This is a genomic window from Undibacterium sp. GW821-FHT11B02 (genome assembly GCF_058808955.1).
On sequence record NZ_JBXASD010000008.1, the window covers coordinates 237,066 to 294,736 of the forward strand.

Consider the following 57,671-nt stretch of genomic DNA (forward strand, 5'->3'; position numbering starts at 1 on the left):
AGCTAACCATCGTCTTGCCAGATTATGGTATCACAGCACTCGGAAGCGGAGTGTTTTTCAAGCAGACGCAATCTGCGTGGCACCGGGGCAGGAAGTCGTCGCCCGGTTGGCAGGACGTGTGACGAAATGGCTGCTAGAATTTTTGTGTCCATCATTGAATTTGTGGGCACAACTCATTTCAACCTCAATTTAACCATGCTAACTCAGACCAGATCATGCAGACGCAGCTGGAAAAACACTTACTCAGATGATCAGGCAACAAAAAAGCGATTGATCATTCCATATGCATGGAAAAATCAACCGCTCACATATTACCACCTGCTTTTTTTGGACTTATCTCAATTTCAGAGCATATTGACCCAAGTCAATATGCTCCAGTAAAACCTAGTTGAAGGTCTTGCCTTCTGCTGCCAGTTTGGCCAGCAGTGGAGCCGGTTTCCAGGCGTCGCCATGGCGACCTTTGGCATATTTCTCCATGGACATGACCACGTTCGTCAAACCTACTGTGTCAGCGTAGAACATGGGGCCACCAGTATGCAGAGGGAAACCATAACCGGTCAGGTAGACCATGTCGATATCCGATGCTCTGGTTGCAATACCTTCTTCCAGAATATAAGCCGCTTCATTCACCAAAGAGAATATCAGACGTTCGACGATTTCCTGGTCAGAAATCTTGCGACGTTCCACACCCAGATCAGCAGAATGTTTGATGATCATGTCATTCACAATGGCAGAAGGATAGGCTTTACGGTCACCCGGCTTGTAGTCATACCAACCAGCGCCGGTTTTTTGACCGTAGCGTCCCATTTCGCACAGCAGGTCCGCTGTTTTGGAATAAGTGATCTGTGGCTTTTCTACATAACGACGCTTGCGGATATACCAGCCGATATCATTACCAGCCAGGTCGCCCATACGGAACGGCCCCATGGCAAAGCCCAGTTTTTCTACAGCCTTGTCAACCTGCTCTGGCGTGCAACCCTCTTCCAGCAAAAACCCGGCCTGACGGCTGTATTGTTCAATCATGCGGTTGCCGATGAAGCCATCGCAAACGCCAGATACCACGCCAGTTTTCTTGATTTTCTTGGACAGACCCAATACGGTTGCCAACACATCTTTGGCAGTTTTCTTGCCACGTACGATTTCCAGCAATTTCATGACATTGGCCGGACTGAAGAAGTGGGTACCGATAACATCTTCAGGACGATTGGTAAAGTCGGCAATCTTGTCGACATCCAGTGTAGAAGTATTCGACGCCAGAATGGCACCCGGTTTCATGACCTCATCCAGCTTCTTGAAAACCTGTTCTTTCACGCCCATGTCTTCGAATACGGCTTCAATCACGATATCTGCCTGCGCGATGTCTTCATAGACCAGCGTGCCAGTGATCAGGCCTACGCGCTGTTCAAACTTCTCTTGCGTCAGCTTGCCCTTTTTCAGTGTGTTTTCATAGTTTTTACGGATGGTGGCCAGACCTTTTTCCAGCGCTTCCGGTTTCATTTCCAGGATCTTTACAGGTATGCCTGCATTCGCAAAATTCATGGCAATACCGCCACCCATGGTGCCTGCACCGATGACGGCAACCGACTTGACAGGACGTGTCGGTGTATCTTCCGGCACATCAGGCAATTTGCTGGCAGCACGTTCGCCAAAGAAGGCGTGGCGCAAGGCTTTGGATTCGGTAGTCTGTACCAGGTCAATGAACAGCTCACGTTCAAACTTGATGCCATCATCAAATTTCTTGGTAACTGCTGCGGCAACAGCTTCCACACATTTCAAAGGCGCAGGGAAAGGCCCTGCCATGGCGCGCACAGTATTGCGTGAGAACTGCAGGTAAGCTTCGTAGTTAGGGTAATCAATCTTGATATCACGTACACGGGGCAATGGACGCACATCGGCTACTTTGGCTGCAAATGCCAATGCAGCCGCCAACACGTCGCCTTCAACTACTTCATTGAAAATAGCAGTCTTCGCCAGTTTTTCAGATGGTACAGGTGTGCCGGAAACGATCATATTCAAAGCCATTTCCAGGCCCAGTACGCGTGGCAGACGCTGTGTACCACCGGCACCCGGCAAAATACCCAGTTTAACTTCTGGCAAGGCTATCTGCGCACCTTTGGCGGCAACACGGTAATTACAACCCAGCGCCAGTTCCAGGCCACCACCCATGCAGACGGTATGTATCGCCGCGACCACGGGTTTGGTAGAACCTTCCACCACATTGATAACAGTATGCAGGCTAGGTTCGGCAGATGCTTTCGGGGAATTGAATTCCTTGATATCCGCACCGCCAGAAAATGCCTTGCCTGCACCTGTAATCACGATGGCCTTGATAGCATCATCATTCAGGGCTTGTTTCATCCCGTTAACGATTGCCGTACGAGTGGAATGACCGAGACCATTCACAGGAGGGTTATTCAGGGTAATCACGGCAATATTGCCATTCACTTGGTATTCTGCGCTCATGTCTCTTCCTATATTAAGAAATGCGGTTTGGATTCCCGTTTGCCTGGCATCATGGCCCGGCAACTGTCTGGTATCTGTAAAGCAGGATGTAAAAGCGATGCTGTCCTTACTATACCTCAAAATAGAACGATCGTATTATTTTAATTCAAAAATTTTTTGATAGCTATTCAATACTGCGTCCGGCAGGTTTGGCGCATACGACATACAGGCATTCACCTTCCCAGTCATCATAAGCTGCATAACTTAGGGAGGTGGACAATGACCTGTTGTTGCCCTCGTCGGATGAAGGCTTAAACCTCCAGCCATTCCTTGCGTATGTTTTCATTCGCCCGCAAATCAGCCGGACTACCTTCAAACACGATACTGCCATGCCCCATTACGTACACCCTCTGTGAAATTTCAAGGGCTATCGCCAGCTTTTGTTCTACCAGCAAGACAGAGATACCGCGATTTTTCAATTCTTTCAGGTATTCAGCCACCAGTTCCACAATCTTTGGTGCCAGCCCCTCAGTCGGCTCATCGATCATAATCAGGTCCGGGTCACCCATCAAAGTGCGGCAAAGTGTCAGCATCTGCTGCTCACCACCTGACATGACGCCAGCTTGAGTGTTTCTGCGTTCACGCAGACGGGGAAACATCTGGTACATGTCTTCCATACTCCAGCGTGGCTTGCTATTTTTGTCACGGCCGGATTTTTCACCCAGTATCAGGTTTTGTTCTACAGTCAGGGTCGGAAAAATATCCCTGTTTTCAGGCACATAACCCAAACCGCGATGAGCAATCTGGAAGGCTTTGAGACCAATAATCTCTTCCCCTTTGAACATGATGGAACCTGTCGCATCCACCTGACCCATGGTGGCTTTTACCGTGGTTGAACGCCCTACCCCGTTGCGACCCAGCAAGCTGACAATTTCGCCAGGGTTGACGTGCATGTCTACCCCATGCAGGACATGACTCTTACCATAAAAGGCGTTCAGATTTTTTATCGTGAGCAGACTCATTCAACCTCCGCCGGTGCATGCCCACCTAAATAGGCATCTTTGACTTTTTGATTATTGCGGATATTGGCCGGTGTATCACAAGCAATGACTTCACCATACACCACCACGGCGATTTTATCGGCCAGACCAAACACAACACTCATGTCATGTTCGACCATCAGCAGGGTCTTGCCGACGGTGACCTTGCGTATCAATTCCACCGCGGCATCTGACTCGGACCGACTCATGCCAGCAGTCGGCTCATCCAGCAAAATGACTTCTGCCCCACCAGCAATGGTGATACCAATTTCCAACGCCCGCTGTTCAGCATAAGTCAGCAGACCTGCCGTGATATTGCGTCTACGCTTCAGGCCAATTTGCTCCAGTACTGCCTCGGCCCTTTCATGTGCATCTTTCAAACCATTTAACCTGTGCCAGAAAGAGTATTTATATCCGAGCGACCACAGCACCGCACAGCGCAAGTTCTCATACACCGACAGGCGATGGAAGATATTGGTGATCTGGAAGCTGCGTGACAAGCCGCGACGATTGATTTCATAGGGTTTCAGGCAACTGATGCTTTCGCCATTGAGCAAAATATCACCCGAGGTAATCGGGAAGCGGCCCGATACCAGGTTGAACAACGTGGATTTTCCCGCTCCATTAGGACCAATGATGGCAAAACGTTCGCCTTTCGGTACTTGTAAATTGGCGCCCCGAATAATTTCTGCACTACCAAAAGACTTACGTACTTCTTTCAATTCCAGCGAAAAGCCACTCATGTTTGCGCCCTCCGCATCTGCTCTTCAATTTCCGAATTGACGTCGCCCCAGTGATGACTAAAGCCCCCTTTAAGTTTTGTGCAGGCAAAGATGCCTGCAGCGATGATAGCTATAGTCACCAGCCATGCAGTGCTGCTGGCCGTATCTACGGTCACACCAAACAGGTTGATGACTGAGCTCTGGGTTGCTTCCAATGTGCGTTGATACAGCATTTCTACGGCAACGATCACACCAAACGCCGTAAATGCTGCAGCCAGTACCAATTTCCACATGGCAGGCCAGACCCGTTTGAACATACCAAATTTGGCTACCCGGAGATTCATCATGATGATGCTGGCTACACCGCCAGGGGCATACATGACGATCAGGATGAAGAACACGCCCAGGTACAATTGCCATGCTTTCGTCAAATCAGACAGCATGACAGTCAGGAATACACCGAGTATCGCACCTATCATGGGGCCAAAAAAGAAACCTATGCCGCCAATAAACGTGAACAGCAGTACAGCGCCAGAACGCAAAGCACTGACATTTTCAGCAGTGACGATCTCAAAATTGATGGCTGACAATCCACCGGCGATACCGGCAAAAAATGCAGATAAAATCAATGTCAGATAACGTACCCATTGGGTATCATAACCAACGAACTCCACCCGTTCAGGATTGTCGCGCACTGCATTTACGATACGTCCCAACGGTGTTTGAGTGAAGGCATACATGCCTACGGTACTGATAAATAACCAAAACGCGATCAGGTAATACACCTGGATTTGTGGTCCATACGTAATACCCATAAACGATTGACCGATGACCCTGTTGGTGGAAATGCCGCCTTCACCACCAAAAAAATTAGGGAACATCAGCGAACAGGCAAACACCAGCTCCACCATACCAAGAGTGATCATGGAAAAAGTCGTGCCTGATTTTTTGGTCGTAACATAACCGAATAAAATGCCGAAGCACATGCCGGCAATGCCACCAATCAGCGGTATCAATGTAATAGGAAATACCAAACTTCCAGCCGCTACCAGATTCATGGTGTGGATGGCAAAAAACGCCCCCAACCCGGAATACACAGCATGACCAAAAGACAGCATGCCCCCCTGCCCCAACAACATATTGAAAGACAGGCCGAATATCATCAGCGTGCCAATCTGGGATAGTAAAGACAATGATCCGCCTGCATTAAAAATCAAGGGAGCAACAATCAGCAAAATCGCAAAGCTACTCCAGATCAGCCAGCGTGCAATATTGATGGGTTTGAACACTAAAGGTTTGCTCATCTTTTATCCTTCGCGAGTACCGAGTAAACCTCTGGGCCTGAAAATCAGGATGAGTACCAATAACAGATAAGGCAATATCGGCGCTACCTGGGCAATGGTCAGGCTGAGCAAGGCATATCCTGGTGCGCCAACTGTGATCAACATGCCAAACTTCGCGAACAGGGAAACAAATGAGTAATCCAGCGCCACCGCAAAGGTTTGCAAGATACCAATCAACAGCGATGCCACAAAAGCTCCTGCCAAGGAACCCATGCCACCGACGACCACGACCACAAAAATAATACTGCCCAGCGTGCCTGCCATGCCTGGTTCAGTGACAAAAGCATTGCCACCAACCACACCTGCCAACCCAGCCAAAGCACAGCCGCCACCAAACACCAGCATGAAAACCCGTGGCACATTGTGCCCCAATGCCTCGACCGTATCCGGATGCGTCAGCGCTGCCTGTATCACCAAGCCGATACGGGTACGGGTCAACAACAGGTAAATCGATGCCAGCATCAATAAGGCTACCAACATCATGAAACCGCGATACATGGGAAAGGTAGTGGTGTATATCGTGAACAAGGGTCCATCCAATGCTGCCGGTATGGGATAAGGCACAGTTGAGCGCCCCCAGATCAGTTGCACCAGTTCCACAATCACATACGACAAACCAAAGGTAAACAACAGTTCTGGAATGTGACCGTATTTATGTACTGAACGCAGACCATAACGCTCCACCATAGCTCCCAGAAAACCAACCAGCAAAGGCGCAAGTACCAGGGCTGGCCAGAAACCAATCTTGGCGCTGATCGCATAGGCAAAATAAGCTCCCAACATATAAAAACTGGCATGGGCGAAATTAAGTACGCCCATCATGCTGAATATGAGGGTCAGTCCGGACGAAAGCATAAACAACAGCAGGCCGTAACTGACACCATTCAACAAAGTGATCAGTGTGAATTCCACAGCAAAGATCCTTTTCAGAAAATTCTTGAACGATCGTACTATTTATGGATAAAAAAAGAGAGTGCACTATAGAAGTGACTCTCTTCTCTCGGGTGTTTAGCCAGGTCGCTTCATTTGGCAAGAAGATGGCTGGGAAGCCACGAAGGAATCAATCTTCTGATTGGTCTTCCAACCCATGCCGGTATTTTCCTGATCAAACTTAACATCTTTGCCGTTAGTTTTGACCCAGGTAGCAATATACAGCGGCTGCTGGATCTGGTGATCCACTTTACGCATCATGTCGTCGCCATTAAGGCTTTTGAAATTCAAACCTTCCAGAGCAAAAGCCACTTTCACGGGGTCAATGGTTTTGGCCTGCTTGACAGCCTGGGACATTGCAGCGATAACCGAATAGGTTGCAATCGCGTAGTAGTCATCCTTGTACTTGGCCTTGAAGCTTTCAACGATATCTTTGCCAGAGAAAGTTTCATTATTCGCATTCCAGTAAGCCACATATTTCACGTGATCTACACCTGCGGCACCCATGGCGGTTGGCACGCCGGTCGTCGCAGCATAATAAGTATAGAAATTAGCTTTCAGGTCTGCATCTTTGGCTGACTTGATCAGCAAGGCAAGGTCAGCCCCCCAGTTGCCGGTAATGACTGTATCAGCACCAGAAGCTTTGATTTTTGCCACATAGGGAGAAAAATCCTTGACCTGACCAATAGGATGCAAGTCATCACCAACGATCTGTATATCAGGACGTTTGCGTGCCAGGTATTCTTTGGCGGCACGCGTTACCTGATGACCAAAGGAATAGTTTTGGCCGATGATATAGACTTTTTTAATATTCTTGTCGGCTGCCATGAAGGTGGTCAAGGCTTCCATTTTCATGTCCGAATTGGAGTCAAAACGGAAATGCCAGAAACTGCATTTGCTGTTGGTCATGTCCGGGTCAACCGCCGCATGGTTAAGGTAAACAATTTCTTTACCGGGATTGCGTTCATTGTGCTTGTTAACCGCATCCAGCAATGCCAAACCTACACCCGAGCCGTTACCCTGCGTGATATAGCGAAAACCTTTATCAATGACAGCTTTCAACACGTTCAGAGATTCTTGCGGACTGCCTTTATTGTCGAAACCGACCACTTCAAATTTGTTATCCCCCGCCCATTTTTCTGCGTTCGCTTTATCCGCAATGAGTTGGTAAGAATTAAGGATATTTTGTCCAACTGGTGCAAACGGACCTGACAGTGGATCGATATAAGCGATCTTGATGGTATCTGCCATGGCCGCTGGTACGGCGAAGGTTAAAGCAACTGCTGCAAGGCTTGCACGTAAAGGAAATTTCATTTGTCTCTCTCCGGTATTCTCGTCGTTTGGAATCTAGATTTTTTTCGTTTTATAAGCACTTCACAAACTGAAGCAGAATTTAAAGTACCCTGCTTTCAGCTTGCCACTTCCTATGCAGTTGGTAGTTTATGATCCTTGAATTGCTCCCTGAGTTTATTTTTCAAAATTTTGCCAGTCGCACCCAAAGGCAAGCTGTCGATAAACACGACATCATCCGGCAACCACCATTTTGCGACCTTACCATCAAAATATTGCAATAGCTCTTCTTTGCTGATTTCTGCCCCAGGCTTTTTCACTACCAACAACAATGGACGCTCATCCCATTTAGGATGAAAGACGCCTATGCAAGCTGCCTGTAAAACTGCCGGATGTGATACCGCCACGTTTTCGAGGTCTATCGTGCCTATCCATTCGCCGCCGGACTTGATCACGTCCTTGCTGCGATCAGTGATCTGCATGTAGCCATCACCGTCTATGGTCGCCACGTCACCGGTTGGAAACCAGCCATCTTCAAGTACATCACCACCTTCGTTTTTATAATAATGGTCAATAATCCATTGTCCCTTGACCAGCAAATTGCCATAGGTTTTACCGTCCCATGGCAATTCTTTGCCAGCGTCATCCACGATTTTCATGTCAACACCATACAATACGTGCCCCTGTTTTTCCAGGATGGACTGTTTTTCATCCTCCCCCAGATCAGTGTGTTTGGCCATCAGCGTACCTGCCGTACCCAATGGCGACATCTCAGTCATGCCCCAGGCATGAACCACTTCCACACCATAGGTATGGCGCAGGGTTTTCATCATCGCTGGTGGGCAGGCTGAACCGCCAATCACCGTGCGTTTGAAACTGGAAAATTTCAGATTGTTTTGTGCCACATAAGTCAGCAGTCCCAGCCAAACCGTGGGAACACCAGCCGAGAAAGTCACTTTCTCCTGCTCGAACAATTCATACAGGGATTTACCGTCAAGATGTGGGCCGGGAAATACCAGTTTGGAACCGTTCAACGGCGCAGAATATGGCAAGCCCCAGGCATTGACGTGAAACATCGGTACTACCGGCAAGATGGAGTCGCGGGCGGACACGTTCAAGCCGTCAGGTAATGATGAAGCATAAGAATGCAGGATGGTGGAACGATGTGAATACAGCGCCCCCTTTGGATTACCTGTAGTACCAGAGGTATAGCACAGGCTGGAGGCTGAATTTTCGTCAAATACCGGCCAGGTAAAGTCATCGCTATTGGCGTCGATCACGTCTTCATACGCCATCAGGTTGGGAATTTTGCTGTCTACAGGCAGTTTGTCATGATCACACATCATGATGTAACCCTTGATGCCGGGGCAATGACTGGCAATCGCCTGCACGATGGGCAAGAAAGTCATGTCAAACAACAGATACTGGTCTTCGGCGTGATTGGCGATATAGGCAATTTGTTCTGGATGCAGCCTGGGGTTAATGGTGTGCAGGACTGCCCCAGAGCCAGATACTGCGTAATAGGCTTCCAGATGCCGGTAACCGTTCCAGGCCAGTGTCGCAATGCGGTCGCCTATTTTGACACCCATCCCGGCGAAGGCGTTCGCCAGTTTTTTGGCACGTTTGTGGCATTCACTATAGTTGTAGCGATGAATATCACCTTCAACGCGACGAGAAACGATTTCGTTTTTCCCAAAATAACGATCGGCGTGCTCAATAAGACTGGAAATAAGCATTGGCTTGCTCATCATTTGCCCCATCAAAGGGCTCATCGGGTAAGACGACATTTGTTCTCCTGAAATGTGCGACGTTATGAATTAATTTGCTGATCACCTGACAGGCTGAATTTTATTCTTTACCGATTTTTGTACGACCGTACTAATCCGTCAATGAGTATTTCTTCCGCAACGCACAACCAGTACTGTCCCTAGTCTTCCTGTTTTACTGTCTCCATAAACAAAAATGCGGAAGAATCTCTCTTCCGCATCGCAACAATCATGAAACTGGACTTGTATCCGAAAAGCGAGTTTTGCACTCTCCCTGTCGTTTTTTGCCCGCTTCCTCCATACTTAATTCAGCGTTTACCGGTTACGGGTCCGTCGCCAGACTCCAGAACAAAACCAGCACCGGTCTCCTTACCCAAAACACTGACCAGATAAGGCATGACCTCTCTGAGGGTAGCAACCAGGGTCCAAGGGGGATTAAGAATGAACATGCCGCTGCTGTGCAGGCCAAAACCATCAGGCGATGGGCCGCTGATGGACAGTGTCACGTTGAGCCAGCTATTGGCCTGCATGCGCTTGAGTTTCTCAGGCAGGCTGCGGGATTCCTGCCTTTGCAATACTGGATACCAGACTGCAAACGTACCTGTAGGGAAACGTTTCAGCGCATCTTCCAGGCAAACCTTGACACGCCGGTAATCATCCTTGACTTCATATGGCGGGTCGATCAGCACCAGAGCACGACGTGAGGGTGGCGGCAACAATGCTTTCATGCTTTCAAAACCGTCACCGGCAGAAATGATCACGCGCTTGCCACGCACGGTTTGACGCCTGCCCTGCTCGGCAGCATGGGCATCAAGCTTGCGAAAATTTTCAGCAAGTATCTTGATTTCACTGGGATGCAACTCGAACAGACGCAAACGATCCTGCTCACGCATGACGGCATTCGCGCAATATGGCGAACCGGGGTAATAGCGCATTTTGCCACTGGGGTTCAGGTCCTTGATCAACTTCATGTAGGACAGCATTGCCTCTGGCAGGTCTTTACGGTCCCATAAGGGGGCAATACCGGTCTCGAATTCTGCATTCTTGCTGGCATAACCGCTATCCAGGGAATACAAGCCAGCGCCAGAATGGGTGTCGATATAAGTATAGGCCGTGTCTTTTTGCCCCATGTATTCCAGTAACTGGATCAGGACAAAATGTTTAAGGACATCGGCATGATTGCCAGCATGAAAGCCGTGACGATAGCTGAGCATAGTGAAAAACCTTCAAAAAATAAGAAACAACGGCTCGCATCGCAAGTCGTTTAAAAATGACAACAAGGTGAAGCTACAGGAGCCGCGTCGACGATACCGACAGCTTAGGCTACACGCTTGCCAAGAATGATTAAATCGCGTTCTATGCCATCCAGTGTAGCGACGCGTGGCATGTTGGCCCAGGTTTCAAAGTCAAATGCAGCGAATAATTTCAGGCTGGGTAAATTGTGACCAAAAATAAAACCAAGCAAGGTATGTACATGAATGGAAGGTGCAAAAGCGATAGCCTGGTTTAAAAAATACCGTCCCAAGCCTTTCCCTCTGGATGCTTCATGCAGGTAAATCGACAATTCGGCAGTACCTGAATAGGCCGGTCTGCCATAAAAATTGGAAAACGACAGCCAGCCTATGACCTGTCCATCCTGCTCACAAACCCAGAGCGGGCGGGATTCAGGATAATGCTCATGAAACCAGGCATGACGGGATTCAACGCTGACAGGTTCAGTATCAGCAGTAACCTCACGCGATGCTACGGTTGAATTATAAATGGCAACGATTTGCGGCAAGTCTTCAAAGCGTGCCAGGCGGTGTGTAAATGCTTGCGACATCTGTTCAGGCTCAAAGTGTATGTGTCGCTCTGGACGAACGTATCGCTGCACCAAGCAGTTCTTCCACACGCAGGCGTATGCGAGTGCCACTTTCATCATCTGGAAAATGCACGCCTATGCCTTGCGACTTGTTGTTGCCAGCTCCGGCTGGCGTAATCCATGCCACTTTGCCAGCAATCGGATATTTGTTCGGGTCATCAAGCAGAGTCAAAATCAGGTAAATCTCTTCGCCCAGGCGATAGCTTTTATTGGTAGGAACAAAAATGCCGCCATTTTTCAAAAATGGCATATATGCAGCAAACAAGGCCGCCTTTTCCTTGATGGCCAAAGACAACACCGAAGGACGATTGGGCGAGGGTATATTGAGCGGAACACTGGGATCTGCTGGTAAATCTGACATTTTCTGGCTTTCGCGATGCTTTAATCAAATAGTGCCGAGTATTCCAGCAACATATCTTCCAAAAATAATTTGGCTGATAAAGGGTGGCTGGCTATTGCCTGTCTTTCATTGCAATTCTTGATGAATTTTTGCAAAACAGCTTCATCCGCCTGCAATGATAAGGCTCGCAACTCTTTTTCATAGCGAGGATGATACCGGATTCTGCCACTTTGTTTATAGGAAAATATATCGTAGAGCCACCGCTGTAGCCATCCAACGACGACTGGCATATCCATTTTCTGCATTTTATCGGCAGTCTTGAGACTAAGTTCCGTACCTGGCTTGCTCAGATATCCCAAAAACTCATCCAGATCTGAACGCAAATCCGATTGTGCCATCTCAAAGGCTGCCAACGGTGCCCCACCCTGCTGCGCCAGCCAGACATCGGCTTCCCGCACACCTTGCTGTTGCAGCCATTGCAGGGCGATGGCCGGATCAGGCAAACCAAGTGGAAATTTATGGCAACGTGACAAGATGGTCGGTAACAACCGGTCTATGCTGTTTGATATCAGGATAAATACGGTATTAGGATTCGGTTCCTCCAGCGATTTCAGCAAGGCATTGGCAGCTGGCACATTCAGCGCTTCAGCTGGATACAGGACAATCACCCTTCTGCCGCTGCGATGTGTAGATATATTCATGAAATCCGACAGGGCGCGAATCTGATTGATGACAATCTCTTTAGATGGTGCCTTGCTGGCCTTGGCTGACTTGCTGACAGGTTCTGCGTCTGCCTCACCAGATTGCGCCTCATCTTCATCCAGCAGTTCTGGTCGTACGCGACGGTAATCAGGATGGCTGTATTGGGTGAACCAGCCACATGAACCACATTGCTGGCACGCGTGACCGCCTTCACCCGGGCTTTCACATAGCAGCGATTGCGCCAGGTGTTCGGCAAACACCGTCTTGCCTATACCCTGCGGACCATGCAAGAGAAAGGCATGCGGCAGACGTTGCCCCAGTGCTTGCAATTGTTGCCAGGCGTCTTGCTGCCAGCTGTAGAGTGGATGGGTCATGCTGCTGATTGAGCGCTATCGAGCAGCTCATCCATCAATGTATCCAGTTGCAAACGTATGTCGGCAATGCTTTGAGTCGAATCGATGATCCTGAAACGCTGCGGAAATTCTGCCGCACGACGCAGGTATTCCTGTCTGGTGGCGGCAAAGAAATCTGCCTTTTCCTGCTCAAACTTGTCCAGCTCACGGGTAGCATCCAGGCGTGCCCTGGCAACTTCCAGTGGCACATCAAACAACAGAGTCAGGTCCGGTTGCAAACCGGGGTGCACCCATTGTTCCAGCGCATTCAGTTTATCCAGTGGTAATTTCCTGCCACCACCCTGATATGCAAAAGTAGCATCGGTAAAGCGGTCAGAAATCACCCAGTCACCTCGTTCAAGTGCTGGTTGTATCAATTGCGCCAGATGTTCACGCCTGACGGCGAACATCAGCAGAGCTTCAGTTTCCAGATGCATTTTGTGCTGCAGCAGAAGTTCACGCAGGGTTTCACCCAGAGGTGTGCCACCTGGCTCACGACTACAAATAACTTTTATGCCGCGCCCTTGCAGTTTTTCCTGCAGTCGTCCGGCGACATAGGCGATATGTGTCGATTTCCCGGCACCGTCTATGCCTTCAAAGGTAATGAATTTTCCTGTTTGGTTCTTGCTCTGCATATTTTTGATAGTTATTTAGCGTTGATACTTCAACGCTGGTACTTATTCACCGCTCGGTTGTGGTCATCCAGGTTATCTGAAAACTGACTGGTACCATTGCCACGCGCCACAAAGTATAAGGCATTGCTCTTGGCTGGGTTGAATGCTGCGGACAACGACTCCTTTCCTGGTAAGGCAATAGGCGTTGGCGGCAAGCCGACACGAGTATAGGTGTTATAGGGAGTATCGGTTAGCAAATCACGCTTGTATATTTTGCCCTGATAACGCTCACCCATGCCATAAATGACAGTAGGATCAGTCTGCAACAGCATGTCAAGCCGCAAGCGGTTGATGAACACTGCAGCAATCATATTACGTTCCGATTTCTGCCCTGTCTCTTTTTCTATGATGGAAGCCATGGTCAGTGCTTCATAGCGGTTTTTATACGGCAAATCAGATTCACGTGCCTTCCAGGCGTCATCAAGTTTTTTCAGTAATTGAGCATGTGCTTGCTGATATAGCTGCACATCCGAGCTGCCTTTGGCAAACCGGTAAGTATCCGGAAAGAACAAGCCTTCTGCCTGACTGAATTCAGGGCTGATCTTGCGCATCAGTTCTGCTTCGCTCAAGCCCTGGGTTTCATGCTTGATTGAAGGATGCGCGTCTACCAGCTTGCGCATCTGCTGAAAAGTCCAGCCTTCGATGACGACCAGACTAGCCATGGAAAATTCACCATTGACGATTTTATTCAGCAAATCCTGTGGCGTCTTACCTGCTTCGATTTCATACGACCCAGCCTTCAACTTGTTGGCTTTGCCCAAAACGCGTGCCAATGCTTCCAGCAACAAGGGATTCACTGGCACGCCTGCATCATGGATCTGGCGTGCAGAAGAGCGCACGCTACTACCCGGCTTAATCGCAAATTCTATGGCTGGTCCACTATCAAACAGCGGCTGCTGCATCCAGGTATAAAATCCATAGCCAGCAACGCATGCCAGCAGTATCAGCAAGAAAAAGAGTTTTTTTATATATCCCATGCGGGCAGCTTATTTAAAAATTGAGTGTGTTCTGACGCAATTTCGCGGACGCTACTATAATTCGCCTGAACAGGTGCAGGCAGTATTGTAAAGCCACTACGAACATTAAGCGAATCAGCAAAGAACAGTGAGTATATTGATATGACGTGGGAAGAATTTTTATCCAGCCAAGGCGCTGTTATTGAAAACGACGATACCCGGGGATTTGCACCTCACTGGCAATCCCATGCCTTGCAAACCGGTTTCGTCGCCCCTTTGACAGACCTGGGCCTGATTCTGGCTACCGGCGACGATGCTGCCAGCTTTCTGCACAATCAATTAAGTAATGACGTAGAACATCTGGATGCCACTGAAGTACGCCGTGCCGCCTATTGCACGGCCAAAGGCCGCATGCTGGCCAGCTTCTTGTACTGGAAAAACGAACAAGGCATTGTCTTGCAACTATCCCGACCTTTACAGCCCGCCCTGCAAAAACGTTTGCAAATGTTTGTATTAAGAGCAAAAGTGAAATTGCAGGACATTAATCCCGGCCAGATAGTGCTGGGCTTGGGTGGTGCAGCCGCTGCGGGCGTGTTGCAGAACTGGTTCCCACAATTACCCGCTGCTATCAATACCCAGGTCACCAATGCATCGGGCAGCCTGTTGCGTTTGCCGGATGCAGAACAGCAAGCGCGTTTTCAATGGATTACCTCGCCTGAACTGGCGCAGCAAGCCTGGCCCACAATCAGCAGCCAGTTACAGGTCGTGAACACAGCAGCCTGGCGCCTGACCGACATCCAGGCCGGTATTGCGACCATCGTCCCAAGCACGCAAGAGCAATTTGTTCCACAAATGGTCAACTTTGAGTTAATAGGCGGCGTTAACTTCAAAAAAGGATGTTATCCAGGACAGGAAATCGTGGCACGCAGCCAGTACCTGGGCAAGCTGAAGCGTCGCATGGGCCTGGCCAGGATAGCCACTGAGCAGGTATTGCCGGGCACAGAAATTTTCCACAGCGATGACGCAAGCCAGCCATGTGGCGTGGTGGTCAACGCCGAGCAAGAGCAAGCCGGTAGCAGCCTGGCATTGATTGAAATGAAATTGAGTGATCAGCAAGAAGGCAAACTGCATCTGACTTCTGCAACTGGCACAGAGATTGCATTACTGCCACTGCCTTACGAAATTTTGGACATTACGCAATAAACAACGAATGCGTCCATGAAGCCAGCAATAGCAAAAACGATAAAGACCGCCGATATGGATTGTTATATCTATTTTAAAGCCATGAGCCACCAGGAGACTGATGTGATCCTGCAAGAACAACTACTCCAGACCCATATGCAGCAACAATCTGGCGCTGCTCATCGCTTGCAAAGACGACCCTCTGCACAAGATGGCCTGCACACCTGGATGGAAATTCATCACCAGGTCAGCTCTGATTTTGAACAGCAACTGGCACAGGCGTATGCCCAAACCCGTTTATCCGAATTGCTACAGGGTGAACGACATATGGAATATTTTATGGACGTGAGCTTATGTGCCTGATTGTTTTCGCCTGGAAGCTGATACCTTGCACGCCGCTGATTTTTGCAGGCAATCGTGACGAATTTTATGAGCGCCCCGCCGCTGCAGCAGATTGGTGGCAAGACAATCCGCACATCTTTGCAGGTCGTGACTTGCAGTCTGGCGGCACTTGGCTGGGCATCACCAGCCAAAATGGTGCTGACAGCCTGACCACCAAATTTGCTGCCATCACCAATATCAGGGCCCCCGACGAACGTCGTGAAGATGCGCCGTCACGTGGGGAACTGGTCGCCAATTACCTGAATAGCCCGCTAAGTGCCAAGGACTATATCGCCAGCATCCGCGATCAGGTGGCCAGCTATAACGGCTTTAACCTGCTGCTGGGTGATCAGGAAGATCTGATCTGGTTTTCAAATCGTCATCTGGACGACGTGCGCAATGGTCAGCCCCTGCCGCCTGGCATCTATGGGATTTCCAATGCTGCGCTGGATACGCCCTGGCCAAAAGTTGTCAGGACCAAGGCAGAATTTGCCAGCATGATTTGTCAGCGCGCACCAGTCGATGCCTATTTTGAAGTATTGGCCAACACTACACCGGCACCAGACTGTCGCCTGCCGGATACCGGCATCTCGTTTGAGATGGAAAGATTATTGTCTTCCCCATGCATAGTTTCGCCAGACTATGGCACCAGGGTTACGACTGTGCTAAAAGTCCATAAAGACTACCCGGCAGAATTTCATGAGAAATTGCTGCGCTGATGCCAACCAACGTACACCAAAGCGCGATTGTATGTGTCAATTTCAAACTGCTGACACATCTCCCGACGTAGCTCGCAGGTGCCCGGCGCGTAGAACAAATGAAACTGCAGCCCTTGTAATTACTAACGCCCGGTTATCTTTCATCTGAAGGTAGAGTTTAGAAAATAACGCATTAGACGTAAGCGCCAAATATAAAAGCGCTATTTTTATGCAAATGCATAAGGACCGTCGAATTGACCGATTTGACTCAGGTGACTTACCATGCCATGTACCTCATCCCATAAATGCAACATGCATCCAGGCGTTCCCAGAAAAGACTCCGGGGCGGCATCGGCGGCCAAATGAAGAGCAATCTCTGTGGTACTACTAGGGCACGAACATACGACAGTCCCAGCCCAACGTCGAAACATCGTTCTATGTACATGACCACACACCACCAGCTCGATGTTGGTAAAGCTGCGTACAATAGACTCTAAGTGTGTTGAGTCTGTGTAGCGGTAGATGTCCATATATGGGATGCCACTAACGAACGGTGGATGATGCAACATCAGTACCGTAGGCTTGACCGGATTTTCTTCCAGGGTACGCTGTAGCCACGCAAGCCCGGCATCATCGACTCCCCCATGATGGAATCCTGGAACACATGAGTCCAGGGCCACGATTCGTACGGGGAAATCGTCGTAACAGTAATGCAGCGGACCATTTTGAGGCAAGTATAAATGTTCACTAAAAGCAGCGCGAAAATTGTCCCGATTATCGTGGTTGCCGGGGATGACTAAATAAGGAATTCTGAGTCCTGCCAATAAGTTCTTGGCAGTGTCATATTCCGCCATACGCCCATGATCCACTAGGTCGCCCGAAATTAAGAGTAGATCAGGTATGCGATCAAGCCCTTCCAGAGTTCTAAGCGCATCGCAAAACATCCGGTTTGAGTCCACCACGCCCTGATAAAGCTCACCAGCGGGTCGAATATGTGGATCAGAAATTTGCGCTATCAGCATTTGACACCTTTCTACCAGACAGAATACTGAACTTACTTAATGCTTGGTTGGAGGGGGCTGCTTTTACATTATGTACGCTTCAATCGTTGCTATTTAGGATCAAGCTAAAAGCTCTTCAACTTGCACACATTTTCCAGCTCTGCCGACAACCAGCTATCAAGTTATTACGCACTGCATGCACCGTTTACCATTCCAGTGTATTGCATAATGCGGACCTGGTGATGTTCGCGGCATCAGCATATTGCAATCTCTGCTGCACACTGGTCGCTATCTCCCCGCCAGAGAAAGAAAACGGCGCGACCATTATTTCATGGGCACGCCGTTTTTTACATAGTGCAGTCAGCGATCATGTAATGCGTGACCGCTGGCAGACGCTATCAGCTCAACTCTTCAAGGCGCAATTTAGTGACTGCACCAAAGATCGTATCAAGCTTCTCGATTTTTTCTATCGCCGCGACAATATTTTTCTCTTTGGTCTGATGCGTCAGGATAATGATGTCAGTCTGTGTTTCGCCTTCCGCTGGCTCTTTTTGCAGCATGGCGTCAATCGAAATCGTCAAGTCAGCCAGGATGCGTGTTACATCGGCCAATACACCAGGCTTGTCCGCAACGTGCATGCGCAGATAATAGCTGGTGACAATTTCTGACATCGGCAACACCGGCAAATCACTCAGGGAATGTGGCTGGAACGCCAGGTAAGGAACCCTGTGTTCAGGATCAGCTGTAGCCAGACGGGTAATATCAACCAGATCAGCAATAACGGCAGATGCAGTTGGTTCGGAGCCAGCACCTTTGCCGTAATACAGCGTAGCGCCGACAGCATCACCCTGCACCAATACTGCATTCATCGCACCTTCCACATTGGCGATCAGACGTTTTTCCGGGATCAGCGTAGGATGCACGCGCAGTTCTATACCTGCATCAGTACGTTTGCTGATCCCCAGCAATTTGATGCGATAGCCAAGTTCTTCAGCATAACGGATGTCGCTGGCTTGCAGCTTGGTAATGCCTTCGACGTGAGCTTTATCAAACTGCATGGGGATACCATAGGCTATCGACGCCATGATGGTAGCCTTGTGCGCAGCATCGACACCTTCGATATCGAAGGTAGGGTCGGCTTCAGCATAACCCAGTTCTTGCGCCTGTTTGAGTACAGTCGCAAAGTCCAGACCCTTGTCACGCATTTCCGACAGGATAAAATTGGTGGTGCCGTTAATGATGCCAGCGATCCACTGTATACGATTGGCGGTCAGGCCTTCACGCAACGCCTTGATGATGGGGATGCCGCCAGCAACAGCCGCTTCAAACGCCACCATGACGGATTTTTCCTGTGCCGCCTTGAAAATTTCATTGCCGTGGGTAGCCAGCAAAGCCTTGTTGGCAGTGACCACGTGTTTGCCGTTGGCAATGGCTTTCAATACCAAGTCTTTGGCGATGCCATAACCACCGATCAGTTCAATGACGATATCGATATCTGGATTGGTGACAACCAGGTTGGCATCGCTTACTACTTCGCATTCACCATTGGTCAATTCGCGTGCCCGCTCAACATTCAGGTCTGCCACCATGGCAATCTCAATCGAGCGACCTGCGCGACGCGTAATCTCTAACTGATTACGCTTCAAGACGTTGAAAGTGCCGGAGCCGACGGTGCCTATGCCTAACAGGCCTACTTTGATGGGTTTCATATGATTTCTAAACAATAAATGGATGTTAATCGGGGTTTGGGCAAAACCTTTGCAGCAGTTTTGCGTCTATCCCATTAATTGGTGCCGTGACGTCGGCGATATCCTTCAAGGAAATGCGCAATACGTCCGAAAGCTTCAGTCAAATCATCCGTGTTGGGTAAAAACACGACACGGAAATGGTCGGGATTGATCCAGTTGAATCCCGTTCCCTGTACCAGTAACACGCGCTGCTCGGTCAGCAGTTCGTGGATAAATTCCTGGTCATCCTTGATCGGGTACATCAAAGGATCCAGTTTTGGAAACATATACAGTGCAGCCTTGGGTTTGACGCAGCTTACACCAGGAATACTTGTTAACAGCTTGTGAGCCAGGTCACGTTGTTTCAACAGCCGCCCGCCAGGGCCTACCAGGTCATTGATACTCTGGTAACCGCCCAGGGCAGTTTGAATCGCAAACTGACCAGGCGCATTGGCACACAAGCGCATCGATGCCAGCATGGTCAAGCCTTCGATATAATCTTTTGCATGGCGCTTTTCACCGGATACGACCATCCAGCCAGCGCGATAACCACATGAACGGTAATTTTTCGACAAACCATTCAAGGTCAAAAACAGCACATCGTCTGCAAGCGAGGCGATCGACGTATGTTCTTCGCCGTCATACAGGGTCTTGTCGTAAATCTCATCGGCAAAGACGATCAATTGATGTTGGCGAGCGACATCGACAATTTGTTGCAAGATTTCTACCGGGTACAGTGCGCCAGTAGGATTGTTCGGGTTGATGACCACGATGGCGCATGTATTGGGCGTAATCTTGCTTTTGATATCGTCAATATCCGGCATCCAGTCAGCTGACTCATCACAGACATAATGCACAGGCTTGCCGCCCGACAGACTGACCGCTGCTGTCCACAACGGGTAATCGGGTGCTGGCACCAGCACTTCATCACCGCTGTTGAGCAAGGCATTCATGCCCATGACGATGAGTTCTGAAGCGCCATTACCGATGTAGATATCTTCAATGGTCACGCCATGGATACGTTTTTCCTGCGTGTAATGCATGATGGCTTTACGCGGCGCAAACATGCCTTTGGAGTCGGTATAACCGGCGGCATTTTGCATATTGCGTATCATATCCTGCACGATTTCGTCAGGCGGATCAAAGTTGAAAACGGCCAGATTGCCAATGTTCAGCTTGATGATCTTGTGTCCTTCATCCTCCATCTGTTTGGCTTTTTCCATGACAGGGCCACGGATGTCATAACAAACGTCTGCTAATTTTTGTGATTTTTGTATAGGTCGCACCGCTGCAATCCTTGATAATATTTACGGGACATCCAGCAAGTTGCTCCGGTGTCATGCTGTGTCAAATTTAATGACCGGAATCCTCTTGCATCCATCCTGATTAAGCCACAATACAGAAAATGCTGCACTGCCGAACATTCCATTCTGCACAAAGCGCCGGTTTTTATCAATGAGAACTTCGCAATCGTTGCAAAATTAATATTGCATTAATGCGCAATCTGTTATCACATCATTGTTGGCTGATGCTTGCAAAACAAAACCAAGAACAAAAGTGTAAGCTGTTTGTCTATATAGTGCCACTTGAATAAAAAGACCGTCGCCATGAAAAAATTGTTTGCTTCGCTGATGATGTCCATCAGCCTGTCGTTGGTATGCCATGGCATTGCGGCTGCACAAAATGTGCTCGAAGCCATTGCCATGGATAGCGGTGGCAAGCTCAGTGCCAGCCTGCTGGTACTGGAAACCGGACAAAGCCTGTGGATCTTCCCAGATGCAGTTGCACCGATGCAAAGTGTGTATAAATTCCCCATCGTCATGGCTGCCCTGGCTGCGGTTGATCAGCACAAATTCAAACTTGATCAAAAAATAATGGTCACGCCGGAAGATTTGGCCGGCGAAGGTCAGCCCAGTCCTGTTCGCGATGAACACTCACAAGGAAACGCTAATATTCCTTTAAGGAAACTGATGCGCCATGCCATTGTTGACAACGACAGCACGGCTAGCGACGTCTTGCTGCGCCTGCTGGGTGGGCCTGCGGCTGTCATGCAATACCTGGAGCGACTGGGTATTCATAATATTAAAATCATGGATACAGAAAAAGAAATGAGTAAAAACTGGACTATCCAGTACCGCAATTCAGCCACACCCAAAGCTATGATCACACTCTTGCAGGCTTTCCAGCAAGGTAAGGGCCTCAGCCCCCAAAGCCGTGAGCTGTTGATGAAATGGATGCAAGAAAATGACAGTACTCCTGCCCGCATCAAGGGTTTATTGCCATCTGACACTTTAGTCGTTCACAAATCCGGGACATCCGGCAACCGCAATGGCTTTACTGCAGCCCACAACGATGTTGGAATCGTCACCTTGCCCAATGGTCACCATATGGCGGTGGCTGTTTTCTTGACAGACAGCACTGCACCGCATACATCCAGGGATTTAAGCATAGCCAAAATTACCCGCGTTGGCTGGGATGCATGGAGCGGCAAATAAACCTTGGATTCACAACCCACATCCCCATATCGACAAGTACAACGCCCAGCCTATCGCATTAAACAGCACAAAAAACGTTACAATGCGCCACTCATTCCAGCCAAAAACCTATAGAGCCATATAGATGAAGTTGCATTCCACCGCCACTCAGCAATACCAGACCATTACTGCTTATGACAAAACCAGTGTGGAAATCAATGCGATTAGCTACGACTACAGCCTGATTGTACTGCCTGAAAGCAAGCCGCAGGCTTGGTCTGCTCAGAGCTTTGATCAGTTGAATCCTGCCGATTTCGCGCAAATCGAAGCTACCTTGCCAGATGTAGTAATACTCGGCACTGGCAATAAACAGCGATTTATTCATCCCAAATTGACCGCCCCACTGGCAGCCAAGCGCATAGGCGTCGAATGTATGGACAATCAGGCTGCCTGCAGGACATATAACATCCTCATGGCCGAAGGCCGCAAAGTCGCCCTGGCCCTGATTATGGAAACTGCATGAAACAGCAATCCCCTTACGATTCACCGCGTACTCTATGGGCTATCGCCCTGGCGTTCCTGGCTATATGGCTGTATATGCTGGGCGCCCGCACCCTGGTGCCTACCGATGAAGGTCGGTATGCAGAAATGGCACGTGAAATGCTGGCCACGGGCGACTGGATCACCCTGCGCCTGAACGGCATCAAATATTTTGAAAAGCCGCCACTACAAAACTGGATGAATGCCCTTACTTTCGCCCTGTTCGGCCTAGGCGACTGGCAAGCACGTTTGTGGACGGGTCTGTGCGGCCTGCTGGGTGTGGCAGCAGTAGCCTACACTGGCAGCAAGGTATTCAGTCGCCGTACTGGCATCAGCGCAGCGCTGGTACTGGGTTCCAGTTTTTACTGGGCGGGCATGGGTCATGTCAATTCACTCGACATGGGCTTGTCTGGCATGATGACCTTGACTCTATGCGGTCTGCTGGTCGCGCAGCATGCCAGTGCAGGCAGCACGACGGAAAGAAACGCCATGCTGGTATGCTGGCTGGGGATGGCACTGGCAACCTTGTCCAAGGGCTTGATTGGCTTTGTACTGCCCGGCGCTGTACTGGTTATTTATACAATATGGACGCGCGACCTGGGTTTATGGAAACGCCTGCATATGGGCAAAGGTCTGATCCTGTTCTTCGCTGCCACGGCCCCATGGTTTATCTTGATTGCGCTGAAAAACCCGGAACATCCACAATTCTTCTTCATCCACGAACACTTTGATCGCTTTTTTAGTGGTGTTCACAAACGTGGTGGCCCATGGCATTATTTCATTCCACTGCTGATTCTGGGTATCATTCCATGGATAGGCATGCTGTTGCAAGGCTTGAAGACTGGTCTGGATGAAGCTACCGAACAATTCCAGCCACGCAAGATGCTGCTGATCTGGTCGACTTTCCTGTTTATCTTTTTCAGCATATCCGGCTCCAAATTGCCTGGCTATATCCTGCCTATTTTCCCTGCCCTGGCGTTATTGATCGCTGTCCATATCGAGGCCGCAGGTAATAAGTCAGTGAAAATCAGTGCAGCGCTTTTGATCCTTGTTGGCATTCTGGGTCTGGCCGGACTTGCTTATTTTCTGGGCAGCCTCGATCCTGTAAAGCAAGCCTATGACATTCCGCTGTATCACGCTTATGCCCCCTGGCTTGTGACAGCATTTTCGATCGCCGTTATTGGCGGTGTCTGGGCTTGGTTGCTGGCTCGTAAAGATGGAGCAGGAAAAGACTGGGCAATCATCACCATTGCAAGCGCCGGTTTCCTGCTTGGGCAAATTGCCTTCCTCGGGCATGACCCATGGGGTAAATACATCGCTGGTACAGCCCATCTGCCAGCTATGCAAGCCGAACTGAAAGACCCGACCACCCCATTGTATGCAGTCGGCCGCTACGAACAGGCTTTGCCCTTCTACCTGAAACGCACCACGATACTGGTCGAATTTCCAGACGAAATGGAATTTGGCCTGAAACATGAACCACAATTGTGGATACCGAAACGTGAGGATTTCATCAAGACATGGCAATCCCATCAAGACAAAGGCGAGCCTGCAGTAGCCATTTTGCGCACGGATATCTATGAAGAATTAAAGAACACCAGTTTCCCCATGCGGGTAATAGGCGAGGACCCAAGGCGCGTCATTGTCGCCAACCTGGTCACACCCAAATAGAAGCGATGTTGAGAAATATAGCTTAGACGGCACACCACATTCCAAAAGAATACTAAATACTATTTTACGCATAGCATAGAGAGGATCACCATGAGTGACACGTCCACATTCCTGCCTTTTACCAAACCCAGCATCGATGAAGAAACCATCGCTGCTGTCGCAGAAGTACTGCGTTCTGGCTGGTTGACCAGCGGCCCCAAGGTCAAGGCACTGGAAGAACAACTGTCCGAGTATTTCGGTGGCCGCCCTGTACGCACCTTTAATTCTGGCACCTGCACCATGGAAATCGCCCTGCGTATAGCAGGCATAGGCGCGGGCGACGAAGTTATCACCACCCCTAATTCATGGGTGGCGACCGCCAATGTCATCATAGAAACTGGGGCGACCCCCGTGTTTGCCGATATTGATGCGAAAACGCATAATATTGACCTCGATAAAGTCGAAGCAGCCATTACCCCACGCACCAAGGCCATTATTCCGGTACACATGTGCGGTCTACCCTGCGATATGGAGAGACTGTATGCAATTGCCGACAAATACAAATTGCGTGTGATCGAAGATGCCGCACAGGCGATAGGATCAAGCTGGAAAGGCAAGCGTATCGGCTCTTTCGGTGACTTTGCCTCGTTCAGTTTCCAGGTCAACAAAAACATCATGACAGGTGAAGGTGGTTGCCTGGTCTTGAATAATGCAGAAGAAGCACGCCTGGCAGAAAAATATCGCCTGCAAGGCGTGACACGCAGCGGCCTGGACGGTATCGATGTGGATGTGCTGGGTGGCAAATACAATATGACCGATATCGCCGCAGCCATAGGCTTGGGGCAAATGAAGCATCTGGCAGAATTCAATGCCAAGCGCGCAGCCTTGGCAAAACGTTATTTCACCAGCTTTGGCAAGGACTTTGAGCAAATAACTGGAGCGGAATTGCCTGTTGCTGATTTTAAAAACAGTAACTGGCATATGTTCCATGTAGTATTGCCAGAAAGCGTGAACCGTGCCCATTTCATGCAACAAATGTTGGATAAGCAGATTGGCCTGGGTTATCACTACCGGGCTATTCACCTGTTCAGCATGTACCGTCAACGCGGCTTTACTGATGGCATGTTCCCGATTGCCGAACGCATAGGAAAACAGATTGTTACTTTGCCATTATTTCCAGCAATGAATGAGGAAGATGTCGAAAGAGTCGTGTCTGCGGTAAAATCCTGCCTTCTTTGAAATCGGTCAAAACAATACCAATGAAACCAGAACTCTCTGTTGTCATTCCCGTCTACAACGAAGAAGCTGGCCTGGCCAAGCTGTTTGCCAGGTTGTACCCTGCGCTTGACAATCTTGCTGCGCGTGGCATCACCTATGAGGTGTTATTCATCAATGATGGCAGCCGCGACAACACGCCTGCCATGCTGGCAGACCAGTATCGCCTGCGCCCGGATGTAACGCGGGTAGTGCTGTTCAACGGCAATTATGGCCAGCACATGGCGATTCTGGCCGGTTTTGAAGCAACGCGTGGCGACATCGTGGTGACGCTGGATGCTGACTTGCAAAACCCGCCCGAAGAAATCGGCGCACTGGTCGACAAAATGCGTGAAGGTTATGACTATGTTGGTTCCATACGGCGCAAGCGTCAGGATTCGGCATGGCGTACCTATGCATCCAAGGCCATGAACCGTTTCCGCGAAAAAATCACCCGTATCAAGATTACCGATCAGGGCAATATGCTGCGCGCCTATGGCCGCAATGTCATCGACTTGATCAACCAGTGCAGTGAAGTGAACACCTTCGTCCCTGCCCTGGCTTACACCTTTGCCCGCAAGCCTACCGAAATTATCGTTGAACATGAAGAGCGTTCCGCCGGCGAATCAAAATATTCGATTTATAGCCTGATACGCCTTAACTTTGATTTGATGACCGGCTTTTCCATCATGCCGCTGCAATGGTTTTCCATGCTGGGCATGGTCTTGTCTGCCCTGTCTGGTGGGCTGGTATTGCTATTGCTGATACGCCGTTTTGTACTTGGGGCAGAAGCGGAAGGCTTGTTCACCTTGTTTGCCATTGCCTTTTTCATGATGGGTGTGATTTTGTTCGGAATAGGCCTGCTGGGCGAATACGTTGGTCGCATCTATCAGCAGGTACGTGGTCGTCCGCGCTATGTGGTGCAGACCATATTAGAACAGTCGAACGCAGATTTGCCTGAAGCAAATTGAGGTGCACCGAATGAATACCTTTCCTTCCTCTGCCAGTGCAGTGGTGTTCGCCTATCACAATGTTGGCGTGCGCTGCATCAAGACTTTGCTGGCACGCGGTATACAGGTCAAACTGGTGGTCAGCCACCAGGACAACCCGGCAGAAACCATCTGGTTTGAGTCAGTAGCTGACTTATGCCGCGAGCAAGGCATACCCTGCATTACCCCGGATGATCCCAAAGCGCCTGAGCTGAAGGCGCAATTGACCGAAATCGCCCCGGATTTCATCTTCAGTTTTTATTACCGTCATATGTTGCCGCTGGATGTGCTGGCGCTGGCAAAGCGTGGTGCCTACAATCTGCATGGTTCCCTGCTGCCCAAATACCGTGGACGTGTGCCAGTCAACTGGGCCGTACTGCATGGCGAAACCGAAACTGGTGCCACGTTGCATGAAATGGCTCTGAAGCCAGATGCGGGTGCCATTATTGCCCAGACGGCTGTCCCGATTTTGCCGGACGACACGGCATATGAAGTATTTGGCAAACTGACCGTGGCTGCCGAACAATGCTTGTGGAACGCCCTGCCCAGTTTGGTAGCAGGTAATTTCAAGGCTTTGCCAAACGATTTGTCAGCAGGCAGCTACTTTGGTGGCCGCAAGCCAGAAGATGGCCGTATCAACTGGCAGCAAACCGCCCAGCAAGTCTACAACCTGCATCGTGCTGTTGCTCCACCTTACCCAGGTGCATTTACTGACCAGACTGGACAACGATTTGTGATAGGAAAGGCAAGATTATTCCATGGCGACACGGCAAATTTGCCGACGGGCTTACATGTGGTGGATAATGTCGTCCTTGGCGTGTGCGGCGATGGCCGCGCATTGCATATTACTGAATTGTTAATGAATGGCAAAATCATTACTGCACAAGACCTGGCGGCCCGTTTATCATCGGCGGCATAAGTGCAGTAATTGCAAATTCTGAACTGACAAGCAACATTTACTTAAGAAGAACTCACTATGAAAAAAGTCCTTATCCTCGGCGTGAACGGTTTTATCGGTCACCATCTGTCCAAGCGCATCCTGGAAACCACAGATTGGGAAGTGTATGGCATGGACATGCAAACCGAGCGTTTGGGCGACATGATCAATCATCCGCGCATGCATTTCTTTGAAGGTGACATCACCATCAATAAAGAATGGGTGGAATACCATGTCAAGAAATGTGATGTCATCCTGCCACTGGTAGCGATTGCCACACCATCGACCTATGTAAAACAACCGCTGCGCGTGTTTGAGCTCGATTTTGAAGCCAACCTGCCTATCGTGCGTTCCGCTGCCAAGTATGGCAAGCATCTGGTATTTCCATCCACGTCTGAAGTCTATGGCATGTGCCATGACGAAGAATTTGATCCGGAAGAATCCGAACTGATCTGCGGCCCTATCAACAAACCACGCTGGATTTATTCCTGCGCCAAGCAGTTGATGGACCGCGTAATCTGGGGTTATGGCATGGAAGGCCTGAACTTCACTCTGTTCCGTCCATTCAACTGGATCGGTGCCGGCTTGGACAATATCCATACACCTAAAGAAGGCAGCTCACGCGTAGTGACGCAATTCTTTGGTCATATCGTCCGCGGTGAAAATATCTCCCTGGTCGACGGCGGTGCGCAAAAACGTGCATTTACCTATATCGACGATGGCATCGATGCCTTGATGCGCATTATCGACAATAAAAATGGCGTTGCCAGCGGCAAAATCTACAACATTGGCAATCCGACCAATAATTTCTCCATCCGTGAACTGGCGCACATGATGCTGGATCTGGCGGCTGAATATCCAGAATACGCAGAAACCGCGAAAAAAGTCTCCCTGACAGAAACCACTTCCGCCGCCTACTACGGCATGGGTTACCAGGACGTACAGAACCGCGTGCCTAAAATCACTAATACCTGCGAAGAACTGGGCTGGAAACCAGTCACAACCATGCCAGACACCATGCGTAATATTTTCGATGCCTACCGCAGCCAGGTAGCCGAAGCACGCGCCTTGATGGACTAAGCCGGTACTACATGCCTACCATTGTTCTCAAGATCGATGTCGATACCTTTCGTGGCACCCGGGAAGGCGTACCCAATCTGGTGCGCCTGCTGAAAAAACACCAGGCTGGTGCAACTTTCCTGTTTTCTCTCGGGAAGGATCACACTGGCTGGGCCTTGCGCCGTGCTTTTCGCCCCGGTTTTTTTCAAAAGGTATCGCGTACCTCGGTACTTGAGCACTATGGCTTGAAAACCCTGATGTACGGCGTATTGCTGCCCGCACCAGATATCGGCAGTTGTAAGAGAGAAATGCAAGCTGTGCGTGATGCCGGTTTTGAATGTGGCATACACACCTGGGATCACGTGGTGTGGCAAGACAATGTACGCCAGCGCGGCCTGGACTGGACACGTGAGCAGATGCAGCAGGCACATCAACGCTTTCAGCAGATTTTTGGCGACACGCCCAAAACCCATGGTGCCGCCGGCTGGCAAATGAATCCTCACGCTTTCGCCCAGCTTGACCAGTTTGGTATGCAGTATGCGTCCGATGGACGAGCCATGCTGAAAGAAGATGGCAGCCTGCAAGACCCTGCAGCCGGCCCTTACCGCCTGCAGACTGATGGCACTGTCCGTTCATGTATCCAGATGCCGACTACCTTACCTACTCTGGATGAGTTGTTGGGTCGCGAAGTCAATGGACTTGTCGTTTCCGAGGCAAATATTGCTGCTCATATACTTAAATTAACAGCAATTCCAAAAGATCATGTATTTACTCTGCACGCAGAGCTTGAAGGACAGAAACTTGCCCCCATATTCGAGGAATTGCTGACAGGCTGGCACAAGCAGGGATATCGATGTATCGCCATGGCGGATTATTATCAATCCATCAAGGAAAGTGAATTACCAGTACGCCCATTATCCTGGGCAAGCTTGCCAGGTCGTTCCGGAGAATTGGTCGCTCTGATCTAGTCCGTCAGCAACATTTCTCCACCCCTAACCAAGGAGATGACAGTGGCTGACACCCCCTCTGCACTGAATTGCCAGGTACCAGAATTTTCCGCTGCCATGACAAGTGGCAAAACGTTTCATTTAACCGACTATCTGGGTAAAAATATCGTCATTTACTTTTATCCAAAAGACAATACCCCTGGCTGCACGACGGAAAGCATTGCTTTTCGTGATTTGCATGCGCAATTACAACAGGCGAATACTGAAGTGATTGGTATCAGCCGTGACAGCCTGCGCTCGCATGAGGGTTTCAAGAGCAAACTGGCTCTGCCCTTCGATCTGATTTCCGACCCGGACGAGACTTTATGCGCCCTGTTTAACGTCATGAAAATGAAAAACATGTATGGCAAACAGGTACGTGGCATAGAACGCAGTACATTTGTGATTGACGGCAACGGTAAATTAGTGAAAGAATGGCGTGGAGTCAAAGTAGCAGGACACGTTGATGAAGTACTCGAATTTGTGAGCGCCCAAACTTAATTGAACTCTCCAGAATTACTCTTGATAAAAGCCGCAACAGACAGTGCCAGCAGCGATGCCGGTATGTCTTTAGCGGCTTTTAACTTTTCAGCTCTCACTTTTTGATTGAGGTTTTCATGCCATTGCCCAAAATGCCGACCAAACCAGCAGCACTGCTTTCGCCTAAAGATTATCCCAAAGCAGAAAAAGGCAAACCAGCCAAAACAATAAAATCCGCAACGCCAGAGAAAATCAAAGCTGTAGAACCTGTTCAGACTCCGCAAAGAAAGAAGAATACAGTTACGCCTATTTCCGCTGCCAGACCTGTCGCAGAGAAACCGGCACCAGTTATCAGTGCCAAGGCAGCACCAGCAGTCGCTGCCAGGAACAAATTGCCAGACAACCGCGTGAAATCTGGCACCAGCCGTGCCGCAGACAAGTCCGGTGTCAAAAAGCTGTTTGTGCTGGATACCAATGTGCTCATGCATGACCCTTCATCTCTGTTCCGGTTTGAAGAGCATGATATCTACCTGCCCATGATCACATTGGAAGAGTTGGATGATCATAAAAAAGGTATGTCTGAAGTGGCGCGCAATGCACGTCAAGTATCCCGTTCGCTGGATGCGCTGGTAGGCGACATTGATCATCACGATATCGAAAAGGGTATCTTGCTGTCCAAACTGGGCAACAAGGATGCTAAAGGACAGTTGTATTTTCAGACCAAATTGCAATCAGGTGAATTGCCAATAGGTCTGCCAAAAGGCAAGGCTGACAACCAGATCTTGGGTGTCGTTACCGCACTCGAAAAGGAAATGCCAGGTCGCCCTGTGGTATTGGTATCAAAAGATATCAATATGCGCATCAAGGCGCGTGCCATGGGTTTACCTGCAGAAGATTATTTCAATGACCACGTACTGGAAGATTCTGACCTGTTGTATTCCGGCATCGTGCAATTGCCCGATGATTTCTGGAACAAACACGGCAAGGGTATAGAAACCTGGCAGGAAAACCGCAATGGCCTCAGCACGACCTTTTACCGCATTACCGGGCCAGTCATCCCTTCCCTGCTGGTGAATCAGTTCGTCTACCTTGAACCCAAGAATGGTGAAGCCTCTTTCTACGGCCAGGTCAGGCAGATCAATGGCAAGACTGCCGTGCTGCAAACCTTGCGTGATTACGGTCATATCAAACACAGCGTCTGGGGCATTACCTCACGCAATCGCGAGCAGAATTTTGCACTGAATCTGTTGATGGATCCAGAATGCGATTTCGTTACCCTGCTGGGTCAGGCCGGTACTGGCAAAACTTTGCTGGCATTGGCAGCAGGCTTGGCACAGGTACTGGAAACCAAAACCTATAATGAAATCATCGTCACTCGCGTGACAGTGCCGGTAGGCGAAGATATTGGTTTCTTGCCGGGTACAGAGGAAGAAAAAATGTCGCCGTGGATGGGTGCCTTTGATGACAACCTCGAAGTACTCAACAAGTCAGACAATGATGCAGGTGACTGGGGCCGTGCAGCTACACAGGATTTGATACGTTCGAAGATCAAGATCAAATCCCTGAACTTCATGCGCGGACGTACCTTTGTCAATAAGTTCCTGATCATCGATGAAGCACAAAATCTGACACCAAAACAGGTCAAGACCCTGGTGACACGTGCTGGCCCTGGCACCAAGATCATCTGCCTGGGCAATATCGCACAGATAGATACACCATATCTGACCGAAGGCTCCAGTGGTTTGACTTATGTGGTGGATCGCTTCAAAGGCTGGGCGCATAGCGGTCATGTCACACTGGCGCGTGGTGAACGTTCCCGTCTCGCAGATCACGCGAGCGAAATCTTGTAATTCGTTTTTGATGCAGCAATAAAAATGGCGCATATAGTATATGCGCCATTTTTTTATTTAAAGATTTAGTTTATATAGTTATCTACAGCTTTTACTTCCATTCACCACGCAACTGACTGACCTTTTCCTGCAAGATCTGCGGTGTGATGTCTGCTGGCTGCATCACCTCACCCACTACCAGTTCGAGTTTGGAAAATGGGCCACGGCTGAAGGCGCGTTCAAAAGGATTGCTTTTATCGCGTGACAGGAAGCTGCCCCACAAGCCACGCAAGGCCAGCGGATAGACAGGCACAGGCGTACGCTCCAGTATCTTCATGACGCCACCTTTAAATTCATTCAGCTCACCTGTCGAAGTTAATTTGCCTTCCGGGAAAATACAGACCAGTTCGCCTTCGTGCAAAGCCTGGGCCACGTCCACATAGGCTTTTTCCATCAGCCATGGGTCTTCCTTGGCAGGCGCAATAGGAATCGCTTTTGCGGTTCTGAACACCCAGGATAAAAATGGAATTTTAAAAATACGATGATCCATGACAAAGCGAACAGGGCGCGGGCTGGACGCCATGATGACGATCGCATCCATATAACTGACATGATTGCATACCAATATGCCAGCGCCTGCATCCGGTATCCGGTCAGTGTTGACGCTTTTGACTTTGTATATCGTATGTATCAGCAACCAAGCGATAAAACGCATCAGGAATTCTGGCACCAGGCTGAATATATATACCGCGACGATTGCATTCAGAATGGCGGTGGCCATAAAAATTTGCGGAATGGTGAAACCTTTTTGCAGCATCACCATGGCTGCCAGTGAAGCCACTACCATGAACAGCGCATTCAGGATATTCATACCGGCGATGGTGCGGGACAAATGCTTGGGGTCGCAACGTGTCTGTATCAAGGCGAACAGCGGAACAATATACAAACCACCGAAAACACCTATCATCGTAATATCAAACAGGATATGCAGACTGCCCGCCTGTTGCAGGAAGGTTTGCATGGTCACGGTCGCTGTATTGGTATAGGCAACACTGGATAAATACAGGTCAAATCCAAATACGGACAAGCCTATGGAACCAAACGGCACCAGACCAATTTCCACCTTATGGCCGGACAGTTTTTCACACAGCAACGAACCAGCACCAATACCGAAAGAAAATATGGTCAGCAACAAGACAAAGACACTATGGTCACCATGCAGATAATTTTTGGCATACAGAGGAAACTGCGCCAGAACGATGGCACCATAAAACCAGAACCATGAATTACCCAGCAGGGACAAAAATACCGGACGATTTTGTTTGCTGAAACTGATATTTCTGATGGTTTCTGTCGCCGGATTCCAGTTAATTTCCAGTTCTGGTTCTGGCGCTGGCGAATCAGGAATGCGCAAACTGGTCAAATAACCCATGATGGCAATGACGATCGCGCCACCAGCAACCAGTTCTATACCCCATGGTTTGTGCACTACCAGCAAAGCGCCCAGGATTTCACCCAGTAAGATCCCGACGAAAGTTCCCATTTCAATCAGGCCATTACCCCCAACCAGTTCATCAGTTCTCAGGTGTTGTGGCAGGTAAGCATATTTGACCGGGCCAAACAGGGTGGAATGGATGCCCATGCCGGCTACCGCCGCAATCAGCAACCATAAAGTGTGTGTCATCCAGCCAGCGGCAGCAATCAGCATGATGACAATTTCCAGCAATTTGACATTACGCGCCATCTTGCCTTTTTCAAACTTGTCGGCCAGTTGGCCTGACGTGGCAGAAAATAGTACGAATGGCAGGATGAACAGTCCTGGAATCAGATTATTCAGCAAGCCAATATCCAAATTGGTCCAGGTCAGCGCATCATAGGTCAGGACGGTGAGTAAGGCCGTTTTAAACACATTGTCATTGAATGCCCCAAGAAATTGCGTCCAGAAGAAAGGCGCAAAGCGGCGTTGTGTCAGCAAGGTGAACTGGCTATGTTGGCTCATGGATGATATCGCTTACCGAAATTTAAGATTAATACCGCAAGATTGCTAAATACTCAAGCTCAGTTACCAGAAAACACAGCTTGCTCATGAAAGAAAATAATCAATTGCCCGATGTACCGGCAAAAGATGGCAGCCTTCTTGTGTTGCCAGACGCAATGCTGTTTCCAGCAACGCTGGCGTGGTACCCCACGGCCCAGGATTGTCGCTGACCTCATGAGAATACAGGATTAACCACCCTCCTTTTTGTGCGGTATGATGGATCAGCCCATGCAATTCCTCTACATTGGTTTTGGAAGAATACAGGGATTGTGCCTTCAAGGCATGCAGGTCAGCACGGCCAGTCTGGGTGCCACCACCGGTAATGCGGGAATAGGAAAAACGCCTGGCAGCAGCCAGTTTGGTGCCCAGGTCATAAGCGCCAAAGGGAAAAGCAAATCCCTGATTGTGAATACCATACTCTTTGAAAAAAGCCTGATTGCGCTCCCAGTCACGAGCCAGGTCAGCATCGGACGTATTCGTACAATTGAAATGTGAAAACGTGTGGCAGCCGACTTCATGCTCATTCTCAATCAGGCGTTTCAAGTCTTCGACGCTGTGACAAGGCTGGTTTTGCTCCACACCATCGGTCAGACTGCCACACACGTAAAAAGTACCACGAGCCTGGTACAACTCCAGCAACACAGCCCCCATATGGCAGGCGCTGGCAGGCACATCATCAAAACTGAAGCTGACTACACCTCTGCCTTTTTGCAAGGGTAGCCAGCGACATCCCAGATGGCGTGCTGCAAATCGACTCAATCTCTGACGTATCGCCATATTGATCAACGCAAACTGTCAGAAGCACTAAGGGAATGCTGATAACGTTTCAAGCCCATGCGTGAACTACTCCCAGGTAAATTTTCATAAGTATATTCCAGCCCCAGCTTGATGACAGCCTGCTTTAAGTTGATGCCATCCGATTCGCGCCTGACTTTTTCGTAAAAGCTGTCCAGCACCACCCGGAAACCACGTTCAAATTCGTAGCCACCGCCAAAACCGACACGCAGCAATTGTTCTTTGCGGGACGATCCGTCATTCAGACCAGCCAGTCGTGGCACCAAAACGTTATCGCTATTCTGCAGCAATGTGGAGAAATTCAGTTGCGACTTGTCCGAATATTTCCACAGGGCGTCAAAACGCAGGGCCTTGGTAATGACATACAGCACGGACCTGTCGACAATGGTGAAAGGCCGGTCCCACAGTTGCAGATCCAGCCTTAACTTGGGTGAGTAATGATAAGTGCCGCGCCATAATGCGTTGAACAGATTGGTGTCCAGGTCAGTCAAATTATCATAGCGACGACGTATGATACCCAGATGCGTGCTGGTGACAGACTTGCTGCTGTAACGCCACTCAGCATCTAGAAATACTTCGGATTCTTTATATGACTGATCCAGATCGGCTATCTCCTGGGCATTACGGTCCGGGAAATTGCTATCTGACAGCCGCGTACCGACTTCAACACTGGAACCCGTGGGCGAATAATAGCGGCCACTGAATTGTCTGCCACGCTCATCAAAATTGTATAGCTGATTCACCGGCAAATCATAATTCAGCCCTGCCCTGTCAACTTTGAAATTCAAAGACCATTCATCAGTCAGTTTCAAGTTCAAATCCGCAGCAGCCCGCTTTTGATGTGAGATATCTTTATCAGTAAAAGTCCCATTAATGTACTGAAAGAGTCGCTCTTCCTTGCCGGCAGAAACATGTCCATTGATTACCTGACCTGCTGCCCATTCCAGCGTAGCGTCACCAGCTCCTACATGATGATCCAGGTCTTTATAGTTTTTGTAATACCGATCACCCAGGGAACCTGTCAGCGTCAGCCGTGTGCGATCAGACAACAAAGGGATAATGGTACCAGCACGTATGTCCGCACCTTTGACGCTATCACGTTCACGGACCCTGTTGGTTGCTGGGGTGTTGGGTCCATCAGGCAAGTTGGGTCCATCAGGTACATCAGAATTAACTGCTTGATCATAAAAACGAAATGGATTCGAGTCGCTGGTAAGCGAGGTTTCCAGTTGCAACACCAGTTCCACCGTATCACCAGCAAAAACCGGTTGCGCAACAGTAGACAGCAAGCCCATCAACAGGCAACCACAATGATTGCCAGAAAAATGAAATGAGCGATATGCTTTTCCTTTCACTTTTCTGCCTCACTTATTGAAGTTGCAAACCATGTCCAGATAGACGGAACACGCGATCACAGCGACCTGCCAGCTCCGCATCATGGGTGACGATCACAAAGGCAGTACCTAAAGTACGTGACAGCTCCAGCATCAGCTCAAATACCTGTTGGGCTGTGCCGCCGTCCAGGTTACCTGTCGGCTCATCAGCCAGCACACAGGCTGGTTGTGTCACCAGGGCACGGGCCAGCGCAACACGTTGACGTTCACCACCGGACAATTCACCCGGCACATGCTTGAGCCTATGGCCCAAACCGACTTTTTCCAGTATCAACTGGGCTGCCTGCTGCGCATCTAACCGTTTCATACGCCGTATCATGAGAGGCATGGCAACATTATCCAGTGCCGAAAATTCAGGCAATAAATGGTGGAACTGGTACACAAAACCCAGCGCCTTATTGCGTAAATTGCCTCTGGCGGCTTCACTCAGACTGGCAAGATTTTGTCCTTGCAGTATGACGTTGCCTTGTGTCGGCGTATCCAGCCCACCCAGCAAATGCAGCAAGGTTGATTTACCACAGCCGGATGCACCGATAATGGCAACCCGTTCGCCTCTGTAGATGCTTAGATTGATATCACTAAATACTTTGACAGCGTCTGGCCCCTCTGCAAATACCTTGCTCAACTGACTGCATGACAAAATACTGTCTGCTGGTTGCACATTGGGATTATTCATAACGCAATGCCTCCGCAGGTTTGGTTTTGGAAGCGCGCCAGCTCGGATAAATAGTAGCGAGCAAAGCCAACACCAGAGAGACTGAACCGATAGTTACAACATCCAGCAATTGCACATCAGATGGCAATTTACTGATCACATACACCTCCTTGGAAAGTACCTGTATCCCTAGAATGTGTTCTATGAAAGGTACGATAACATCAATATTGAAAGACACCAGCAAACCGGCTCCTACCCCCAGCAAGGTACCAAACAGGCCGACGATGGCGCCCTGGATGATAAAAATTTTCATGATGGATGAAGGTGCAGCACCCAAAGTACGCATGATGGCAATATCTGCCTGCTTTTCAGTCACGGTCATGACCAGTGTCGACACCAGATTGAAAGCGGCAACTGCAATGATCAGTGTCAAAATAATGAACATCATGGTTTTTTCAGCTTTGACTGCAGCAAAATAGGTCTTGTTTTGCTGGGTCCAGTCACGTATCAGCAAATCGCCGGTCAGACTACGCGATAGTTCCAGGGCAATCTGAGGTGCTTTCAACATCTCCTGTATGCGCAAGCGCAGGCCGGATGGTGCATTCAGACGGAAAAATTTTTGTGCGTCTTCAATATGCATGAAAGCCATGCCCGAATCATATTCATAGTGACCGGCCTCAAAAATACCCACCACATTGAAGGCCTTCAGGCGCGGCACCATGCCCGCCGGGGTCATTTGCCCCTCAGGAGCTGCCAGCGTAATTTTTTCACCAATGCGTACATGCAGACTGTTGGCCAGCGCCACGCCCAGCACGATATTGAATTCACCCGGTCTTAAATCTGCCCACTTGCCATACTTGATCTTGCTGGCAACGTCCGATACCTTGTGCTCTTCTTCCGGCAACACGCCACGCAAAATGACGCCGCGCATGACATCTTCACGAATGATCATGGCCTGACCATCCACATACGGTGCGGTGCCAGTGACTGCCTTGTTTTTTTGCACTTCCAGCGCGGTTGATTTCCAGTCTGGCAAAGCCCCGCTGGCATCAAATACTTCTATATGCGCCAACACCGACAGCATGCGATCACGGACTTCTTTTTGAAAACCGTTCATGACCGAAATCACGATAATCATTGCGGCCACACCCAGACTGATGCCCAGCATAGAGATCAGCGAGATAAAAGAAATAAAGCTATTCCGGCCACTACGCCGCCCCGCACGGGTATAACGCAGGCCAACCAGCCATTCGAAAGAAAGATTTTTCACTACAAGTTCACTTCATGAGATAAGGCAGCCAGCAGTTTGCCACACGTTTGCCATACAATACAGAGATATGAGCCATTTAGAATTGATTATCCCCTTCGGCATCCCACCCGCTGGCCTTGCAAAAGACCTGTTAAAGGAAATGCACACACCTGCACTGGCAGCCCTGATCGCCAGTGCAGGCAGCCCCCAAACGCAAACAATAGACGCATTTTCCCATGCGCTTGCCCACGAATACTGGCTGGCTGACCAGTTTCCACCAGAAAACAATGCCAATAGCCCAGCCAGCTGCTACAACACCATGCAGGCCTGCGGTCTGACAGTGGATGCCGGTTATTGGTTCACCCTGCAGCCAGTGCATATTCATATTGCAAGGGACCATCTGGTATTGACTGATCAGCGTCGGCTGGATTTTTCTGAAGAAGAAGCGCGCATCCTGTTCGACATCGCCAGCAGCTGTTGCGAAGAAATTGGTCTGACATTGCTATATGGAGACGCTAAAACCTGGTTTTTACGGGCAGATGACTGGTCTGCGCTGCGCACAGCAACCATGGATGCAGCCTGTGGCCATAATATTGATATCTGGATGCCCAAGGGCGAACATGAACGTACCTGGCGCAAGCTGCAAAATGAAATCCAGATGCTGTGGTTTGGTCATGCCATTAATGAAGCACGCGAAATGCGCGGTGAAAAAGTGATCAATTCGGTATGGATATCATGCGGAGCTGACCAGTCTCACTCAACCGCAAGGCAAGTAGTGACTGCATCCGATTTTGCAAGCTGGCTGGATATAAATCGTAGCGGACAGACCAAAACCACTACGCTGTTACCCAATCTGAGTGAAGCCGCAATCAACAATGATTGGGGGTTGTGGCTGGAACAGATACATGAGATGGAGAAAAACTGGCTTTCCCCTGCCTTGCTCGCCTTGAAAAATAAAAAAATCACCCATCTGGACTTGTCGTTTACAGACGCCCGCAGCCTGGCAAGTTTCAGCCTGACGCCTTGGTCCTTACGCAAATTCTGGATCAAACCTTCTCTACACCATTTGTTTTCCATCGCCAAATCATGACACGCATTACCACTCGCCCTTGCCCTTTCCGGGAATCTGAAATGCTGCGCCAGAATGGTTTGCATCCAGTTCTGGCGCGTTTGTATGCCTCGCGCGGCGCGACTGGAGACAAGGATTTGAGCACTGAGCTCAATGCCATGCTGGCACCTGCAGGGCTACTGCATATAGCGCATGCCGCCACTTTTTTGGCGGACGCCATCGCGCAAAACAAAAAACTGGTTATCGTTGCCGACTACGACTGCGACGGCGCCACTGCCTGTGCCGTTGGTTTGCGCGGCTTGCGCATGCTGGGCGCGCAAGTCGACTACATTGTGCCGAATCGCTTCGAATATGGCTATGGTCTGACACCTGAAATCGTGGCGCTCACCATCAAAGAAAAATCGCCCGACATTATTGTCACTGTCGACAATGGCATAGCCAGCGTGGATGGTGTTGCTGCGGCCAATGCTCAGGGCATTGCGGTGGTCGTCACTGACCACCATTTACCGGGCGACAGCCTGCCCGATGCCGCCGTCATCGTGAACCCCAATCAGCCCGAATGTGGTTTTCCCAGCAAAAACCTGGCAGGTGTAGGCGTCATGTTTTATGTATTGCTGGCTTTGCGGGCTGAACTGCGGCAGCGTGGCGTGTTTGATCAGCAAAACCAGCCCAAGCTGGATGCCTTGCTGGATCTGGTTGCACTTGGCACGGTTGCCGATGTCGTCAAGCTGGATGCCAATAACCGGATTCTGGTCGCACAGGGTCTGAAACGCATGCGTGCAGGTCGCATGTGCGCCGGTATCGCTGCGCTGTTTCGTGTCGCCGGTCGCGAGCCGCAGAATGCCAGTCCGTTTGACCTTGGTTTTGCCCTTGGCCCACGCCTGAATGCTGCAGGGCGCCTGGCAGACATGGCATTAGGTATAGAGTGTCTAACGACTGATGATGAAGGCCGTGCCTGGCAAATTGCGCAGGAACTGAATGCAATCAATGCCGACCGCAAAGACATCGAACGTGAGATGCAGGATGTCGCTCTGTTGCATCTGGATGACTTCCAGCCGCAAGACAGCAATACTATTACGGTGTTTGACGAAAGTTGGCACCAGGGTGTCATCGGTATTGTTGCATCCCGGCTCAAAGACAAGTTTTATCGTCCCACCATCACTTTTGCACCGGGTGGCGATGGCCTCATCAAAGGTTCTGGCCGTTCAATTCCAGGTTTTCATCTGCGCGATGCGCTGGATCTGGTCTCCAAACATGCGCCCAGCCTGATACAAAAATTTGGCGGGCATGCCATGGCAGCGGGCCTGACCTTGCGTGCAGAAGACTTTCCGGCATTCCAGCAAGCCTTTGAAGCGGTGGGCAAAAACTGGCTGCAGGCACACCAATTGGAACGCGTGGTTGAAACCGATGGCCCGCTGGAAGACGCCTACTTCACCACAGACTTTATTCGCCTGCTGGATACCCAGGTGTGGGGTCAGGGTTTTCCACCGCCGATTTTTTGCGATGACTTCCGTCTGGTATCTCAACGAATTTTAAAAGAACGCCATTTAAAGCTGGTGCTGGAAAAAAACAAGCAAAGATACGATGCCATCTGGTTTGGGCACACCGATACCTTGCCTGAAAACGTGCATGTTGCGTTCCGGCTGGACGCGAATGAATACAATGGTGTTACCAGGGTCCAACTGATGGTGGAACATATAGAGTAAGAAACACCATGGCTTTTTCTGCTTAATTCTGCAGGAAATTCTCCACGTGTCTGACCAGCAAATCCATATTGCGCTGAAAAGCGCGCTCAGACGATGTGACATCATCTGACGGCACTTCAAAGCTGTGATTGCCCGGCAATACGACTACTGTCGCCGGTCCTGCAAAGCTTGCTGCGTAACGGTACAGCAATGGCAACTCACAATGCGGATCAAGATCGCTGGCTATCATGGCGACTGGTCTGGCTTCCTGTTCCACGCCGGGATAATTTTTCCTGACTGCGTTCAATTCCTCGTTCTGACTGGTCACGTCGTGTTTACATAAGGGCGTCATCAGGACACACCGCTGCAAGCATTTGTCAGCCTGAAACACATGCCAGGCAACAATGGATCCAAATGATTTACCAGCCACCGACAATTGATGCTGATTAACGCGAGCGTTGCTTCTGGCTGCTGCGATGGTAGCCAGCATGCTGGCAATTTCTGTCGACAGATCGGTAGACGGATGACCATTCTCTGCATCCACAGTATAAAAAATCCAATTGAAGCGATATACGGCAATCCCCTGCGCCACCAGATGCTCAGCGATTTGTGCGATGGCGTGGCGATCCATGTCATAGCGCAAGCCTGGCACCAGAATCAGGGTGGGGAAAGGCCCTGCCCCTGCAGGAAAATCAGCACGTACCTCGAGCAAATGCCCGCTGCTTATTTCCAAATGTAATATCGAAGTTGATTTTTCTTCTGAAGATAAGTTCATATGGGAGTCGAATGGGGGTTATCAGACTGCAATAAACAGAGCTGCTCACAGATTAACTGATTCAAATAAGCAACAGTTGCAAAACTTCTTGTGTGCAAAATCCATCGATTACTAACAACTCTTGTTTGACCGTTTTATTTTCAAAATTTTCTTCAGACGTGTAACAAAATAATACAAATTTTGTCGAATTGCTGCACAATACAAAAGTCTGCACAGCTCGCCTGTGGCAAAATCGACTTATCGTTTTAACTAGAACACATTTCAGCTTAGTTAATGAAATGGGTTCTGGCACTTGTTCATTTTGGAGAGTCTGGATGAAAAAAGGTAAATGGCTTTTGAAGGTTGGCGCGCTGGCAATTTTGGGTGCGTATGCAGGTGTTGCGATGGCAGCAAAAACACTGGTTTTTTGCTCTGAAGGAAGTCCGGAAGGCTTCAATCCACAGTTTTTCACGACAGGTACGACAGCCGACGCCGGTTCTGTCCCCATGTATAACCGTCTTGTGGAGATGGAAACAGGCACCACCAATATCACCCCTGCCCTGGCTGAATCATGGGAAATATCTCCTGACGGCATGACTTACACCTTCAAGCTGCGCAAAGGTGTGAAGTTCCACAGCAATGCCAAGTTCAAGCCCAGCCGGGATATGAATGCGGACGATATTTTGTTCAGCTTCTATCGCATGGCTGATGAAAATCATCCTTTCCATAAAAATACCCCAGGCCAGACCTATGCGTATTTCCAGGATCTCGGCATCAACAAGATTGTCGACAAGCTGGAAAAAGTTGATGACATGACCGTACGTTTCAAACTGAAGCGCCAGGAAGCACCTTTCCTGGCGACCCTGACCATGGATTTCATGTCAGTACATTCAGCTGAATACGCAGAAAAAATGAAAGCTGCGGGCACTCCGGAGCTGATCGACAAGGAAATCATAGGTACTGGTGCCTTTCAGTTCGTATCCTATCAAAAAGATGCCATCATCCGCTACAAGGCACATGATGGTTACTGGGATGGCCGTCCAAAAATTGATAATCTCGTGTATGCAATTACACCAGACGCTTCAGTACGTTATGCCAAGCTGAAAGCGGGTGAATGCCATGTGATGGCCCTGCCCAAACCAGCAGATGTCGAACTCATGAAGAGCGATCCGAACATCAAACTGCTGAGCCAGCAAGGCTTGAACATCGGCTATATCGGCTTTAACGTCGAGAAAAAACCTTTCGACAGTAAGCTCGTCCGTCAGGCCCTGAATATGGCCGTCGACAAAGCTTCTATCCTGAAATCGGTGTATGCCGGTTCTGGCCAGCCAGCCAAGAACGTGATTCCACCTACCATGTGGTCCTACAACGACAAGATCAAGGATTACCCCTATGATCCTGTCAAAGCTAAAGAATTGCTGACCAAGGCTGGTTATCCGAACGGTGTTGAGATAGAACTCTGGTATCTGCCCGTATCACGTCCTTACAATCCAGACGGCAAACGTATGGCCGAGTTGATACAAGCTGACTGGGCCAAGATCGGTGTCAAAACCAAGCTGACCACCTACGAATGGACTGAATACAAAAAACGCAGCAAGACCGGTGAGCAACATTCAATGATGTTCGGCTGGTCAGGTGATAACGGAGACCCGGATAATTTCTTTGAACCAATTCTGGGCTGTGAAGCCGTCAAAGGCGGAGGTAATATTCCACGTTGGTGCAATAAGGATTATGAAGACCTGATACAAAAGGCAAAACTGACACCTAAACAGAGTGAAAGAACCAAGTTGTATGAAAAAGCACAAGAAATTGTGCATGAAGAAGCACCTTTGCTGCTGTTGGCACATTCTTTGCGTTACACACCAGTGCGCAAGGATGTGATTGGCTTCAAAATGGATTCTACCGCCCATCATTACTTCAAAAAAGTAGACTTGGCAAAATAAGAAATACTCCGACGTGGTGTCAGTTTGCGATGTAGATGCAAATTGACACCACGATTTTTTATCGGACTTACGCAAAACCGCCCCAGCTGCGTTGCAGCTCCAGCATTTACTAAGAGCATGTACTAAAGTACTGTCTTCGTCGCTGGCGGTGTAGTCGGGGTTTCAGGCAACATGTTGCCTGCTGACGTAACAAACCTCCCCTATAAGCGAGGTTTCCCAAAAGCGATAGCCTTGCTGGGACAATTTTGCGCCAGTCCGATTTATGTTGATGCTGAAAACCGGTATCCATTCGTAGTTTGAAGTACCGAACTTGCTGATCTGTTTTAAAAGGGTTTTTCGATGCTGGGTTTTATCTTGCGGCGCCTGGGTGTAGTCATACCGACCTTCATTGGCATCACGCTATTGGTTTTTTCATTGATACATCTGATACCCGGCAATGTGGTGGAAGCCATGACTGGCGAACGCGGGATGGATGCCGAACGTTATGCAAAACTGATGCACCTGTATGGCCTGGATCAGCCTTTGTATCAACAATATTTCTCATATCTCGGCAAAGTCCTCCAGGGTGATCTCGGACGCTCTATCATCACTCAGGAACTGGTTAGCAAAGAATTTTTTACCCTGTTCCCGGCCACACTGGAATTATCTTTGTGTGCCATCATTTTTGCCATTGTGCTTGGTTTGCCAGCTGGGATATTGGCAGCGCTGAAACGCAATACCTTTCTCGATTATTCTGTGATGGGTGCCTCACTCACAGGTTATTCCATGCCCATTTTTTGGTGGGCGCTCCTGCTGATTTTGCTGTTTTCTGTCACGCTGGGCTGGACGCCTGTGTCTGGTCGTATCGACATCCTGTTTGACTTGCCGCCAGTCACAGGGCTGATGCTGGTTGACAGCCTGCTGTCAGGCGAAGAAGGTGCATTCAAATCTGCTGTCATGCATCTGATTTTGCCAGCCATTGCATTGGGCACCATCCCACTGGCCGTGATCGCCCGCATGACCCGTTCTGCCATGCTGGAAGTGTTGCGCGAAGATTATGTACGTACTGCCAGAGCGAAAGGCATGTCGTGGATGCGCGTAGTCTGGGTACACGCACTGCGCAATGCCCTGATACCGGTAATTACCGTCATCGGCATGCAGGTCGGCACCCTGCTGGCTGGTGCAATACTGACGGAAACCATATTTTCATGGCCAGGCATAGGCAAATGGCTGATTGAAGCTATACAAAGGCGTGATTATCCAACAGTACAAGGCGGTATTTTATTGATTGCCACCATCGTCATTGCAGTCAACCTGATTGTCGATGTGCTATACGGCGTCATCAATCCGCGCATACGTCATTGACCCATGATTTTTCATTCTGACTTTACAGACTTGAGCACAGATTTATGAGCAACACTAGCTTACCGGCCAACACCAGCAATGTTGCGCCCCCCCATCCCCTGCTGGAATTCTGGCAATATTTCAAACAGAATCGTGGAGCTGTCATTGGTCTGGTGCTGGTTGGCATGCTGACGATATGTGCCTTGTTCGCCGAATGGATAGCGCCACATTCAGCAATTGAACAATACCGCGACGCAACTCTGATGCCACCCGCCTGGGCTGCTAATGGCACCAGCAAGTTTTTGCTGGGCACTGACCCAGTCGGTCGTGACATTTTATCGCGTCTGATACATGGTTCCCGTCTGTCACTAATTATCGGGCTGGTGTCGGTGACGCTTTCCATGGGTGCTGGGGTAACACTGGGTTTGGTTGCCGGTTTTTCACGCAGCTGGACTGGCAGGTTTTCACGCATGCTGGAAACCATTATTGTGCGCTTCATGGATATCTTGCAGGCACTGCCAAGCCTGTTGCTGGCGATTGCCGTGGTTGCCATACTTGGACCAGGTTTGATGAATGCCATGTATGCAATCGCCATCGTCCTCATGCCATCTTATGCCAGGCTCACCAGGGCGGCTGTCAGTGGTGAGCTGAACAAAGATTATGTGAATGCCTCACGTATAGCAGGTGCCAGCAATTTGCGGCTGATGTTCAACTGCGTTTTACCCAATTGTGCCGCCCCCATCATCGTCCAGGCGACATTAGGATTTTCGACTGCCATCCTGGATGCTGCTGCGTTGGGCTTTCTTGGTCTGGGGGCGCAACCACCAACGCCAGAATGGGGTTCCATGCTGGCCAGTGCCATGGAATTTATCCAGAGCGCCTGGTGGGTTGTTACCTTTCCTGGTCTGGCTATCCTGATTTCTGTACTGGCCTTTAACCTCATGGGCGATGGCTTGCGCGATGCACTTGATCCAAAGCTAAAACGCTGAATAAAGATTCAACATGAAACCATTATTGGATATCAAAAATTTGCGCGTTGAATTTGGCTCAGAAAACCAGCCATTCAAGGCAGTTGACGGCCTTGATCTGCGCATAGAGCAAGGTGAAGTCGTCGGCATCGTCGGCGAATCTGGCTCAGGTAAAAGTGTCACCTCGCTGGCATTGATGGGACTCATCGATTTCCCCGGTCGCGTGCGCGCCGAGCAAATGGATTTTGATGGCCGCGACCTGCTCAGCATGAAAGACAAGGAAAGACGGCAATTACTGGGGAAGGATATTGCCATGATCTTTCAAGACCCCATGACCAGCCTTAACCCCTGCTACACCGTGGCATTCCAGCTGATGGAAACCCTGCGCCTGCATCAGGGTGGTAAAGAAAAAGATTTGCGCGCCAAAGCCCTGGCCCTGCTCAAACAAGTGGATATTCCTGATCCTGAACGTCGCATGCATGCCTATCCACACCAGCTATCCGGCGGGATGAGTCAGCGCGTGATGGTTGCCATCGCCATTGCCTGCAATCCCCGCCTGCTGATCGCTGATGAACCAACGACGGCACTGGACGTGACAGTACAGGCACAAATGCTGGAACTGTTACTGCAATTGCAAAGTGAACGCGGTATGGCATTGATGCTGATCACCCATGATCTGGCGGTGGTAGCTCAGACTGCAAAACGGGTAGTGGTGATGTATGCCGGCCAAGTGCTGGAAACAGGCTCGGTGCCAGATATTTTCAACTTACCGAAACATCCGTACACCCAGGCCCTGCTAGCCGCCCTGCCCGAACACAACTTAGGTAAAGCGCGTCTGCAAACCATACCTGGCGTTGTTCCTGGTCTGTATGACAGGCCAAGCGGCTGTCTGCTGGCGCCACGCTGCAGCTATGCCACTGAGCAGTGTCATACCCACAGGCCCCAACTGCAAGGTGAGGCAAATGCGCAGGTACGCTGCCATTATCCGCTAGACGCACAGGGTACTCCAGGTAACGGCTGGCAAGCCATACAAATTCATCAGGCTGCATGATGCAAAACACGTCTACTCAGGCTCCGGTTTTACTGGAAGCAAAAAATCTGGCAAAACATTACCCTGTGTCACAGGGTTTTCTGCGCCCCAAGGCCTTGGCCAAAGCCCTTGACGGCGTTTCTTTTCAACTGACAGCGGGTAAAACTCTGGCCGTGGTGGGCGAATCAGGTTGTGGAAAATCTACCCTGGCACGCCAGATCACCATGATAGAAACACCAACCGGCGGCGAATTATGGATGGCGGGAAAAAATATTGCCCATGCCGACAAGGCGACACTGAAACAGGTCCGGCCACTGGTGCAAATGGTATTTCAGAATCCGTATGCCAGCCTTAATCCGCGTAAGAAAGTGGGGGCTATGCTGGAAGAGCCACTCATCATCAACACCCGACTGTCTGCCGCAGAACGTGAAGAAAAAGCGCGGGCAATGATGACACGTGTGGGATTACGACCAGAACACTATAGCCGCTATCCACATATGTTTTCAGGTGGACAAAGGCAGCGTATCGCCATTGCGCGCGCGCTCATGCTTGATCCCGACGTCATTGTGGCCGATGAACCGGTGTCTGCACTGGACGTTTCAATACAGGCACAGGTCTTGAATTTATTGATGGATTTGCAGCAGCAAAATGGCGTCGCCTACCTGTTCATTTCACATAACCTGTCAGTCGTTGAGCACATTGCAGATGATGTACTGGTCATGTATCTGGGCAAGACAGTAGAACATGGTGACAAGCAAAGTATTTTCAGACAACCGCTACATCCCTACACCAAGGCATTGTTGGCATCCACGCCACGGATAGACCCGGCGCAACGCCAGGCCAAGATGATGCTGCCCGGTGAACTGCCCTCACCTCTGGCACCACCACCAGGCTGCGCCTTTAATAATCGTTGCCCACACGCAAATGACAGATGCCGACAAGAAATACCTGCATTGCGTCCATTTGCAGACAGGCTGATTGCCTGTCACAGGACCGAAGAAATTAACTAAATGATATTTTATTTTTAAAAAATTCCAAAACTTTTACTAAACTCAGCGAACTTCATTGAACTCAGGCGGTCTTATGACAGCTATAGCAAGCCGCTGCAGGCAGTGATTACTTGAAACCAGCCGCAAAAAGTTTGTCGTATTTTTATAAAACACTTCACTCTCAGGAGACCCCAAAGTGAAAGCTCAAGTACTTAGCGCTATCGCGCTGATGATTGCTGGTACAGTCGGCAGTAATATCGTCTTTGCAACAGAACCAGTCAAAGCAGCATCCGCATCATCCGTCTTGTTAGCCGGCATCGAAGTTGGTCACAATGACAATTCTGTACGTGCACAGGATGATTTTTTCCGTCACGTCAATGGCGCCTGGTTGAAAAATACGGAAATTCCAGCAGACAAAGCCTCTGCTGGCGCCTTCATGGACTTGCGCGAAGCAACGCTTCCCCACCTGCATGCGATTATTGAAGGTCTGTCCAAGGCGAAGAACAAACCGGACACAGATGCGCAAAAAATCGCTGACCTGTACGCCAGCTACATGGATACTGCACGCATTGATGCGATGGGTCTGAAGCCATTGCAAGGCGAATTTGCCAAAGTAGATGGCATGACAGACAAAAAACAGATCCCTTCACTGATGGCCTGGCTGAACCGTACCAGCATCGGTGCACCGTATGAATTCCAAGTCCATCAGGATAACAAAGATTCAACCAAATATGTGCTGGATCTGGGTCAATCTGGCCTGGGCTTGCCTGACCGCGATTATTACCTCAAAGATGACGACGCCAAATTGAAAGATTTTCGCGCCAAATACGTCAAGCATATCGAAAAGATGCTGGCCATGACCGGCGACACGGAAACAGCAAAACACGCGACCGACATTTTGGCACTGGAAACCGAACTGGCCAAAGTACAATGGACCAAGGTTGAATTGCGTGACCCGGTCAAAGCCTATAACAAAATTGAAATCAGCAAACTTGATACCCTGACACCCGGCTATGACTGGAATACCTATCTGAACGATCTGGGCGTCAAAAGCAAGATTGATTATGTCATCGTCAGCCAACCCAGCTACCTGACCGGATTCAACAAAATATTACAAGAGATATCACTGGATAGCTGGAAAACCTATTTCAAATGGCATATCCTGCGCTCCGCTGCCGGTCAATTGCCAAAAAATATCAGCGATGAAAACTTTGCATTCAACGCGACAACACTGTATGGCGTGCCGGAACAAGAAACGCGTTGGAAACGCGGCGTTCGCCTGGCAGATTCCGGCATGGGCGAAAGTTTGGGCAAGATGTATGTTGCCAAGTACTTCCCCGCTGAAAGCAAAGCCAAAATGGAAAAACTGGTCAGCAATTTGCTGGTCGCCTACAAGCAAAGCATCGACACTCTGGATTGGATGAGCCCTGCTACCAAAAAAGAGGCACAGGCAAAACTGGCGACGTTCATGCCCAAGATTGGCTATCCCAACAAATGGCGTGACTATTCCGGTTTGACTGTCACCAAGGGTGACACAGTAGGCAATCTGCGCAATATCCGCAGGTTTGCCGCACAATTTGAGCTGAACAAGTTGGGTAAACCAGTAGATCGTGATGAATGGGGTATGACACCGCAGACCGTCAATGCCTATTACAACCCGGAACTGAATGAAATCGTCTTCCCTGCGGCCATTTTGCAACCACCTTTCTTCAATGCCAAGGCCGATGACGCTGTCAACTATGGTGGCATCGGTGCCGTTATCGGGCATGAAATCAGCCATGGCTTTGATGATCAGGGGGCGCAATATGATGGTCTAGGCAATCTGCGTGACTGGTGGACCAAGGAAGACCACGATAAATTTGCGGCAAAAACTGCCATCCTGGTCAAGCAATACAGCGCATTCAGCCCCATCCCCGGTTATAACGTCAATGGTGAACTGACTTTGGGTGAAAATATTGCCGACAATTCCGGTCTGGCCATCGCCTATAAAGCTTACAAATTGTCGCTTGGCGGCAAACCCGCACCGGTGATAGGCGGCCTGTCTGGCGACCAGCGTTTCTTCATGGGTTTTGCCCAAGTCTGGCGCAGCAAAATGCGTGAAGCAACCACGATCGTACAGTTGAAGACCGACCCACATTCACCCGCAGAAATCCGTGCAAATGGCACACTGCGCAATATGCCGGGCTTCTACGATGCCTATAAACTCAAGGAAGGTGACAAGATGTTCCTGACACCGACTGAGCGCGTCAGCATCTGGTAAGCACATGTCGTCACGATTTTCCATCAGCATCTGACGGCAATGAAAAAGGCAGCACTGGAAACAGTGCTGCCTTTTTACATGTTCACATCAATTTCAGGCCGGTGTTTTTATTTTCTGAAAAAAAGCCAATACATCTGATAACTCACGGGTACGTGCAAACGAAGGCAAACTTTGCCAGACCCGCTTGCCATAGGGCTTAGAGATCAGTCGCGGGTCACAGATCATCAGGACACCCCTGTCACCTTCATCCCGGATCAAACGACCTGCTCCCTGTTTAAGATTAATAATTGCTTCCGGCAACTGATGATGCACAAAACCATTCAAACCCTTTTTTTCCATCGCTGCAATGCGGGCAGACAATACGGGGTCATCCGGTGGTGAAAATGGCAGTTTGTCGATAATCACCAATGACAATGCTTCACCGCGAACGTCCACCCCTTCCCAAAAGCTCTGGCTACCAATCAGCACACCATTTCCGGCAGCGCGGAATCTGTCCAGTAATTCTGTCCTGCCTGCGTCACCATGTACAAACAGCGGGAAATCCAGGCCACGCTTCTGGAATTCTTCGCGCAGGCGTTCTGCGCTGTGCTTTACTGCCTTCAAGGTCGTGCACAACAGAAAGGTACGACCACCGGCGGCTTCTATCACCGGCAATGCCGCATCAATCACCGCATCCATATATTCATAAGAATTCGGTTGTGGCATGCCGTTAGGGACATACAGATAGCCCTGCTCCTGGTAATTGAATGGACTAGGCCAGGTACGTGCTGGTTCGTCCCACAAGCCCATTTGCGACACATAGTGACTGAAGTCATTTTTCACCGCCATGGTAGCTGAAGTAAAAATCCAGGCTCGCGGCACGCCTTCGCGCTGCTTGTTGAAGATGGGGGCAATCGACAATGGGGTGCGGTGCAATTGCAAGGATGTGGAAAAGGCTTCTACCCACAAGACATAGTCGCCGGATTTGCCATCATCTGCGGCATTCCATTTTTCATATTGCTCAGCCAGCAAAATAGAACGTGCCCGGCATTGTTCCAGTGTTTCCGCCCTCTCCGCCTGTTTTTCCAGAACGGCGATCATTTCATGCATACAGGTTTTCAGTGTCTCCAGAGCCTCAAAAAATGGGCTGGAAGGGGCAATCTGGTCAATCGAGTATCTTACAACGTCCTGCGGAAAAGCCAGCCGCAAATCACGCGCAGCACGCTCTACCGGTGCCACTAGTTTGGCCCACTCGGCACCATCCCTGGCATGTGACAGTCCTTCTGCCAACACGTCACGGCATAATTCCAGCACCTGTGAGGTGGACACAGTTTCACCAAAGAACAGGGTAGCTGTTTCTGGCAACTGATGGGCCTCATCAAAAATAACGGTATTGGCAGATGGCAATAACTCGGCAATACCTGTGTCTTTCAAAGCCACATCGGCAAAGAACAGATGGTGGTTGACCACCACCACGTCAGCCTGCTGCGCTTCTTTGCGGGCTTTCATGACAAAGCAGTCCTGGTAATACTGGCATTCGGACCCCATACAGGTATCTTTGGTGGACGTGACCAAACTCCAGACCGATGCACTTTCCGGCACTCTGGCCAGTTCAGCCTTGTCACCAGTACTTGTCGTTTTTATGAAACGGCTGATATCACGCAGGTAGCCAACATCCTCGCGCGAGCTCAGACGGCCATTCTGTATGGTTCTTTCCAGATGGTAATGACAAAGATAATTGGCCCGGCCTTTGAGCAAAGCCACTGACACAGGTGCCTTCAACACTTTGCGTATGGTTGGTATATCGCGCAGATACAACTGATCCTGCAAATTTTTTGTTCCTGTAGAAACAACCACCTTACCACCCCATAACAGAGCAGGAATCAGGTAAGCATAAGTTTTGCCCGTACCTGTACCAGCCTCGGCGATCAGGGTTTTTTGGCCTGCGATGGCATCTGCTATAGCTTTCGCCATCTCGGTTTGCGCCTGACGAGGGCGATAAGCATTCACCGAAGCGCTTAATGGGCCGGTTAATCCAAAAATATGTTCTACTTCTGCATCGTGAATGCCCGTTGCATTCGGTGTGGCAATTGATTCAATCAAAATGAGGCAATCAGAAACTAACTATCAGGACAAGGAAAAGCGGATAATCATGCAGGAACATCAGGTGTCAGTTGCATCCTAAGCAGTGTAATATGGTCTTTCAATTGCAATTTGCGTTTTTTGAGGCGACGCAGTTGCAATTCATCGTGACCCGGATCTTTGATCAGCGTCTCGATTACCACATCCAAGTCTCTATGTTCAACTTCCAGCTCGATAATGCGTTGTAGTGTTTGTTCCGGGTGGCTCATAGTCTTCTGGTTGCAGTAAAATAAAGTTTAATTAAGGAAAGACCATTTTCGGGTTTATCCCGTTAGTTTAATCTACCAAGACGTATGAGCCAATATAAGATCGAAGCAGGAACCGGACAACATATCGGTGACCGGCAGGAACAACAAGACCGCGCTGCACTTTTTGCGGCTCCACATGCACCCGGCTATGTCATGGCCGTGGTGGCAGATGGCATGGGGGGAAAAAGCGGTGGAGCACTTGCCGCCGAGCAAGTAGTGCGGACAGCAAAACAACTCTTTGATGAATTTTACCCGGGAAATGATGTACGCAGTCTGTTGGAAAACATAGTCAATGAAGCCCACACTGTCATTAAATTGTCTGGCGTATCATCAGAAAAGGAGCCACATAGCACTTTTGTTGCACTCGTAATAACACCAAAACAAGAAGCTATCTGGGCACATGTCGGTGATTCCCGCCTGTATCGCTTTACAGGCCCCAATTTTACCGAGAGAACAAAAGATCATTCCTACGTGGAAAAACTGGTTGATGATGGAAAAATTGCCGCCGACGAAGCCAAAAGCCACCGTTTATCGAATATTCTGATCAATGTGCTGGGTTCAAGCACCACGGCTCCTTACGTCACTTTTGGCGAATACAATGAGCTGAAGGCACATGACAGCTTCCTGCTGTGTTCTGATGGCCTTTGGCATTATTTCGATGATGCTGAGCTGTCTGCCGCCGTGGCAGCCAACAGCCCGCGTCAGGCTTCGGAGTTTTTGATCAGGAAAGCCAGGGACAGGGCCAACAGCAGGGGCGACAATTGTACGTTTGCGATTATCAAACTGGTTGAGCTACCGACAGAAGTCAAATCATATACCGTGCAAAAAATGCGCCGGGCGATCTGATTCAACCAGAACGCACAAAACACAATAAAATAAGGGCAACGCAAAACTCATCTTTTGCTGCTGCCCTTATTTACGGAGCAAACTAAACGTCGAATTACTTACCCTTGCTGGCCATCAATTCCTGATTGGCTTTGCGGTCTGCATTTACTTTTTGCATATTTGGGCGCTCAGATATCATTTTAACGTAATCACGCGCCGGCAAATCCGCCAGAAAATCCCTGCCATAAATGGCCTTGGTCGCCATGGAAATCAGAGGGAAATGTACAACAGCTACACAATCAGCCATGGTGAATTCTTTACCGCCAACAAAAGGATCAAATTTGGCCAATGTAGCAAACGCAGGAATATTGCGAGTCAGCTGTTTTTCCACTTTTGCTTTGACTTCATCTGTTACTTTGCCACCAAAAAAAGCTTCTGTATATAATTCACGCGCTGGCAATTCCAGATGCAATTCCATGAAAGTAATCAATTCACGTAACTTGGCGTTGGCAAACGGATTTGCTGGCAAAAGCGGATGCTCAGGGTAGCGACTTTCTATGTAGTCAAGTATGACCTGTGATTCGCACAAGGAACCTTCAGGTGTTTCGATATAAGGAATCTTACCCAATGGTGAATGCATCAAGAGTTCTGGTGAACGTCCACTCCATACCAGCTTTTCCTCAAAAGGAACAGATTTCTCCAGCAATGCCAATTTAACTTTGTTGTAATAGTTACTGAGGGCGAAGCCGCAAAGTGTAATCATATGTCTCCGTTTTATGTGAAGTGTTCATGCCGGGACAGGCCGTGTTTTAACCTATCTGCCAGGTAACAGCTTATTGCAATAGCGGTCGGGCAAGATACCGGACCTCACTATTTTCCCACAGAAATCAGGTGAGAACTCATTTCACAAATAGGGATGAGTTCTAGTTTTCCTTGTCCGCCCGAAAATCAATCGTTTCAAAATTGATCTGGTTAGAATCTGTTTCGGGGCTAGTTTCTGGCGTTGCTGTCGCACGAGTCCACACTCTCGGTTTTCCACCTGCTGGCCCCATTCTTTCAAGCTCATTAGCAACAGAAATCAGTAACAGAATGTCCCTGTACACAGGCAACTCAAAACCCATACGCTTGCCGTCCCGGTCGTCCACTAGCAGGCTTTCCAAAAAAGGTAAAATATCATTGGTATTCCACAGTCTGCAAATGCGCTTCATCAGGTGTTCGAAATCTTCCAATTGTCTTGCAGGCAAAGACGCAGGATCAATCTCGTATTCCGGAATATTGGCGTTAAAAAACACCACAAACTTATCCCTCAAGGCATCATATTTTTCTTTATTGCCTGTTACGCGGTATAAGTCCAGCAAGTACAACCAAGGCACTGGCGATTCTGGCAAATCAATTTCTGCCTGTGGCTCAAGTATTTCTATGGCGCGCTGCGGGTCGTTGACCGAAATCCAGAATTCCGCCTCTTGTGTCACGTCTGAAATTTCTTCTACTTTGACGGATTGACCGCGAGTAGAAAAGAAATTGAATGTGCTGCTATTGCTGTCTTCCAATGTTGGAACATAGGCCTTGCTAAATATGGATGGCTCTTCCAGTTTGCCAAGATCACTTTCAGGAACGTTTTTCCTTGTTGGCGCAGTGACTGGGCGACTGGTATCCGTCTTGACATCATCGTCGATCTGGTACAGGGAGCCAGTCGTAGTCGGCCCGTACGATGCCTGAATACTATCAACGATTTCTTCAATGTTTCTTTTTGGTTCAGGTTCCTGCTCTTTTTGTTGCCACCAGGTTGCGGCAAACCGTTTGTGCATGCGGCTGATATACAGTAAAAGCAAGGCAATAACACTCAAGCCAGCCAATACAAAAACGGACAAGCCAATAATCCACTCTTTAGAAAAACTGCTTTCTTTGGCTTCTTCCAGTGCCGCCTTATCCAACTGGCTTTGACGTTTGAGTTGTTGCGCTTCTTGCTGCAAGCTAAGGATTTTTTGCTGCTCTGTCTTCAACTTATCGGGCACAATCCGGGCCGGCACTTCATCCCGTAGCATGGCGGCAAACTGGGCTTGAGCAGCGCGCAGCTCTGCTATGTTTGACTGCTGGTTATTGAGTGTCAGGCTATCACTAAGACGCAGGCCGGGCGCGACAATGGCAACATCGTCAGATAACTTTAGCGCGTCTCTGGCTGGACTGGTGCTTCTGGGGGCCTTGGATTCCACAGATTTTTTCGGGTTTTTTTTTGCAAGATTTACATCCGCGTCAGAACGTATGACTTCAGACATTTCTGGCTGAGGTTTTTCCTTACGTGCTTTCGATTTTACTGGTAGCGGTACCCGAGCCTGATCAGTTGACGGATTCGTACCGCCAGCTTGCGGCAGGTTAATTGCAGCCGGTGCCTTTTGGTTAATAACTGGCTGTAATGCAGATAAAGGAGGATCAAGCAAGATCAGGAATTCACGATGCAACTGAATTTCACACCCCATATCCACCATAATCTTGACTGCGGGCTCCATCAAATCTTTTCTGGTCACCAGAGTCAGGAAATGCAAATTAGCTTTGGAGACCAGCGTAACGCCAACAGTTGCGAGAAAAGTGCCGTCTGTCGTTTCTACTTTTGCTTTGAAACAAGACTGATCAATTTCCGCTGCATCTCTGCCCGTGACTTCAAGTTGCGCCCGCAACTGCTGCCCTAGACCAGACTGCACAGTCAAGTTGCTAAAACCTAATGCATATGCATTACCCGTTGCGCCAGTTGCGAGTGCACTCAGGCATAACAGGTTTAACGTTGATCGACGAAATGGAACAAAAATAATAGAGACCTCAGAATTGGTTAATTCAGAAAATTAATTAATCAATTGCTATTCCTGAATAGATGTTATCTGCAATCTTACTGGTTTTATAAGCCTCCTTAAAGTCATAACCAAATGAAAACATGAGTTTCCTGTCAAAATACATGAGGATTTCAACATATTTATCATTTTCAGCAACAAGCCTTATTATTTAACTCATAAAAAACAGAGAGTTACCTCTATATTTTCTTGATAAAAATGAGGTAATGGCACAAAAGCAGCATACTGAAATATCCCATTTCACACTAGATTTGAATTATTTAAAAAATATTAAATATAGCCTGATTGCCAAGTCATCTGCGATGATCTCTTGCTTGTGTACTATCAAAATAATTTAATTTATAGCAACATACAAGGAAAGATTTTATTTTTTGTTAACATCCAGAATCTTTTTGGCGATACCTCGCAAAATATTGACCTCTTCTGTCTCCAGCCCTGCGCGTGCCAGCATACGCTTTAACCTCGGCATAAGTTTTTTGGGATTATCCGGATCCAGAAAATCAATTGCCACCAAAGCCTGTTCAAGATGTTTGTACATCCCATCTACTTCTTCCGCCGATGCCATTTGCCCCTGAAAACCAATATTGCTGATAACTGGCACATCTGTATCGAAAGCCATTCTGCATTCATAAGCAAGCAGTTGTATGGCCTGAGCCAGGTTCAGGGATGAATACACAGGATTGGCTGGAATATTGATCAAGACATGGCAATTCATCACAATCTCGTTTGGCAAGCCATAACGTTCATTGCCAAATATCAAACCTATCTGGGCTGGCTGGCGCTGCGCCATATCTTCTGCAAAGCGGCGCGGGGTAAGTACAGGCGGAGAAAACTCGCGTAACCTGGCACTTACCGCAGCCACATACTCGCACCCTTGTAAGGCTTCTTCTATCGTGCTGACAATACGTGCGTCGTCCAGAATGTCTTGCGCGCCACTGGCAAAGGCTACCGCTTCAGGGTGTTGCAAGGCATCTTCAAAACGTGGGTTGACCAGCACCAGCTCGGAAAACCCCATGTTTTTAACTGCCCGCGCAGCCGCGCCTATATTGCCAGGATGACTGGTTTCAACCAGGATGAAGCGCAGGCGTTGAAAAAGAGATGTGTCAGTTTTGGGCAAGTTCATTTAAAATAGCGGTATCAAGCGTTAATTTTCCATCGGTTGTGCTGATCATTGCCTGACTGACGACAATTACGCACGCTCTTTATCATTTTTGTGTAGCTTTGCAATTACCCCACTTTTGAGGTGGCAGTAATGCGCATGCTGTCATTTTATCGGAAACCTTATGCACCCAATGCTGAATACGGCCATTAAAGCCGCTCGTCGTGGCGCGACGATTATCAATCGCGCATCTTTTGACCTTGATCGTGTCACTGTCACAGAAAAACATTTCAATGATTTCGTGACTGAAGTCGACAAGGCTGCTGAAGCCGCCATTATTGAGGTGCTGACCACTGCTTACCCGGATCATGCTGTACTGGCCGAGGAATCAGGTGCTTCCGCTAATCTGCACGACGAAAATGACAATGTCTGGATCATCGACCCACTCGATGGCACGACCAACTTCATCCACGGCTTCCCGCAATATTGCGTTTCCATCGCCCTGCAACAGCGCGGCGTGATCACGCAATCTGTCGTTTATGACCCAACCCGCAATGAAATGTTTACTGCCAGCAAAGGCGCTGGCGCTTTCCTGAACGACAAGCGCATACGCGTCACACGTTGCGACAAACTGGCCGACGCACTGATCGGCACAGGTTTTCCTTCACGTGACTTGTCTGGCCTGGATGAATATCTGGCCATGTTCAAGGTCATGACCAGCAAATGCCAGGGTTTGAG

Annotated in this window: 50 protein-coding genes (1 of these 50 only partly in view); 23 read left to right on the forward strand and 27 right to left on the reverse strand. The window is 49.3% G+C overall.

Annotation, left to right across the window (positions count from 1 at the left end):
- Positions 1-384: 384 nt before the first annotated feature.
- The 13 genes from AC1RVX_RS18830 to mltG form a co-directional block, all read right to left on the reverse strand.
- Positions 385-2,463 (reverse strand): 3-hydroxyacyl-CoA dehydrogenase NAD-binding domain-containing protein, encoded by a 2,079-nt coding sequence (locus tag AC1RVX_RS18830; RefSeq protein WP_493218136.1) that lies wholly within the window; start codon positions 2,461-2,463, stop codon positions 385-387.
- Between the two features lie 290 nt (positions 2,464-2,753).
- A complete protein-coding gene (locus tag AC1RVX_RS18835; RefSeq protein ID WP_493218137.1) occupies positions 2,754-3,464 on the reverse strand; it encodes an ABC transporter ATP-binding protein in 711 nt (236 codons plus the stop codon).
- Positions 3,461-4,225, reverse strand: coding sequence for an ABC transporter ATP-binding protein (locus AC1RVX_RS18840; protein ID WP_493218138.1), 765 nt, complete (start codon positions 4,223-4,225; stop codon positions 3,461-3,463). The genes AC1RVX_RS18835 and AC1RVX_RS18840 overlap by 4 nt, the downstream gene beginning before the upstream one ends.
- Positions 4,222-5,508: a branched-chain amino acid ABC transporter permease gene (locus AC1RVX_RS18845; protein WP_493218139.1), complete on the reverse strand. Its 1,287-nt coding sequence runs from the start codon at positions 5,506-5,508 to the stop codon at positions 4,222-4,224. Before AC1RVX_RS18845 ends, AC1RVX_RS18840 begins: the two co-directional genes overlap by 4 nt.
- Positions 5,509-5,511: 3 nt before the next feature.
- Positions 5,512-6,459: a branched-chain amino acid ABC transporter permease gene (locus tag AC1RVX_RS18850; RefSeq protein ID WP_493218140.1), complete on the reverse strand. Its 948-nt coding sequence runs from the start codon at positions 6,457-6,459 to the stop codon at positions 5,512-5,514.
- Positions 6,460-6,555: 96 nt separating this feature from the next.
- Positions 6,556-7,791, reverse strand: a complete 1,236-nt coding sequence (locus AC1RVX_RS18855) for a branched-chain amino acid ABC transporter substrate-binding protein (RefSeq protein ID WP_493218141.1) — start codon at positions 7,789-7,791, stop codon at positions 6,556-6,558.
- A gap of 110 nt (positions 7,792-7,901) precedes the next feature.
- Positions 7,902-9,554: a 3-(methylthio)propionyl-CoA ligase gene (locus AC1RVX_RS18860; RefSeq protein ID WP_493218142.1), complete on the reverse strand. Its 1,653-nt coding sequence runs from the start codon at positions 9,552-9,554 to the stop codon at positions 7,902-7,904.
- Between the two features lie 287 nt (positions 9,555-9,841).
- Positions 9,842-10,747 (reverse strand): 23S rRNA (adenine(2030)-N(6))-methyltransferase RlmJ, encoded by a 906-nt coding sequence (locus AC1RVX_RS18865; protein WP_493218143.1) that lies wholly within the window; start codon positions 10,745-10,747, stop codon positions 9,842-9,844.
- A gap of 104 nt (positions 10,748-10,851) precedes the next feature.
- Positions 10,852-11,355, reverse strand: a complete 504-nt coding sequence (locus tag AC1RVX_RS18870; protein WP_493218144.1) for a GNAT family N-acetyltransferase — start codon at positions 11,353-11,355, stop codon at positions 10,852-10,854.
- Between the two features lie 10 nt (positions 11,356-11,365).
- The gene (locus tag AC1RVX_RS18875; RefSeq protein WP_493218145.1) at positions 11,366-11,755 is read right to left on the reverse strand and encodes a PilZ domain-containing protein; all 390 of its coding nucleotides are present in this window, start codon (positions 11,753-11,755) and stop codon (positions 11,366-11,368) included.
- 20 nt (positions 11,756-11,775) lie between these two features.
- Positions 11,776-12,810 carry a DNA polymerase III subunit delta' gene (holB, locus tag AC1RVX_RS18880; protein ID WP_493218146.1) on the reverse strand — a complete coding sequence of 345 codons (1,035 nt, stop codon included), beginning with the start codon at positions 12,808-12,810 and terminating at the stop codon, positions 11,776-11,778.
- On the reverse strand, positions 12,807-13,463 hold the full coding sequence (gene tmk / locus AC1RVX_RS18885; protein ID WP_493218147.1) for a dTMP kinase: 657 nt from the start codon (positions 13,461-13,463) through the stop codon (positions 12,807-12,809). Before tmk ends, holB begins: the two co-directional genes overlap by 4 nt.
- Positions 13,464-13,492: 29 nt before the next feature.
- Positions 13,493-14,479 carry an endolytic transglycosylase MltG gene (mltG, locus tag AC1RVX_RS18890; RefSeq protein ID WP_493218148.1) on the reverse strand — a complete coding sequence of 329 codons (987 nt, stop codon included), beginning with the start codon at positions 14,477-14,479 and terminating at the stop codon, positions 13,493-13,495.
- Between the two features lie 141 nt (positions 14,480-14,620).
- Between mltG and ygfZ the strand changes: the two genes are divergently transcribed.
- The 3 genes from ygfZ to AC1RVX_RS18905 are packed head-to-tail and all read left to right on the forward strand — an operon-like array spanning position 14,621 to position 16,740.
- Positions 14,621-15,661, forward strand: a complete 1,041-nt coding sequence (gene ygfZ / locus AC1RVX_RS18895; RefSeq protein ID WP_493218149.1) for a CAF17-like 4Fe-4S cluster assembly/insertion protein YgfZ — start codon at positions 14,621-14,623, stop codon at positions 15,659-15,661.
- Between the two features lie 15 nt (positions 15,662-15,676).
- Entirely contained in the window at positions 15,677-16,003 is a 327-nt protein-coding gene (locus AC1RVX_RS18900) for a DUF4936 family protein (RefSeq protein WP_493218150.1), read from the forward strand.
- Positions 15,994-16,740: an NRDE family protein gene (locus tag AC1RVX_RS18905; RefSeq protein WP_493218151.1), complete on the forward strand. Its 747-nt coding sequence runs from the start codon at positions 15,994-15,996 to the stop codon at positions 16,738-16,740. Before AC1RVX_RS18900 ends, AC1RVX_RS18905 begins: the two co-directional genes overlap by 10 nt.
- Positions 16,741-16,946: 206 nt before the next feature.
- Here AC1RVX_RS18905 and AC1RVX_RS18910 read toward each other — a convergent pair whose 3' ends face one another.
- The 3 genes from AC1RVX_RS18910 to AC1RVX_RS18920 all read right to left on the reverse strand — a co-directional run bounded on the left by AC1RVX_RS18910 (position 16,947) and on the right by AC1RVX_RS18920 (position 20,733).
- Positions 16,947-17,741, reverse strand: coding sequence for a phosphodiesterase (locus tag AC1RVX_RS18910; RefSeq protein WP_493218152.1), 795 nt, complete (start codon positions 17,739-17,741; stop codon positions 16,947-16,949).
- Positions 17,742-18,118: 377 nt separating this feature from the next.
- A complete protein-coding gene (locus AC1RVX_RS18915; RefSeq protein ID WP_493218153.1) occupies positions 18,119-19,429 on the reverse strand; it encodes a homoserine dehydrogenase in 1,311 nt (436 codons plus the stop codon).
- A gap of 74 nt (positions 19,430-19,503) precedes the next feature.
- Positions 19,504-20,733, reverse strand: coding sequence for a pyridoxal phosphate-dependent aminotransferase (locus AC1RVX_RS18920; RefSeq protein WP_493218154.1), 1,230 nt, complete (start codon positions 20,731-20,733; stop codon positions 19,504-19,506).
- A gap of 321 nt (positions 20,734-21,054) precedes the next feature.
- Between AC1RVX_RS18920 and bla the strand changes: the two genes are divergently transcribed.
- From bla to AC1RVX_RS18970, 10 genes are all read left to right on the forward strand, one after another.
- Entirely contained in the window at positions 21,055-21,942 is an 888-nt protein-coding gene (gene bla / locus AC1RVX_RS18925) for a class A beta-lactamase (RefSeq protein WP_493218155.1), read from the forward strand.
- A gap of 124 nt (positions 21,943-22,066) precedes the next feature.
- Positions 22,067-22,444 (forward strand): Mth938-like domain-containing protein, encoded by a 378-nt coding sequence (locus tag AC1RVX_RS18930; RefSeq protein ID WP_493218156.1) that lies wholly within the window; start codon positions 22,067-22,069, stop codon positions 22,442-22,444.
- Positions 22,441-24,132, forward strand: a complete 1,692-nt coding sequence (locus AC1RVX_RS18935) for a glycosyltransferase family 39 protein (RefSeq protein ID WP_493218157.1) — start codon at positions 22,441-22,443, stop codon at positions 24,130-24,132. The genes AC1RVX_RS18930 and AC1RVX_RS18935 overlap by 4 nt, the downstream gene beginning before the upstream one ends.
- A 90-nt stretch (positions 24,133-24,222) precedes the next feature.
- Positions 24,223-25,350: a DegT/DnrJ/EryC1/StrS family aminotransferase gene (locus tag AC1RVX_RS18940; protein WP_493218158.1), complete on the forward strand. Its 1,128-nt coding sequence runs from the start codon at positions 24,223-24,225 to the stop codon at positions 25,348-25,350.
- A 20-nt stretch (positions 25,351-25,370) separates the two neighbouring features.
- Positions 25,371-26,336, forward strand: a complete 966-nt coding sequence (locus AC1RVX_RS18945) for a glycosyltransferase (RefSeq protein WP_493218159.1) — start codon at positions 25,371-25,373, stop codon at positions 26,334-26,336.
- A gap of 10 nt (positions 26,337-26,346) precedes the next feature.
- The gene (locus AC1RVX_RS18950) at positions 26,347-27,273 is read left to right on the forward strand and encodes a formyltransferase (RefSeq protein WP_493218160.1); all 927 of its coding nucleotides are present in this window, start codon (positions 26,347-26,349) and stop codon (positions 27,271-27,273) included.
- Between the two features lie 57 nt (positions 27,274-27,330).
- Complete coding sequence (locus tag AC1RVX_RS18955) at positions 27,331-28,371, forward strand: bifunctional UDP-4-keto-pentose/UDP-xylose synthase (protein WP_493218161.1); 1,041 nt, start codon at positions 27,331-27,333, stop codon at positions 28,369-28,371.
- A gap of 11 nt (positions 28,372-28,382) precedes the next feature.
- Positions 28,383-29,318, forward strand: coding sequence for a polysaccharide deacetylase family protein (locus AC1RVX_RS18960; RefSeq protein WP_493218162.1), 936 nt, complete (start codon positions 28,383-28,385; stop codon positions 29,316-29,318).
- A 42-nt stretch (positions 29,319-29,360) separates the two neighbouring features.
- Positions 29,361-29,837 (forward strand): peroxiredoxin, encoded by a 477-nt coding sequence (locus AC1RVX_RS18965; RefSeq protein WP_493218163.1) that lies wholly within the window; start codon positions 29,361-29,363, stop codon positions 29,835-29,837.
- A 116-nt stretch (positions 29,838-29,953) separates the two neighbouring features.
- Positions 29,954-31,666, forward strand: a complete 1,713-nt coding sequence (locus AC1RVX_RS18970) for a PhoH family protein (protein ID WP_493218164.1) — start codon at positions 29,954-29,956, stop codon at positions 31,664-31,666.
- Between the two features lie 91 nt (positions 31,667-31,757).
- On the opposite strand, the gene AC1RVX_RS18975 is transcribed toward AC1RVX_RS18970, so the two are convergent.
- From AC1RVX_RS18975 to AC1RVX_RS18995, 5 genes are all read right to left on the reverse strand, one after another.
- Positions 31,758-33,644 (reverse strand): MFS transporter, encoded by a 1,887-nt coding sequence (locus AC1RVX_RS18975; RefSeq protein ID WP_493218165.1) that lies wholly within the window; start codon positions 33,642-33,644, stop codon positions 31,758-31,760.
- A gap of 84 nt (positions 33,645-33,728) precedes the next feature.
- Complete coding sequence (locus tag AC1RVX_RS18980; protein ID WP_493218166.1) at positions 33,729-34,442, reverse strand: polysaccharide deacetylase family protein; 714 nt, start codon at positions 34,440-34,442, stop codon at positions 33,729-33,731.
- Positions 34,443-34,465: 23 nt separating this feature from the next.
- Complete coding sequence (locus AC1RVX_RS18985) at positions 34,466-35,833, reverse strand: hypothetical protein (RefSeq protein WP_493218167.1); 1,368 nt, start codon at positions 35,831-35,833, stop codon at positions 34,466-34,468.
- 13 nt (positions 35,834-35,846) lie between these two features.
- Entirely contained in the window at positions 35,847-36,548 is a 702-nt protein-coding gene (lolD, locus tag AC1RVX_RS18990) for a lipoprotein-releasing ABC transporter ATP-binding protein LolD (protein WP_493218168.1), read from the reverse strand.
- Positions 36,541-37,797, reverse strand: coding sequence for a lipoprotein-releasing ABC transporter permease subunit (locus tag AC1RVX_RS18995; protein ID WP_493218169.1), 1,257 nt, complete (start codon positions 37,795-37,797; stop codon positions 36,541-36,543). Before AC1RVX_RS18995 ends, lolD begins: the two co-directional genes overlap by 8 nt.
- A gap of 67 nt (positions 37,798-37,864) precedes the next feature.
- Here AC1RVX_RS18995 and AC1RVX_RS19000 point away from each other — a divergent pair, with 67 nt between their 5' ends.
- The gene (locus tag AC1RVX_RS19000; protein ID WP_493218170.1) at positions 37,865-38,866 is read left to right on the forward strand and encodes a hypothetical protein; all 1,002 of its coding nucleotides are present in this window, start codon (positions 37,865-37,867) and stop codon (positions 38,864-38,866) included.
- Entirely contained in the window at positions 38,863-40,551 is a 1,689-nt protein-coding gene (recJ, locus tag AC1RVX_RS19005; protein WP_493218171.1) for a single-stranded-DNA-specific exonuclease RecJ, read from the forward strand. Before AC1RVX_RS19000 ends, recJ begins: the two co-directional genes overlap by 4 nt.
- A 22-nt stretch (positions 40,552-40,573) precedes the next feature.
- Here the strand turns inward: recJ and AC1RVX_RS19010 are convergent, their stop codons facing one another.
- Positions 40,574-41,305 (reverse strand): alpha/beta family hydrolase, encoded by a 732-nt coding sequence (locus AC1RVX_RS19010; protein WP_493218172.1) that lies wholly within the window; start codon positions 41,303-41,305, stop codon positions 40,574-40,576.
- 314 nt (positions 41,306-41,619) lie between these two features.
- Between AC1RVX_RS19010 and AC1RVX_RS19015 the strand changes: the two genes are divergently transcribed.
- The 6 genes from AC1RVX_RS19015 to AC1RVX_RS19040 all read left to right on the forward strand — a co-directional run bounded on the left by AC1RVX_RS19015 (position 41,620) and on the right by AC1RVX_RS19040 (position 49,797).
- Positions 41,620-43,227: an ABC transporter substrate-binding protein gene (locus AC1RVX_RS19015; RefSeq protein ID WP_493218173.1), complete on the forward strand. Its 1,608-nt coding sequence runs from the start codon at positions 41,620-41,622 to the stop codon at positions 43,225-43,227.
- A 339-nt stretch (positions 43,228-43,566) separates the two neighbouring features.
- The gene (locus AC1RVX_RS19020) at positions 43,567-44,571 is read left to right on the forward strand and encodes an ABC transporter permease subunit (RefSeq protein ID WP_493218174.1); all 1,005 of its coding nucleotides are present in this window, start codon (positions 43,567-43,569) and stop codon (positions 44,569-44,571) included.
- A 44-nt stretch (positions 44,572-44,615) separates the two neighbouring features.
- The gene (locus AC1RVX_RS19025; RefSeq protein WP_493218175.1) at positions 44,616-45,539 is read left to right on the forward strand and encodes an ABC transporter permease subunit; all 924 of its coding nucleotides are present in this window, start codon (positions 44,616-44,618) and stop codon (positions 45,537-45,539) included.
- 13 nt (positions 45,540-45,552) lie between these two features.
- Positions 45,553-46,569 carry an oligopeptide/dipeptide ABC transporter ATP-binding protein gene (locus AC1RVX_RS19030; protein WP_493218176.1) on the forward strand — a complete coding sequence of 339 codons (1,017 nt, stop codon included), beginning with the start codon at positions 45,553-45,555 and terminating at the stop codon, positions 46,567-46,569.
- Positions 46,569-47,558, forward strand: a complete 990-nt coding sequence (locus AC1RVX_RS19035) for a peptide ABC transporter ATP-binding protein (protein ID WP_493218223.1) — start codon at positions 46,569-46,571, stop codon at positions 47,556-47,558. The genes AC1RVX_RS19030 and AC1RVX_RS19035 overlap by 1 nt, the downstream gene beginning before the upstream one ends.
- A 175-nt stretch (positions 47,559-47,733) precedes the next feature.
- On the forward strand, positions 47,734-49,797 hold the full coding sequence (locus AC1RVX_RS19040; RefSeq protein ID WP_493218177.1) for a M13 family metallopeptidase: 2,064 nt from the start codon (positions 47,734-47,736) through the stop codon (positions 49,795-49,797).
- A gap of 93 nt (positions 49,798-49,890) precedes the next feature.
- Here the strand turns inward: AC1RVX_RS19040 and yoaA are convergent, their stop codons facing one another.
- Together yoaA and AC1RVX_RS19050 are read right to left on the reverse strand one after the other, a co-directional pair.
- A complete protein-coding gene (gene yoaA, locus AC1RVX_RS19045) occupies positions 49,891-51,882 on the reverse strand; it encodes a DNA repair helicase YoaA (protein ID WP_493218224.1) in 1,992 nt (663 codons plus the stop codon).
- A 44-nt stretch (positions 51,883-51,926) separates the two neighbouring features.
- The gene (locus AC1RVX_RS19050) at positions 51,927-52,127 is read right to left on the reverse strand and encodes a YdcH family protein (RefSeq protein WP_493218178.1); all 201 of its coding nucleotides are present in this window, start codon (positions 52,125-52,127) and stop codon (positions 51,927-51,929) included.
- Positions 52,128-52,211: 84 nt separating this feature from the next.
- Here AC1RVX_RS19050 and AC1RVX_RS19055 point away from each other — a divergent pair, with 84 nt between their 5' ends.
- Positions 52,212-53,012 (forward strand): PP2C family protein-serine/threonine phosphatase, encoded by an 801-nt coding sequence (locus AC1RVX_RS19055; RefSeq protein WP_493218179.1) that lies wholly within the window; start codon positions 52,212-52,214, stop codon positions 53,010-53,012.
- A 94-nt stretch (positions 53,013-53,106) separates the two neighbouring features.
- Here the strand turns inward: AC1RVX_RS19055 and AC1RVX_RS19060 are convergent, their stop codons facing one another.
- From AC1RVX_RS19060 to AC1RVX_RS19070, 3 genes are all read right to left on the reverse strand, one after another.
- Positions 53,107-53,754: a glutathione S-transferase gene (locus tag AC1RVX_RS19060; protein ID WP_493218180.1), complete on the reverse strand. Its 648-nt coding sequence runs from the start codon at positions 53,752-53,754 to the stop codon at positions 53,107-53,109.
- 160 nt (positions 53,755-53,914) lie between these two features.
- Entirely contained in the window at positions 53,915-55,798 is a 1,884-nt protein-coding gene (locus tag AC1RVX_RS19065) for a type IV pilus assembly protein FimV (protein ID WP_493218225.1), read from the reverse strand.
- 400 nt (positions 55,799-56,198) lie between these two features.
- Positions 56,199-56,957, reverse strand: coding sequence for an RNA methyltransferase (locus AC1RVX_RS19070; protein WP_493218181.1), 759 nt, complete (start codon positions 56,955-56,957; stop codon positions 56,199-56,201).
- 169 nt (positions 56,958-57,126) lie between these two features.
- Between AC1RVX_RS19070 and AC1RVX_RS19075 the strand changes: the two genes are divergently transcribed.
- Positions 57,127-57,671, forward strand: the 5' portion of a protein-coding gene (locus AC1RVX_RS19075) for an inositol monophosphatase family protein (RefSeq protein ID WP_186945702.1). 247 nt of this gene lie beyond the right edge of the window; only the first 545 of its 792 coding nucleotides appear in the window; its start codon is at positions 57,127-57,129; its stop codon lies beyond the right edge, outside the window.

Coding starts and splice junctions, on each gene's coding strand:
- AC1RVX_RS18830 (WP_493218136.1), bottom strand. CDS start 2,463: ATGAGCGCAGAATACCAAGTGAATGGCAATATTGCCGTGATTACCCTG.
- AC1RVX_RS18835 (WP_493218137.1), bottom strand. CDS start 3,464: ATGAGTCTGCTCACGATAAAAAATCTGAACGCCTTTTATGGTAAGAGT.
- AC1RVX_RS18840 (WP_493218138.1), bottom strand. CDS start 4,225: ATGAGTGGCTTTTCGCTGGAATTGAAAGAAGTACGTAAGTCTTTTGGT.
- AC1RVX_RS18845 (WP_493218139.1), bottom strand. CDS start 5,508: ATGAGCAAACCTTTAGTGTTCAAACCCATCAATATTGCACGCTGGCTG.
- AC1RVX_RS18855 (WP_493218141.1), bottom strand. CDS start 7,791: ATGAAATTTCCTTTACGTGCAAGCCTTGCAGCAGTTGCTTTAACCTTC.
- AC1RVX_RS18860 (WP_493218142.1), bottom strand. CDS start 9,554: ATGTCGTCTTACCCGATGAGCCCTTTGATGGGGCAAATGATGAGCAAG.
- AC1RVX_RS18865 (WP_493218143.1), bottom strand. CDS start 10,747: ATGCTCAGCTATCGTCACGGCTTTCATGCTGGCAATCATGCCGATGTC.
- AC1RVX_RS18870 (WP_493218144.1), bottom strand. CDS start 11,355: ATGTCGCAAGCATTTACACACCGCCTGGCACGCTTTGAAGACTTGCCG.
- AC1RVX_RS18875 (WP_493218145.1), bottom strand. CDS start 11,755: ATGTCAGATTTACCAGCAGATCCCAGTGTTCCGCTCAATATACCCTCG.
- holB (WP_493218146.1), bottom strand. CDS start 12,810: ATGACCCATCCACTCTACAGCTGGCAGCAAGACGCCTGGCAACAATTG.
- tmk (WP_493218147.1), bottom strand. CDS start 13,463: ATGCAGAGCAAGAACCAAACAGGAAAATTCATTACCTTTGAAGGCATA.
- mltG (WP_493218148.1), bottom strand. CDS start 14,479: ATGGGATATATAAAAAAACTCTTTTTCTTGCTGATACTGCTGGCATGC.
- ygfZ (WP_493218149.1), top strand. CDS start 14,621: ATGACGTGGGAAGAATTTTTATCCAGCCAAGGCGCTGTTATTGAAAAC.
- AC1RVX_RS18900 (WP_493218150.1), top strand. CDS start 15,677: ATGAAGCCAGCAATAGCAAAAACGATAAAGACCGCCGATATGGATTGT.
- AC1RVX_RS18905 (WP_493218151.1), top strand. CDS start 15,994: ATGTGCCTGATTGTTTTCGCCTGGAAGCTGATACCTTGCACGCCGCTG.
- AC1RVX_RS18910 (WP_493218152.1), bottom strand. CDS start 17,741: ATGCTGATAGCGCAAATTTCTGATCCACATATTCGACCCGCTGGTGAG.
- AC1RVX_RS18915 (WP_493218153.1), bottom strand. CDS start 19,429: ATGAAACCCATCAAAGTAGGCCTGTTAGGCATAGGCACCGTCGGCTCC.
- bla (WP_493218155.1), top strand. CDS start 21,055: ATGAAAAAATTGTTTGCTTCGCTGATGATGTCCATCAGCCTGTCGTTG.
- AC1RVX_RS18930 (WP_493218156.1), top strand. CDS start 22,067: ATGAAGTTGCATTCCACCGCCACTCAGCAATACCAGACCATTACTGCT.
- AC1RVX_RS18935 (WP_493218157.1), top strand. CDS start 22,441: ATGAAACAGCAATCCCCTTACGATTCACCGCGTACTCTATGGGCTATC.
- AC1RVX_RS18940 (WP_493218158.1), top strand. CDS start 24,223: ATGAGTGACACGTCCACATTCCTGCCTTTTACCAAACCCAGCATCGAT.
- AC1RVX_RS18945 (WP_493218159.1), top strand. CDS start 25,371: ATGAAACCAGAACTCTCTGTTGTCATTCCCGTCTACAACGAAGAAGCT.
- AC1RVX_RS18950 (WP_493218160.1), top strand. CDS start 26,347: ATGAATACCTTTCCTTCCTCTGCCAGTGCAGTGGTGTTCGCCTATCAC.
- AC1RVX_RS18955 (WP_493218161.1), top strand. CDS start 27,331: ATGAAAAAAGTCCTTATCCTCGGCGTGAACGGTTTTATCGGTCACCAT.
- AC1RVX_RS18960 (WP_493218162.1), top strand. CDS start 28,383: ATGCCTACCATTGTTCTCAAGATCGATGTCGATACCTTTCGTGGCACC.
- AC1RVX_RS18970 (WP_493218164.1), top strand. CDS start 29,954: ATGCCATTGCCCAAAATGCCGACCAAACCAGCAGCACTGCTTTCGCCT.
- AC1RVX_RS18975 (WP_493218165.1), bottom strand. CDS start 33,644: ATGAGCCAACATAGCCAGTTCACCTTGCTGACACAACGCCGCTTTGCG.
- lolD (WP_493218168.1), bottom strand. CDS start 36,548: ATGAATAATCCCAATGTGCAACCAGCAGACAGTATTTTGTCATGCAGT.
- AC1RVX_RS19000 (WP_493218170.1), top strand. CDS start 37,865: ATGAGCCATTTAGAATTGATTATCCCCTTCGGCATCCCACCCGCTGGC.
- recJ (WP_493218171.1), top strand. CDS start 38,863: ATGACACGCATTACCACTCGCCCTTGCCCTTTCCGGGAATCTGAAATG.
- AC1RVX_RS19010 (WP_493218172.1), bottom strand. CDS start 41,305: ATGAACTTATCTTCAGAAGAAAAATCAACTTCGATATTACATTTGGAA.
- AC1RVX_RS19015 (WP_493218173.1), top strand. CDS start 41,620: ATGAAAAAAGGTAAATGGCTTTTGAAGGTTGGCGCGCTGGCAATTTTG.
- AC1RVX_RS19020 (WP_493218174.1), top strand. CDS start 43,567: ATGCTGGGTTTTATCTTGCGGCGCCTGGGTGTAGTCATACCGACCTTC.
- AC1RVX_RS19025 (WP_493218175.1), top strand. CDS start 44,616: ATGAGCAACACTAGCTTACCGGCCAACACCAGCAATGTTGCGCCCCCC.
- AC1RVX_RS19030 (WP_493218176.1), top strand. CDS start 45,553: ATGAAACCATTATTGGATATCAAAAATTTGCGCGTTGAATTTGGCTCA.
- AC1RVX_RS19035 (WP_493218223.1), top strand. CDS start 46,569: ATGCAAAACACGTCTACTCAGGCTCCGGTTTTACTGGAAGCAAAAAAT.
- AC1RVX_RS19050 (WP_493218178.1), bottom strand. CDS start 52,127: ATGAGCCACCCGGAACAAACACTACAACGCATTATCGAGCTGGAAGTT.
- AC1RVX_RS19055 (WP_493218179.1), top strand. CDS start 52,212: ATGAGCCAATATAAGATCGAAGCAGGAACCGGACAACATATCGGTGAC.
- AC1RVX_RS19060 (WP_493218180.1), bottom strand. CDS start 53,754: ATGATTACACTTTGCGGCTTCGCCCTCAGTAACTATTACAACAAAGTT.
- AC1RVX_RS19070 (WP_493218181.1), bottom strand. CDS start 56,957: ATGAACTTGCCCAAAACTGACACATCTCTTTTTCAACGCCTGCGCTTC.